The organism is Caloramator sp. Dgby_cultured_2, assembly GCF_028872215.1.
GTDB classification, from domain to species: Bacteria; Bacillota; Clostridia; order Clostridiales; family Caloramatoraceae; genus Caloramator; species Caloramator australicus.
Window position 1 is genome coordinate 1,679,333 of record NZ_CP118396.1, and the last position, 55,638, is coordinate 1,734,970.

General features: G+C 34.1%; 64 protein-coding genes, 13 tRNA genes and 16 pseudogenes (2 of these 93 only partly in view). 7 read left to right on the top strand and 86 right to left on the bottom strand.

Annotated elements, in window-relative coordinates:
• The 4 genes from glmS to PWK10_RS11645 form a co-directional block, all read right to left on the bottom strand.
• On the bottom strand, positions 1 to 278 hold the 5' portion of the coding sequence (gene glmS, locus PWK10_RS11630; protein WP_274766157.1) for a methylaspartate mutase subunit S. The gene continues 136 nt to the left of window position 1, outside the view; 278 of the gene's 414 nt are visible here — the first part of the coding sequence; its start codon is at positions 276 to 278; its stop codon lies off the left edge, out of view.
• Positions 271 to 1,218, bottom strand: coding sequence for a GntR family transcriptional regulator (locus tag PWK10_RS11635; protein ID WP_342455781.1), 948 nt, complete (start codon positions 1,216 to 1,218; stop codon positions 271 to 273). The genes glmS and PWK10_RS11635 overlap by 8 nt, the downstream gene beginning before the upstream one ends.
• A 217-nt stretch (positions 1,219 to 1,435) precedes the next feature.
• Entirely contained in the window at positions 1,436 to 2,074 is a 639-nt protein-coding gene (locus tag PWK10_RS11640; RefSeq protein WP_342455509.1) for a radical SAM protein, read from the bottom strand.
• On the bottom strand, positions 2,061 to 2,906 hold the full coding sequence (locus tag PWK10_RS11645; protein ID WP_274766160.1) for a sensor histidine kinase: 846 nt from the start codon (positions 2,904 to 2,906) through the stop codon (positions 2,061 to 2,063). The genes PWK10_RS11640 and PWK10_RS11645 overlap by 14 nt, the downstream gene beginning before the upstream one ends.
• Before the next feature lie 179 nt (positions 2,907 to 3,085).
• Between PWK10_RS11645 and PWK10_RS11650 the strand changes: the two genes are divergently transcribed.
• From PWK10_RS11650 to PWK10_RS11660, 3 genes are all read left to right on the top strand, one after another.
• Positions 3,086 to 3,376: a hypothetical protein gene (locus tag PWK10_RS11650; protein ID WP_274766161.1), complete on the top strand. Its 291-nt coding sequence runs from the start codon at positions 3,086 to 3,088 to the stop codon at positions 3,374 to 3,376.
• Positions 3,377 to 3,401: 25 nt separating this feature from the next.
• The gene (locus PWK10_RS11655) at positions 3,402 to 3,614 is read left to right on the top strand and encodes a hypothetical protein (protein WP_008909147.1); all 213 of its coding nucleotides are present in this window, start codon (positions 3,402 to 3,404) and stop codon (positions 3,612 to 3,614) included.
• 79 nt (positions 3,615 to 3,693) lie between these two features.
• Positions 3,694 to 3,960 (top strand): hypothetical protein, encoded by a 267-nt coding sequence (locus tag PWK10_RS11660; protein WP_274766162.1) that lies wholly within the window; start codon positions 3,694 to 3,696, stop codon positions 3,958 to 3,960.
• Positions 3,961 to 4,082: 122 nt separating this feature from the next.
• Here the strand turns inward: PWK10_RS11660 and PWK10_RS11665 are convergent, their stop codons facing one another.
• From PWK10_RS11665 to PWK10_RS11810, 31 genes and pseudogenes are all read right to left on the bottom strand, one after another.
• The gene (locus PWK10_RS11665; protein ID WP_274766163.1) at positions 4,083 to 4,484 is read right to left on the bottom strand and encodes a CPBP family intramembrane glutamic endopeptidase; all 402 of its coding nucleotides are present in this window, start codon (positions 4,482 to 4,484) and stop codon (positions 4,083 to 4,085) included.
• The gene (locus tag PWK10_RS11670) at positions 4,481 to 4,675 is read right to left on the bottom strand and encodes a hypothetical protein (protein WP_274766164.1); all 195 of its coding nucleotides are present in this window, start codon (positions 4,673 to 4,675) and stop codon (positions 4,481 to 4,483) included. The genes PWK10_RS11665 and PWK10_RS11670 overlap by 4 nt, the downstream gene beginning before the upstream one ends.
• A 39-nt stretch (positions 4,676 to 4,714) precedes the next feature.
• Positions 4,715 to 5,302 (bottom strand): annotated as a pseudogene (gene yihA / locus PWK10_RS11675) (ribosome biogenesis GTP-binding protein YihA/YsxC).
• Positions 5,289 to 7,617 (bottom strand): annotated as a pseudogene (gene lon / locus PWK10_RS11680) (endopeptidase La). The pseudogenes yihA and lon overlap by 14 nt, the downstream one beginning before the upstream one ends.
• Positions 7,618 to 7,719: 102 nt before the next feature.
• Positions 7,720 to 9,368: pseudogene (lonB, locus tag PWK10_RS11685) on the bottom strand (ATP-dependent protease LonB).
• A 91-nt stretch (positions 9,369 to 9,459) separates the two neighbouring features.
• Positions 9,460 to 10,754 (bottom strand): annotated as a pseudogene (clpX, locus tag PWK10_RS11690) (ATP-dependent Clp protease ATP-binding subunit ClpX).
• 15 nt (positions 10,755 to 10,769) lie between these two features.
• The gene (gene clpP, locus PWK10_RS11695) at positions 10,770 to 11,360 is read right to left on the bottom strand and encodes an ATP-dependent Clp endopeptidase proteolytic subunit ClpP (protein ID WP_008909140.1); all 591 of its coding nucleotides are present in this window, start codon (positions 11,358 to 11,360) and stop codon (positions 10,770 to 10,772) included.
• Between the two features lie 58 nt (positions 11,361 to 11,418).
• A complete protein-coding gene (tig, locus tag PWK10_RS11700) occupies positions 11,419 to 12,711 on the bottom strand; it encodes a trigger factor (RefSeq protein WP_274766165.1) in 1,293 nt (430 codons plus the stop codon).
• Between the two features lie 106 nt (positions 12,712 to 12,817).
• On the bottom strand, positions 12,818 to 13,489 hold the full coding sequence (locus PWK10_RS11705; protein WP_274766166.1) for a ComEC/Rec2 family competence protein: 672 nt from the start codon (positions 13,487 to 13,489) through the stop codon (positions 12,818 to 12,820).
• A gap of 243 nt (positions 13,490 to 13,732) precedes the next feature.
• Positions 13,733 to 14,326: a hypothetical protein gene (locus PWK10_RS11710; protein ID WP_274766167.1), complete on the bottom strand. Its 594-nt coding sequence runs from the start codon at positions 14,324 to 14,326 to the stop codon at positions 13,733 to 13,735.
• A gap of 8 nt (positions 14,327 to 14,334) precedes the next feature.
• The gene (locus PWK10_RS11715; protein WP_274766168.1) at positions 14,335 to 14,661 is read right to left on the bottom strand and encodes a hypothetical protein; all 327 of its coding nucleotides are present in this window, start codon (positions 14,659 to 14,661) and stop codon (positions 14,335 to 14,337) included.
• 72 nt (positions 14,662 to 14,733) lie between these two features.
• The gene (locus PWK10_RS11720; protein WP_274766169.1) at positions 14,734 to 14,940 is read right to left on the bottom strand and encodes a hypothetical protein; all 207 of its coding nucleotides are present in this window, start codon (positions 14,938 to 14,940) and stop codon (positions 14,734 to 14,736) included.
• A gap of 437 nt (positions 14,941 to 15,377) precedes the next feature.
• Positions 15,378 to 15,515 (bottom strand): hypothetical protein, encoded by a 138-nt coding sequence (locus tag PWK10_RS11725; RefSeq protein ID WP_274766170.1) that lies wholly within the window; start codon positions 15,513 to 15,515, stop codon positions 15,378 to 15,380.
• 89 nt (positions 15,516 to 15,604) lie between these two features.
• A tRNA-Lys gene (locus PWK10_RS11730) sits at positions 15,605 to 15,680 on the bottom strand.
• A gap of 10 nt (positions 15,681 to 15,690) precedes the next feature.
• Positions 15,691 to 15,767: transfer RNA gene (locus tag PWK10_RS11735), tRNA-Arg, on the bottom strand.
• Positions 15,768 to 15,797: 30 nt separating this feature from the next.
• Positions 15,798 to 15,873 (bottom strand) — tRNA-Lys (locus PWK10_RS11740).
• 6 nt (positions 15,874 to 15,879) lie between these two features.
• Positions 15,880 to 15,956: transfer RNA gene (locus PWK10_RS11745), tRNA-Arg, on the bottom strand.
• A 5-nt stretch (positions 15,957 to 15,961) separates the two neighbouring features.
• A tRNA-Gly gene (locus tag PWK10_RS11750) sits at positions 15,962 to 16,035 on the bottom strand.
• 5 nt (positions 16,036 to 16,040) lie between these two features.
• Positions 16,041 to 16,116 (bottom strand) — tRNA-Gly (locus PWK10_RS11755).
• A gap of 8 nt (positions 16,117 to 16,124) precedes the next feature.
• A tRNA-Leu gene (locus PWK10_RS11760) sits at positions 16,125 to 16,208 on the bottom strand.
• A 6-nt stretch (positions 16,209 to 16,214) separates the two neighbouring features.
• A tRNA-Lys gene (locus PWK10_RS11765) sits at positions 16,215 to 16,290 on the bottom strand.
• Positions 16,291 to 16,293: 3 nt separating this feature from the next.
• Positions 16,294 to 16,370 (bottom strand) — tRNA-Gln (locus PWK10_RS11770).
• A gap of 7 nt (positions 16,371 to 16,377) precedes the next feature.
• Positions 16,378 to 16,454: transfer RNA gene (locus tag PWK10_RS11775), tRNA-His, on the bottom strand.
• 5 nt (positions 16,455 to 16,459) lie between these two features.
• Positions 16,460 to 16,536 (bottom strand) — tRNA-Arg (locus PWK10_RS11780).
• 5 nt (positions 16,537 to 16,541) lie between these two features.
• Positions 16,542 to 16,615, bottom strand: a tRNA-Gly gene (locus PWK10_RS11785).
• Between the two features lie 58 nt (positions 16,616 to 16,673).
• Positions 16,674 to 16,749, bottom strand: a tRNA-Pro gene (locus PWK10_RS11790).
• Positions 16,750 to 16,841: 92 nt separating this feature from the next.
• Positions 16,842 to 17,321, bottom strand: a complete 480-nt coding sequence (locus PWK10_RS18775) for a metallophosphoesterase family protein (protein WP_342455510.1) — start codon at positions 17,319 to 17,321, stop codon at positions 16,842 to 16,844.
• 10 nt (positions 17,322 to 17,331) lie between these two features.
• Positions 17,332 to 17,936 (bottom strand): annotated as a pseudogene (locus PWK10_RS18780) (XTP/dITP diphosphatase).
• A 36-nt stretch (positions 17,937 to 17,972) separates the two neighbouring features.
• Positions 17,973 to 18,680: a ribonuclease PH gene (gene rph / locus PWK10_RS11800; RefSeq protein ID WP_274766172.1), complete on the bottom strand. Its 708-nt coding sequence runs from the start codon at positions 18,678 to 18,680 to the stop codon at positions 17,973 to 17,975.
• Between the two features lies 1 nt (position 18,681).
• Positions 18,682 to 19,029: an AIR synthase-related protein gene (locus PWK10_RS11805; RefSeq protein WP_008909132.1), complete on the bottom strand. Its 348-nt coding sequence runs from the start codon at positions 19,027 to 19,029 to the stop codon at positions 18,682 to 18,684.
• Positions 18,999 to 19,661, bottom strand: coding sequence for an AIR synthase related protein (locus PWK10_RS11810; RefSeq protein ID WP_274766173.1), 663 nt, complete (start codon positions 19,659 to 19,661; stop codon positions 18,999 to 19,001). Before PWK10_RS11810 ends, PWK10_RS11805 begins: the two co-directional genes overlap by 31 nt.
• Positions 19,662 to 19,766: 105 nt before the next feature.
• Between PWK10_RS11810 and PWK10_RS11815 the strand changes: the two genes are divergently transcribed.
• From PWK10_RS11815 to PWK10_RS11825, 3 genes are read left to right on the top strand one after another with little or no spacing between them, the layout of a single operon-like run.
• A complete protein-coding gene (locus tag PWK10_RS11815) occupies positions 19,767 to 20,129 on the top strand; it encodes a hypothetical protein (protein ID WP_274766174.1) in 363 nt (120 codons plus the stop codon).
• A complete protein-coding gene (locus PWK10_RS11820; protein ID WP_274766175.1) occupies positions 20,095 to 20,847 on the top strand; it encodes a hypothetical protein in 753 nt (250 codons plus the stop codon). Before PWK10_RS11815 ends, PWK10_RS11820 begins: the two co-directional genes overlap by 35 nt.
• Entirely contained in the window at positions 20,802 to 21,158 is a 357-nt protein-coding gene (locus PWK10_RS11825; protein WP_274766176.1) for a hypothetical protein, read from the top strand. The genes PWK10_RS11820 and PWK10_RS11825 overlap by 46 nt, the downstream gene beginning before the upstream one ends.
• A 149-nt stretch (positions 21,159 to 21,307) precedes the next feature.
• Here the strand turns inward: PWK10_RS11825 and PWK10_RS11830 are convergent, their stop codons facing one another.
• The 19 genes and pseudogenes from PWK10_RS11830 to PWK10_RS11945 all read right to left on the bottom strand — a co-directional run bounded on the left by PWK10_RS11830 (position 21,308) and on the right by PWK10_RS11945 (position 38,716).
• Positions 21,308 to 22,948, bottom strand: a complete 1,641-nt coding sequence (locus PWK10_RS11830; RefSeq protein ID WP_446715251.1) for a peptide ABC transporter substrate-binding protein — start codon at positions 22,946 to 22,948, stop codon at positions 21,308 to 21,310.
• A 51-nt stretch (positions 22,949 to 22,999) separates the two neighbouring features.
• Entirely contained in the window at positions 23,000 to 23,977 is a 978-nt protein-coding gene (locus tag PWK10_RS11835) for an ABC transporter ATP-binding protein (protein WP_040306437.1), read from the bottom strand.
• Positions 23,977 to 24,986, bottom strand: a pseudogene (locus PWK10_RS11840) (ABC transporter ATP-binding protein). The gene PWK10_RS11835 and the pseudogene PWK10_RS11840 overlap by 1 nt, the downstream one beginning before the upstream one ends.
• A gap of 10 nt (positions 24,987 to 24,996) precedes the next feature.
• Positions 24,997 to 25,925 (bottom strand): annotated as a pseudogene (locus PWK10_RS11845) (ABC transporter permease).
• 12 nt (positions 25,926 to 25,937) lie between these two features.
• On the bottom strand, positions 25,938 to 26,858 hold the full coding sequence (locus PWK10_RS11850) for an ABC transporter permease (protein ID WP_274766178.1): 921 nt from the start codon (positions 26,856 to 26,858) through the stop codon (positions 25,938 to 25,940).
• A gap of 465 nt (positions 26,859 to 27,323) precedes the next feature.
• Positions 27,324 to 28,759, bottom strand: a pseudogene (gatB, locus tag PWK10_RS11855) (Asp-tRNA(Asn)/Glu-tRNA(Gln) amidotransferase subunit GatB).
• Between the two features lie 11 nt (positions 28,760 to 28,770).
• Positions 28,771 to 30,219: pseudogene (gatA, locus tag PWK10_RS11860) on the bottom strand (Asp-tRNA(Asn)/Glu-tRNA(Gln) amidotransferase subunit GatA).
• Between the two features lie 5 nt (positions 30,220 to 30,224).
• Positions 30,225 to 30,512 carry an Asp-tRNA(Asn)/Glu-tRNA(Gln) amidotransferase subunit GatC gene (gene gatC / locus PWK10_RS11865; protein WP_008909121.1) on the bottom strand — a complete coding sequence of 96 codons (288 nt, stop codon included), beginning with the start codon at positions 30,510 to 30,512 and terminating at the stop codon, positions 30,225 to 30,227.
• Between the two features lie 60 nt (positions 30,513 to 30,572).
• Positions 30,573 to 32,542: pseudogene (gene ligA, locus PWK10_RS19935) on the bottom strand (NAD-dependent DNA ligase LigA).
• Positions 32,543 to 32,572: 30 nt separating this feature from the next.
• Positions 32,573 to 32,863, bottom strand: a complete 291-nt coding sequence (locus tag PWK10_RS11900; protein ID WP_274766180.1) for a hypothetical protein — start codon at positions 32,861 to 32,863, stop codon at positions 32,573 to 32,575.
• A complete protein-coding gene (locus PWK10_RS11905; protein WP_342455783.1) occupies positions 32,806 to 33,420 on the bottom strand; it encodes a 3'-5' exonuclease in 615 nt (204 codons plus the stop codon). Before PWK10_RS11905 ends, PWK10_RS11900 begins: the two co-directional genes overlap by 58 nt.
• Positions 33,327 to 34,352, bottom strand: coding sequence for a 3'-5' exonuclease (locus PWK10_RS11910; RefSeq protein WP_274766181.1), 1,026 nt, complete (start codon positions 34,350 to 34,352; stop codon positions 33,327 to 33,329). Before PWK10_RS11910 ends, PWK10_RS11905 begins: the two co-directional genes overlap by 94 nt.
• 113 nt (positions 34,353 to 34,465) lie before the next feature.
• Positions 34,466 to 34,834 carry a hypothetical protein gene (locus PWK10_RS11915; RefSeq protein ID WP_274766182.1) on the bottom strand — a complete coding sequence of 123 codons (369 nt, stop codon included), beginning with the start codon at positions 34,832 to 34,834 and terminating at the stop codon, positions 34,466 to 34,468.
• Positions 34,835 to 34,950: 116 nt separating this feature from the next.
• Positions 34,951 to 35,829: pseudogene (locus PWK10_RS11920) on the bottom strand (ATP-dependent helicase); the annotation flags it as partial.
• A gap of 74 nt (positions 35,830 to 35,903) precedes the next feature.
• Positions 35,904 to 36,637 (bottom strand): annotated as a pseudogene (locus tag PWK10_RS11925) (pseudouridine synthase).
• A gap of 76 nt (positions 36,638 to 36,713) precedes the next feature.
• Complete coding sequence (locus PWK10_RS11930; RefSeq protein ID WP_274766183.1) at positions 36,714 to 37,322, bottom strand: hypothetical protein; 609 nt, start codon at positions 37,320 to 37,322, stop codon at positions 36,714 to 36,716.
• A gap of 168 nt (positions 37,323 to 37,490) precedes the next feature.
• Positions 37,491 to 37,745 carry a patatin-like phospholipase family protein gene (locus PWK10_RS11935; RefSeq protein ID WP_274766184.1) on the bottom strand — a complete coding sequence of 85 codons (255 nt, stop codon included), beginning with the start codon at positions 37,743 to 37,745 and terminating at the stop codon, positions 37,491 to 37,493.
• Positions 37,739 to 38,068, bottom strand: coding sequence for a patatin-like phospholipase family protein (locus tag PWK10_RS11940; RefSeq protein WP_274766185.1), 330 nt, complete (start codon positions 38,066 to 38,068; stop codon positions 37,739 to 37,741). The genes PWK10_RS11935 and PWK10_RS11940 overlap by 7 nt, the downstream gene beginning before the upstream one ends.
• 126 nt (positions 38,069 to 38,194) lie before the next feature.
• Entirely contained in the window at positions 38,195 to 38,716 is a 522-nt protein-coding gene (locus tag PWK10_RS11945) for a lytic transglycosylase domain-containing protein (protein WP_274766186.1), read from the bottom strand.
• 145 nt (positions 38,717 to 38,861) lie between these two features.
• Here PWK10_RS11945 and PWK10_RS11950 point away from each other — a divergent pair, with 145 nt between their 5' ends.
• Entirely contained in the window at positions 38,862 to 39,089 is a 228-nt protein-coding gene (locus PWK10_RS11950) for a hypothetical protein (RefSeq protein ID WP_274766187.1), read from the top strand.
• 131 nt (positions 39,090 to 39,220) lie between these two features.
• On the opposite strand, the gene PWK10_RS11955 is transcribed toward PWK10_RS11950, so the two are convergent.
• The 32 genes and pseudogenes from PWK10_RS11955 to PWK10_RS12095 all read right to left on the bottom strand — a co-directional run.
• On the bottom strand, positions 39,221 to 39,574 hold the full coding sequence (locus PWK10_RS11955; protein WP_274766188.1) for a hypothetical protein: 354 nt from the start codon (positions 39,572 to 39,574) through the stop codon (positions 39,221 to 39,223).
• A 19-nt stretch (positions 39,575 to 39,593) separates the two neighbouring features.
• Entirely contained in the window at positions 39,594 to 40,253 is a 660-nt protein-coding gene (locus PWK10_RS11960) for a Gfo/Idh/MocA family protein (protein WP_274766189.1), read from the bottom strand.
• Between the two features lie 137 nt (positions 40,254 to 40,390).
• A complete protein-coding gene (locus PWK10_RS11965) occupies positions 40,391 to 40,828 on the bottom strand; it encodes a sugar phosphate isomerase/epimerase family protein (RefSeq protein WP_274766190.1) in 438 nt (145 codons plus the stop codon).
• A gap of 468 nt (positions 40,829 to 41,296) precedes the next feature.
• Complete coding sequence (locus PWK10_RS11975) at positions 41,297 to 42,136, bottom strand: ABC transporter permease (RefSeq protein ID WP_274766191.1); 840 nt, start codon at positions 42,134 to 42,136, stop codon at positions 41,297 to 41,299.
• Positions 42,137 to 42,371: 235 nt separating this feature from the next.
• A pseudogene (locus tag PWK10_RS19940) lies at positions 42,372 to 42,482 on the bottom strand (hypothetical protein); the annotation flags it as partial.
• A gap of 37 nt (positions 42,483 to 42,519) precedes the next feature.
• Positions 42,520 to 42,744: a hypothetical protein gene (locus tag PWK10_RS11980; protein ID WP_274766192.1), complete on the bottom strand. Its 225-nt coding sequence runs from the start codon at positions 42,742 to 42,744 to the stop codon at positions 42,520 to 42,522.
• A gap of 13 nt (positions 42,745 to 42,757) precedes the next feature.
• A complete protein-coding gene (locus PWK10_RS11985; RefSeq protein ID WP_342455784.1) occupies positions 42,758 to 43,420 on the bottom strand; it encodes an ATP-binding cassette domain-containing protein in 663 nt (220 codons plus the stop codon).
• Positions 43,384 to 43,530 (bottom strand): annotated as a pseudogene (locus PWK10_RS19945) (ATP-binding cassette domain-containing protein); the annotation flags it as partial. The pseudogene PWK10_RS19945 and the gene PWK10_RS11985, both read right to left, overlap by 37 nt.
• A gap of 136 nt (positions 43,531 to 43,666) precedes the next feature.
• Positions 43,667 to 44,422 carry a substrate-binding domain-containing protein gene (locus PWK10_RS11990; RefSeq protein ID WP_342455785.1) on the bottom strand — a complete coding sequence of 252 codons (756 nt, stop codon included), beginning with the start codon at positions 44,420 to 44,422 and terminating at the stop codon, positions 43,667 to 43,669.
• The gene (locus tag PWK10_RS11995; RefSeq protein ID WP_274766194.1) at positions 44,416 to 44,625 is read right to left on the bottom strand and encodes a hypothetical protein; all 210 of its coding nucleotides are present in this window, start codon (positions 44,623 to 44,625) and stop codon (positions 44,416 to 44,418) included. The genes PWK10_RS11990 and PWK10_RS11995 overlap by 7 nt, the downstream gene beginning before the upstream one ends.
• The gene (locus PWK10_RS12000; RefSeq protein ID WP_342455786.1) at positions 44,622 to 44,954 is read right to left on the bottom strand and encodes a substrate-binding domain-containing protein; all 333 of its coding nucleotides are present in this window, start codon (positions 44,952 to 44,954) and stop codon (positions 44,622 to 44,624) included. Before PWK10_RS12000 ends, PWK10_RS11995 begins: the two co-directional genes overlap by 4 nt.
• Positions 44,915 to 45,118 carry a hypothetical protein gene (locus PWK10_RS12005; protein ID WP_274766195.1) on the bottom strand — a complete coding sequence of 68 codons (204 nt, stop codon included), beginning with the start codon at positions 45,116 to 45,118 and terminating at the stop codon, positions 44,915 to 44,917. Before PWK10_RS12005 ends, PWK10_RS12000 begins: the two co-directional genes overlap by 40 nt.
• Positions 45,100 to 45,639 (bottom strand): LacI family DNA-binding transcriptional regulator, encoded by a 540-nt coding sequence (locus PWK10_RS12010; protein ID WP_274766196.1) that lies wholly within the window; start codon positions 45,637 to 45,639, stop codon positions 45,100 to 45,102. Before PWK10_RS12010 ends, PWK10_RS12005 begins: the two co-directional genes overlap by 19 nt.
• Before the next feature lie 500 nt (positions 45,640 to 46,139).
• A complete protein-coding gene (locus PWK10_RS12015) occupies positions 46,140 to 46,622 on the bottom strand; it encodes a class I SAM-dependent methyltransferase (RefSeq protein ID WP_274766197.1) in 483 nt (160 codons plus the stop codon).
• The gene (locus PWK10_RS12020; protein ID WP_274766198.1) at positions 46,615 to 46,779 is read right to left on the bottom strand and encodes a hypothetical protein; all 165 of its coding nucleotides are present in this window, start codon (positions 46,777 to 46,779) and stop codon (positions 46,615 to 46,617) included. Before PWK10_RS12020 ends, PWK10_RS12015 begins: the two co-directional genes overlap by 8 nt.
• Positions 46,772 to 47,134: a hypothetical protein gene (locus tag PWK10_RS12025; protein WP_274766199.1), complete on the bottom strand. Its 363-nt coding sequence runs from the start codon at positions 47,132 to 47,134 to the stop codon at positions 46,772 to 46,774. Before PWK10_RS12025 ends, PWK10_RS12020 begins: the two co-directional genes overlap by 8 nt.
• Positions 47,131 to 47,706 (bottom strand): helicase-related protein, encoded by a 576-nt coding sequence (locus PWK10_RS12030; protein ID WP_274766200.1) that lies wholly within the window; start codon positions 47,704 to 47,706, stop codon positions 47,131 to 47,133. The genes PWK10_RS12025 and PWK10_RS12030 overlap by 4 nt, the downstream gene beginning before the upstream one ends.
• A 32-nt stretch (positions 47,707 to 47,738) precedes the next feature.
• On the bottom strand, positions 47,739 to 48,575 hold the full coding sequence (locus tag PWK10_RS12035; protein WP_274766201.1) for a DEAD/DEAH box helicase family protein: 837 nt from the start codon (positions 48,573 to 48,575) through the stop codon (positions 47,739 to 47,741).
• A gap of 77 nt (positions 48,576 to 48,652) precedes the next feature.
• Positions 48,653 to 49,141 carry a phospholipase D-like domain-containing protein gene (locus PWK10_RS12040; RefSeq protein WP_274766202.1) on the bottom strand — a complete coding sequence of 163 codons (489 nt, stop codon included), beginning with the start codon at positions 49,139 to 49,141 and terminating at the stop codon, positions 48,653 to 48,655.
• A gap of 825 nt (positions 49,142 to 49,966) precedes the next feature.
• Positions 49,967 to 50,356, bottom strand: coding sequence for a hypothetical protein (locus PWK10_RS12045; protein WP_274766203.1), 390 nt, complete (start codon positions 50,354 to 50,356; stop codon positions 49,967 to 49,969).
• 59 nt (positions 50,357 to 50,415) lie between these two features.
• Positions 50,416 to 50,868: a DNA adenine methylase gene (locus tag PWK10_RS12050; protein WP_274766204.1), complete on the bottom strand. Its 453-nt coding sequence runs from the start codon at positions 50,866 to 50,868 to the stop codon at positions 50,416 to 50,418.
• 70 nt (positions 50,869 to 50,938) lie between these two features.
• Positions 50,939 to 51,412 (bottom strand): DNA adenine methylase, encoded by a 474-nt coding sequence (locus PWK10_RS12055; protein WP_274766205.1) that lies wholly within the window; start codon positions 51,410 to 51,412, stop codon positions 50,939 to 50,941.
• Between the two features lie 279 nt (positions 51,413 to 51,691).
• Positions 51,692 to 51,823 (bottom strand): annotated as a pseudogene (locus PWK10_RS19950) (hypothetical protein); the annotation flags it as partial.
• A 10-nt stretch (positions 51,824 to 51,833) separates the two neighbouring features.
• Entirely contained in the window at positions 51,834 to 52,205 is a 372-nt protein-coding gene (locus tag PWK10_RS12060) for an XdhC family protein (RefSeq protein ID WP_274766206.1), read from the bottom strand.
• An 82-nt stretch (positions 52,206 to 52,287) separates the two neighbouring features.
• The gene (locus PWK10_RS12065; protein ID WP_274766207.1) at positions 52,288 to 52,491 is read right to left on the bottom strand and encodes an XdhC family protein; all 204 of its coding nucleotides are present in this window, start codon (positions 52,489 to 52,491) and stop codon (positions 52,288 to 52,290) included.
• Positions 52,491 to 53,123 (bottom strand): selenium-dependent molybdenum cofactor biosynthesis protein YqeB, encoded by a 633-nt coding sequence (yqeB, locus tag PWK10_RS12070; RefSeq protein ID WP_342455787.1) that lies wholly within the window; start codon positions 53,121 to 53,123, stop codon positions 52,491 to 52,493. The genes PWK10_RS12065 and yqeB overlap by 1 nt, the downstream gene beginning before the upstream one ends.
• Positions 53,124 to 53,505: 382 nt before the next feature.
• Entirely contained in the window at positions 53,506 to 53,742 is a 237-nt protein-coding gene (locus tag PWK10_RS12075) for a nucleotidyltransferase family protein (protein ID WP_274766208.1), read from the bottom strand.
• Positions 53,700 to 53,834: an NTP transferase domain-containing protein gene (locus PWK10_RS19955; RefSeq protein WP_446715252.1), complete on the bottom strand. Its 135-nt coding sequence runs from the start codon at positions 53,832 to 53,834 to the stop codon at positions 53,700 to 53,702. Before PWK10_RS19955 ends, PWK10_RS12075 begins: the two co-directional genes overlap by 43 nt.
• Positions 53,835 to 53,897: 63 nt before the next feature.
• Positions 53,898 to 54,538 (bottom strand): annotated as a pseudogene (yqeC, locus tag PWK10_RS12080) (selenium cofactor biosynthesis protein YqeC).
• Position 54,539: 1 nt separating this feature from the next.
• On the bottom strand, positions 54,540 to 55,187 hold the full coding sequence (locus PWK10_RS12085) for a tetratricopeptide repeat protein (RefSeq protein ID WP_342455511.1): 648 nt from the start codon (positions 55,185 to 55,187) through the stop codon (positions 54,540 to 54,542).
• A 35-nt stretch (positions 55,188 to 55,222) separates the two neighbouring features.
• Positions 55,223 to 55,540, bottom strand: coding sequence for a hypothetical protein (locus PWK10_RS12090; RefSeq protein ID WP_274766209.1), 318 nt, complete (start codon positions 55,538 to 55,540; stop codon positions 55,223 to 55,225).
• On the bottom strand, positions 55,516 to 55,638 hold the 3' portion of the coding sequence (locus PWK10_RS12095) for a hypothetical protein (protein ID WP_274766210.1). The gene runs 48 nt beyond the window's last position; only the last 123 of its 171 coding nucleotides appear in the window; the start codon falls outside the window, past its right edge; it ends in the stop codon at positions 55,516 to 55,518. Before PWK10_RS12095 ends, PWK10_RS12090 begins: the two co-directional genes overlap by 25 nt.

Genomic DNA, 55,638 nt, shown 5'->3' on the forward strand with positions numbered 1-55,638 from the left:
AAGTTTCCACCTGCATATAATAAAATATTTTTTAGCCCTGCCTCATCGCATTTTTCCCTTAAACCTCTGCAGTCTATTTCCCCATGACCATAAAGGGATGATACTAATATAGCATCTGCATTTGTTTCAATTGCAGCGCTAATGAATTCTTCTTGAGAACACATAACGCCTATATTAACAACATTAAATCCAGCATCTGAAAATGCCCTTTCAAGAATTTTATTTCCTACAGCATGGCAGTCAGCGCCAATAACACCTAAAACAACAGTTTTACCCATATTTATCCTCCTTAAAGAATATTTTTGATTCTATTATCTTTGACATAATAGCCTTGACGGACCCTTGATCAAGGGAATAATCAAAGCTTATTATTTCTTTATTATGTGCAATTTTTGAAACATCCTCACGTCTTCCTGGGGAAACTATTATAACGTCCGATGTGTCGACGATTTCCTTAACTTCCTCTGCCTTTTTGCTTGTGGATGCACGAATGTCAACAGCATCAAGCCCTGCTGATGTCAAAGCAGTTTTAACCTTAAAGGCAAACTCATTGGAAAGACATAAAAGGGCATACTTTGTCCCCTTTGGATATCGTGCAATCCTTACAATGGCCTCAAGGCAGGGATTAATTGCAACTCCAAATACTTCCTTATTAAGATCCGATGTTAATGTCTTTACCTCGTTGACGTGATTAAAGGTTGCTATGATAAGATGTGCATCCTTAAGCAGTTTTTCTGTTCTTTCATCCCTTTCCTTAAGGTTTGCTATGGTAAGTGGATTTACGTTCATTTTAGTATAAAAGGATAATTCTTTTGCAAACTCCTTTGCCTGTTCTATATTGCACTCTACAAATACAGCGTTTATATTTTTTAATAGTTCTTCCTTTTCGTTTATTCTTTCCTGAACTAATGCCAAGAATTCCTTTGGATTAAGCCCAAGTTCCAAAGCCTCTTCAAGGCCTAAATCGATTATTCTAAATAGCTTTTCCTTAACATTTTGCTGCTTCCAGGTTGTCCCTTCTTCTGCAACAAAGGTTCCTTTTCCTTGATAGGAAACAAGAACTCCTTCGCTTTCAAGAAGGTTATAGGCAGCACTTATCGTATTTCTGCTGGTATTTAATATTTTTGCAAGCTCCCTTTCCGTTGGCATCTTGTCCCCTATTTTAAGATTCCCATTTTTAATTTCATTCATTATCTGATTTTTAACTTGTATATAAATAGGAACCGAACTTTTTTATCAATGGATATATTCATAATTCCACCCCATTGGTCCATTTAAAAATTGGCTTAATCCATTATTATTTTATCACAATATATATCAAATTGTTAATTTACTCTTTATCATATTTTCTGAAATTTTTGATTAAAAAACTTTATCGATTATTTTCTACATTATTTGCAACTTCTCTTGCAATTTCATAAAAAATAACGCCCCTTTAGGCGTTATTTTTAAAAAGTATCAATTTTTCATCCACAGTCCACCTTTTATATATTTCCGTTTTAAACTTTGTTTCTATGCTTTCAAATATTACTTTGTTAATTTTTTTATCCATCAACTTTTTTATTTCCTTTAATGTTTCAATATCTTCATAGGTAGATATATCATCTGTTAGCAAAATGCCTTTTAATATTAGTTCTAAATCGTTTTTTAAAACCTTATCTATAGCATCCTTTAATTTATCCTCATCTATAAAGGGTTTATGAAAATAATCGTATTCTAAAATAATACCCGAAAGTCCAAATCCCTTAAGGTCCTTTAATATCCTAAAATATATATCTAAATTACCCCAAGAACCATTTGTAATAACATATTTTTTTATATCTATGTCCTTTATTTTCTTTAAATACCTAAAAAGCATTGAAGGATTTAAAAATACTTCTCCACCTTCAATTATTATGTAATTATTGTATCCTTCATTTATAGCTTCTAAAACCTTATCTTCAAATTCATCCTGGTTCATAAATCCCCTTTTATAGGGTGCACACCTAAATCTGCAGTGGTGGCATAAGAAATTGCATTGGTAAGTTACTATTACCCTAACGCCCTTCATACAACCACCGTTAGAGTGTTTCATAAATATCCGAAAATTCAATGTTTATTTTTTCAACTAACGCATTTACATCGTTGCATCCTTCACAGGAATTCTCAACCAATCTTACAGGAATTTCAATAAAAAATTTTGTTCCTTTTCCCTTTTTGCTTTCTATCCAAATGCTACCGCTGTGCATCTCAACTAATCTTTTAACAAGGGAAAGTCCAAGGCCTGTTCCTTCGTTTTCTTTATAATTCTTTTTAAGCTGTTTAAACTTATTAAATGCCTCCTCAACTTCCTTCTTAGTCATTCCTACTCCATTATCCTGGACCATAATTTGGACTTTACTTCCTAAATCGTTAATCTTAATCCTTATCCTTCCTCCATAGGGAGTAAACTTTATGGAATTAGACAGCAAATTTAGCATAATCCTTTCCATCTTATCGGGATCAAAGGCAAGTAACCTTTCGGAAACGTTTGAACAAAAGTGAACTTCAATTCCCTTTGTAGATGCATAGTCCTTTACAGAACTTGTGATATTCTTAATAAGGCTTACTATGTCCAAGTTTACTAAATGAATATTAAAAAGATCCGCCTCGATTTTAGTAACATCAAGAACATTATTTACAAGCCTTATAAGCCTATAGCTGTTTTGCTTTAACACCTTAAAATATCTTTTTATTATCGTATTGTCTTGATATAGTTTACCGCTTGCTTCATAAAGTTCTAATATCTGAAGAGAACTTAAGATTATATTTAAGGGCGTTTTAAGATCATGAAAAATACTATTAAACGTATCTAAAAGCTCATAAGGACAATTTTCGCTTAAACAATCAACCCCCTGCTGCCTTCTGCATATGCATTTATCCCTCAACCCATCCATCACCATCACCCGTTTATTCAGTTTTATAATTATATTATTCTACAAAAACTTCAAATTTCCTTTTATTACTAATTAAAATATGAATTTTTTATTAAAAATTTATTTGTAACCATTTAATTTGATTTTGCATAGGCTATATTAGAAAACCTAATGAAAGCGAGGGTGGATAGATGGATTATGGTAGCTTACTTTCAACTTTAAACTTTGATGGTAAAAGCGATAACCTGTTAACAACTTTAATTATACTTGGGATAATATTCTTCTTTGGCAAGGATCAAGGTGGATTTGGATTTGGATGTGGATATGGACATGACGACTGCTGCTGCAAGCATAAGCATAAACATCACAAACATCGCTGCTGCCGCTGCTGCTATGGTAAAAATGATGACAGCTTCTTTATAATCCTTTTGATTGCTTTAGTTCTTCTTTTAAGCCAAAACTCAAAGGATGATAAATGCTAAAAATTAAATTTAAGGAGGGATATATATGTCAAAGAAATGTGGCTGCTACAAGGGATCAGACTTTTATAATTTACTTGCCCTGCTTTTAATAATCTTACAATTTGGTAAAAGACCAGACCACAGTGGAAGCCATCATGATGGAGGAGACCTTCTTGACAACAGCTTGTTATTCGTAATCTCACTCTTCTTAATTGTTTGCGGCTGCTGTGGCTTCAAGAGAGGATGCACTGCTGATTAACTAGGTATGGGCAGAGCAAAACTATCAAGTTCTTGATGGTTTTGCTCTGTCCATATAACTAATTTAAGGAGGGAACAAAATGTCTCACGAGAGAAAGGACAAAAAGGACATGTCAGATGAGTTTAAAAACATCCCGGATTTAGTGCCCGAAGACTTTAACTTAGAAAACTTTTTATCCCGTGTTGATCAAGAGAAGATATTTCAGCTAATTAATACCATCAGTCAAAATTTAAATAAAAGGGATAAAAGGATAGAAGTTTTATCCATGTTAAAGGAATTCCTACCAGAAGAAAGATGCAAAATAGTTGACATGTTTATTACAGCATTAGGTGGAAAGGTTAACTAGTCAAAGGAATATTATGATATTTCATGATTAAAAGTCCAACGACGGAAACCAAATTAAACAAAAATGATTGAAAACAGCCGCTTTATATCCAAACTTATCATACAGATAGCAATTAAAGACTCCTACCATAAAAAGGATACAGCCCCTGCAATATTATAGTGTAAAAGCATAAAAAGAAGGCTTGTAAATATAGCTGAAAATGTTTTATTAGTCTTTGCAAGATTTCTATAAAAAATATGCCTGAATATGAATTCTTCTAAAATTGGAGCTGCAATCACGGTCATTAAGGAAAGATAAATCACTGATGGCCAAGGTTTTTCTAAAAATAGCTTCATTACCTCCTGTGGCTGAGGTTTAATCCCAAATTTCATAAGCAAGGCAACATAAATCCCGTTAATTATTGTAACCACTATTCTAAAAACTATTGAAATGCCAATTAAATAAGAGATCTTTCCTCTAATTGGTCTAAAATAATAAAGTTCCCCCTCATCACCTTGATTTTTAATAAAATAAAGGGTTATCAAAACAGCAAAAAGGGGACAATGTTCTGGGTATAGGTTACTGCAACAATATAAGGAATAAATGCTAAAATCCAAATCATCCTTCTTGCCATTCTATTTCTAAATCTTTTTATCATTGAAAACCATGGCGGCAAACTCAAAAGCAATAAAATCGATAAGTATTGGATAATTTTTATTATTTTACCATCAAGCATATAATCTCTCCTTTTAAAATAGGCATGCATTGTGCATGCCTATAAATTTTCTTCAAATACCTTCCAAAGCTCCTCTTTTCCTATTTTTTTAATGATGAGAAAGGAATAAAATAATCTTGATCTGTTAACTGCAATTCTCTTTTTAACATATTTATATTCTTAATAAGCTCACTTCTTGACAATTTATCGATTTTAGTTGCAATGACTACAAGTTTTTGCCGCTATGTCTTATAAAATTTAGCATCAACTTATCGTCCTCAGTTGGTGCGTGCCTTGAATCCACCAAAAGTGCGATTAATTTTAACTCTTCTCTCCCGTTTAGATAATCCTCAATCATCTTTCCCCATTTTTTCTTTTCTTCCTTAGAAACCTTTGCATATCCATATCCTGGTAGATCAACAAGATAAAAGGAATCGTTTATATTAAAAAATTTATAGTCCTTGTTTTTCCTGGGGAACTACTTGTCCTTGCCAATGATTTTATATTCACCAGTGTATTGATTAATGATGACTTACCTACATTAGAACGGCCTGCAAGGGCAATTTCAGGCCGTCCAGTATTAGGATATTGATAAGGAAAGACTGCAACCTTTTCAAGTTCTGCCTTTTTATCTTCATTTTTCTTCACCCTTTACAAGAGCATTTTCTAAAACTTCTTCGATTCTTTCAACAAATATAAAGTTAATCTTTTTTCTTATATTTTCAGGAACCTTTTCAATATCCCTTTTGTTTTCTAAAGGCAGAATTATATTTCTTATTCCTGCCCTATAGGCTGCAAGGGATTTTTCCTTTACACCGCCTATTGCAAGAACTCTTCCCGTTAGAGTGATTTCTCCCGTCATTGCAATATCGCTTCTTACTGGCTTTTTAGAAAGGGCTGAAACCATGGCTGTAACCATAGTAATTCCTGCCGAAGGTCCATCCTTTGGAACTGCTCCCTCTGGAACATGAATATGAAGGTCTGTTGATTCATAAAACTTTGGATCAATTCCAAACTTTTCGGCATTTCCTCTAATAAAGCTAAATCCTGCCCTTGCAGATTCCTTCATAACATCTCCAAGTTGGCCGGTAAGCTCTAAACTTCCCTTCCCTGGCATCGGCATAACTTCAACAGGAAGGGTATCACCACCATAAGGTGTCCAGGCAAGCCCCATTGCAACTCCAATTTGCTCCTTCCTATCCCTTTCATCCTGTTTAAACTTTGGAATTCCAAGGTATTTTTCAAGGTTTTGTGAAGTTATCTTCACCTTTTTATCCGGCTTCTTAACAACCTCTATAGCAACCTTTCTACAGATTGATCCTATCTTTCTTTCAAGGTTTCTAACACCAGATTCCCTTGTATAAAGATTAATAATATCCTTTATAACGCCTTCGGATATTGATATATTTTCCTCTTTAAGGCCGTTTTCCTTTATCTGCCTTGGAAGAAGGTATCTGCTGCAAATCTTCACCTTTTCCTCATCCGTATATCCTGATATTTCAATTACTTCCATTCTGTCAAGAAGTGGTCTTGGAATAGTATCTATAGTATTTGCTGTTGTTATAAATAAAACCTTAGAAAGATCAAAGGAAAGCTCAATATAATGGTCTCTAAAACTGTGATTTTGCTCAGCATCTAAAACCTCCAAAAGGGCATCAGCAGGATCCCCTCTAAAATCTGAACTTAATTTATCTATTTCATCCAATAGGAACACAGGATTTTTAGAACCCGCCTGCTTCATTCCGTAAATTATTCTTCCTGGAATTGCCCTGATGTAAGTTCTTCTATGCCCTCTAATCTCTGCCTCATCCCTAACTCCGCCTAATGAGATCCTTACAAAATTTCTATTTAAAGCATTAGCAATTGACCTTGCAATAGAAGTTTTTCCAACTCCGGGTGGCCCAACAAGACAAAGGATTGGCCCCTTCATGCTCTTATTTAGTTTTCTTACTGCTAAAAATTCCAAAATCCTTTCCTTAACCTCTTCAAGGCCATAATGTTCCTTTTCTAAAACCTCTTTTACCTTTTCAAGATCCTGTGTATCCTTAGTTTCCTTCGCCCAAGGGAGCTCTACTATCCAATCAAGATAAGTCCTAATAACTCCGCTCTCAGGAGAATTAGGCCCTATTCTTTCTAATCTTTTTAATTCGTAGGCTGCCTTTTCCTTTGCTTCTTTTGGGAGCTTTGCCTTTTCAATCTTTTTCTTATATTCCTCTATCTCCTCCTGTATTCCATCCCTATCTCCAAGTTCCTCTTGAATTACCTTTAGCTGTTCCCTCAGATAGTATTCCTTTTGCATCTTGTCTATTTTTCTTTTTACCTTCATTCCTATCCTTTTTCTATCTTTAAAATGTCTATTTCCCTTGCAAGTATCTCAAGGAGCTTTCTTAGCCTTTCAACTGGATCAATTGCCTCTAAAAGTTCCTGCCTTTTATCCTGCTTTATTGCAAGATAAGAAGTTATTATATCGGCAAGTTTTCCAGGCTCATCAATATCCTCGGCGGTGCCTAATATCTCATCTGGAATAGTGTTATTCTGATTTACATACTCCTCAAAGGCCTTAATTGCCTGCCTCATTAAAGCTTCCACTTCTGCAGTTTTTTCAACAAATTCCTCTTTAAATATCTTTATTTTAGCAGCAAAAATGGTTCTTTTTGAGTTAATTCTTCTATTTCTGCCCTATGTAATCCTTCCACCAAAACCCTTATATTATCTCCAGGAAGTTTTAAGATCTGCTTTATTTTAGACACTGTTCCGATTTTATATATATCATCTATTTCAGGGTCTTCAACCTTAGGATCTCTTTGGGTGACTAAGAAAATAAGCTGTTCATTAACCATTGCCTCTTCAAGGGCTAAAATCGACTTTTGCCTTCCAACATCAAAGTGAAGAACCATATGGGGGAATATACTAACACCCCTTAAGGCAATAAGAGGCAGAAGGTTCTCCTTTAATTCCTCCATCTATATCAACTCCCTTCAATATGAGTATTTCCCATTTAGACTAATATATTATACCTTAATTATCCATATATTTTCAACACGGATATTATAACAATTGGCACCCTAAGGGTGCCAATTATGCTGTGCTCTTTTAAGAAGAGTCCTCTTATCTACAAGGGCCTCACACAAAACCTCCTCTATCCTCTCAACCGGAATAATCTCTATGTCCATTTCCTTAAAGTTCTCCTGATAATTTTCCTTTGGAATCAAAACCTTTTTGCACCGGCCTTTCTTGCAGCTTCAATTTTTGCAAGGATTCCTCCAACTGGTTTTACAAATCCCCTGATTGAAACCTCACCAGTCATCGCAACTTCATTATCAACCGGAATTTCAGTTATAGCACTATATATCGCAGTTGTTATTGTAACCCCTGCAGAGGGACCATCGATTGGCATTCCACCAGGGAAATTTACATGTATATCATAGTCCCTCGTATCTATATCTAAGTATTGCCTTAAAACCGTTAAAACGTTTTCAACGGATCCCTTTGATGTGCTTTTCCTTCTAAGTTTTCTTCCAAAGGTTCCGGTTTCCTCTTCATCTATAATACCTGTTATAGTTAATTTTCCACTTCCCTTTTCAACCTTAATAGCTGTAGCTTCAACTTCTAGTAAAACTCCAAGATTTGCACCAACCACCGCAAGGCCATTAACGCATCCTACCTGAGGTTCCTTTGTAATCTTCTTATCCGGTCTTGGGCTATAGTGTCCGCTTTCTATAACGTATTCAACATCATTTACCGTTATATTCCATCTTTTTCATTAATTGCAATTCCACCTGCAATCTGCACTATGTTAACGGCTTCCCTACCGTTTGTAGCATACTTTGCAACCGTCGATACAGCATCCTCATCTATTGTAAATCCGCCCTTCTTTGCCGCATTCCTTGCAATAATTTCGATCTCGTCTGGTGTTAGAGCCCTAAAAAATATTTCAACGCATCTTGATCTTATAGCGGGGGATTTCCTCTGGACTTCTTGTTGTTGCACCTACAAGTCTAAAATCTGCCGGAAGCCCATTTTCAAATATATCCTTAATGTGGGTTGGTATATTGGGATCCTCTGAAGAATAATAGACGCTATCCAAAAATACCTTTCTATCCTCTAAAACCTTCAAAAGCTTATTCATCTGAATTGGATGGAGCTCCCCGATTTCATCTAAAAATAGTATTCCTCCATGGGCCTTAGTGACAGCTCCGGGCTTTGGCTGAGGTATCCCTGCAACCCCTAAGGGCCCTGCCCCCTGATAGATAGGATCATGGACAGAACCTATTAAGGGATCCGCAATACCTCTATCATCAAATCTTACCGTTGCTGCATCAACTTCTATAAACTTTGCGTTGCTCTTAAAGGGTGAAATAGGATTTTTCTTGGCCTCCTCCAAAACAAGTCTTGCTGCAGCGGTCTTGCCTACACCAGGTGGCCCATAAATTATAACATGCTGAGGATTGGGTCCGCAAAGGGCTGCCTTGAGTGCTTTAATTCCCATCTCCTGACCTATGATTTCGTCAAAGGATGAAGGTCTTGTTTTTTCAGAAAGCGGCTCAGTAAGGCTTATAGATCTTAACTTGTTCAACTTTTCTAATTCCTTTTTACTTTCCTTTTCAATGTAAACCTTTGTGCTCTGCTGTCCCTTTAAAAGGTTATAAAAGTAAATGGCAATTATGGCTGTAAATATTAAATTTAAAATCACCAAAAACTGACTTGCAATCATAATTTCCCCTCCCTTTCTATTTCAAACTTATTATTTCCCTTTTAAAGCTCATTATTCAGGGAGGAGAAATAAAAAGAGGCTTAAAGAAGCCTCACGATACGCTCTGTGTCTTTAATTTAGCCCTTTTTGCGCTTTGAGAAGATTTTTTCTTTTTTAATGATTCGCCAATTATAAGCTTTGGAGGCTGTTTATTAACAACCGTATCCAAAGTGATTATACATTTTGCAACATCTTCCCTTGATGGAATTTCAAACATAACATCCATCATAAGCTCTTCCATTATCGCCCTTAAACCTCTTGCCCCTGTCTTTCTCTTTAGCGCTTCATCTGCGATAGCTTCAAGGGCTTCCCTTTCGAATTCTAATTCTACACCGTCCATTTCAAAGAGCTTAGCATATTGCTTTGTAAGGGCATTTTTAGGTTCAGTTAAAATGTTTATAAGAGCATCCTTATCAAGCTGATTTAAAGTAACTACAATAGGAACTCTTCCTACGAATTCCGGTATCATACCAAATTTTAAAAGATCTTCAGGAAGTATATGCTTTAGAATTTCTCCTACATTTCTTTCATTTTTGCTCTTTATTTCAGCACCAAAACCTATTGAATTTTTGTGAAGCCTCTTTTCTATAATTTTGTCAATTCCTTCGAAGGCTCCCCACATATAAACAGAATATTTGTAGTATCTATCTGTAAAAATTCCTGATGAGGATGTTTTCTGCCACCCTGAGGAGGAACATTAGCAACTGTTCCTTCTAATATTTTTAAAAGTGCCTGTTGAACACCTTCCCCTGAAACATCCCTTGTTATTGAAGGATTTTCAGATTTTCTTGCAATCTTATCGATCTCGTCTATATAAATAATTCCCTTTTCTGCCCTTTCAATATCATAATCAGCATTTTGAATAAGCCTTAATAGTATGTTTTCAACGTCTTCTCCAACATAACCTGCCTCAGTCAACGTTGTAGCATCAGCTATTGCAAAGGGAACATTAAGCATCTTTGCAAGTGTTTGGGCAAGCAAAGTCTTCCCTAAACCTGTAGGTCCTAAAAGAAGTATATTGCTTTTTTGAAGTTCAACATCATCTCTTCTGCTCTTTGGTGCATTTATTCTTTTATAGTGATTGTAAACCGCAACTGCAAGTGCCTTTTTAGCTTCATCCTGACCAACTACATATTGATCAAGATATTCCTTTATTTCCTTTGGTTTTGGAAGATCTCCTGTTTCATAATCCTGTTCGTATTCTAATTCTTCAGTTATAATTTCAGAACAAAGTTCAATGCACTCATCGCATATATATACACCAGGACCTGCGATAAGCCTTTTAACTTGGTCCTGAGGTTTTCCACAGAAGGAACATTTTAATTTCTTTTCATCTAGTTTTGACATTGTGACACCCCACAATTATTTAGTAATTTTCTTGGTAATAACATCGTCTATAAGACCATATTCCTTTGCTTCAAGTGCTGTCATAAAGTTGTCTCTGTCTGTATCCTTTTCAATTCTTTCTATTGGCTGACCTGTTCTTTCGCTTAAAATTTCATTTAACCTTTTCTTTAACTTTAATATATGCTCCGCATGAATTGCTATATCTGTTGCCTGACCCCTTGCCCCACCAAGTGGTTGATGTATCATTATTTCGCTGTTAGGTAGAGCAAATCTTTTTCCCTTAGCACCAGCAGCTAAAAGAACCGCCGCCATCGAAGCTGCCATACCAACGCATATAGTTGAAACATCCGGCTTTATATATTGCATAGTATCATAAATAGCAAGACCTGCTGATATAACTCCTCCAGGGCTGTTTATATAAAGATATATATCCTTATCTGGATCCTCCGATTCTAAGAATAAAAGCTGTGCAATAACAAGGTTTGCAGTTTGATCGTTTATTTCATCCCCAAGGAAAATAATTCTTTCCTTTAAAAGTCTTGAATAAATATCGTAGGATCTTTCACCCCTTGCGGTTTGTTCAACAACTATTGGAACCAAACTCATAACTATCCCTCCTTTAATTTAAGTTAAAGCAATTGCCAAAAGCAATTGCTTTAACAAATTAACCTATTATTTTGCTTTCACTAACAACAAAGTCTATAACTTTATTGTTCACAATTTCTTCAGCAATTAATGCTCTTTGTGAATCTAAAATAGCCTTCTTCATTCTTTCAATATCCTTAACTCCATAACGCTTTGCAAGTTCTTCTGCTCTACTTTCAATTTCCTCTTCAGTAGCTGTAATATTTTCTGCCTTTGCTATTGCTTCTAATACAAGGCTAGTTTTAACTCTGTTTGTTGCAACTTCCTTAAGATCGTTTCTTAAAGTTTCCATAGTGATTCCCATCATTTCGATGTATTGATCTATATTTAATCCTTGGTATCTTAATCTATAGTCCATATCCTTTACCATATAGTCGATTTCTTGATTTATCATGGCCTCTGGAATTTCAACCTCTGATGCACTAACAACTTTTCCGATAAGCTGATCCTCAAGTTCCATCTTTGCCCTTTTATCATTTTCTTCTTGAATTCTTTTTCTAATATCAGCCTTTAATTCCTCTAATGTTTCAAATTCTGAAACATCCTTTGCAAACTCATCATCAACTACAGGGTATTCCTTTACCTTTATATCCTTTATAGTAACCTTAAATAAAGCTGGCTTGCCCTTTAGATTTTCTGCATGATAATCTTCTGGGAATGTAACATTAACATCTACAGTTTCTCCAACCTTTGCACCTACTAATTGATCTTCAAATCCTGGAATGAATGTTCCTGAACCTATAACAAGCTCGTAATTTTCAGCCTTTCCACCTTCAAATGGTGTGTTGTCTATAAATCCTTCAAAATCTATAACAGCAATATCCCCTTTTTCTATTGTTCCATTTTCCTTGTTTATAATTCTGGCATTTTTTTCCTTTAACATGTTGATTTCAGCTTCAACGTCTTCATCCGTTACTAAGTAGCTTATTTTTGTAGCTTCAAGTCCTTTATATTGACCAAGCTTAACTTCTGGTTTTACTGTAACTCTTGCAGTATAGATAAAATCAACATCCTTACCAATTTGAACTATATCAAGTTCTGGGTAATCAACTGGATGAATATCGTTTTCTTCAACAGCCTTTGGATATGTTTCTTCTACTATGAAGTTAATAGCATCTTCATAGAAAACGCCTTCTCCATAGAATTTTTCAATAATAGCCATTGGAGCCTTTCCCTTTCTGAATCCAGGAACGCTAAATCTTGACACGTTCTTTTCATATGACTTTTTAAGAGCCTCTTTGAAATTTTCAACAGGAACAGTAACTTCAATTTTAACTACATTGTTTTCTATTCTTTCTACTTTTGTGTTCATTGAAAAATCCTCCATTCTATATTCAATTTTAATTTTTTACGCAGCTAAAAACCTTACAAATATGCATTATAATGATAACATACAATATTTTTACATTCAAGTGTAATTATCTATATAATTCTATCTTTTGCCCATCGAGCAAAAATATTATCGTCCCATCAAGATCCGTCCTTAAAATGTTTATATTGTTTTTCTTAAGAAGACTTAAAATTTCCCTATGGGGATGACCATAATCGTTATTTTTACCACAGGAGATAACTGCATAGGAAGGGTTAACTTTATTTAAAAATCTGCTTCCAGTTGAGGATGAACTTCCATGATGTCCAACCTTTAAAATGTCAGCCTTAACGTCAAATTTTTTAATAATCTCATCCTCAGAAGGTTTTTCTGCATCCCCCATGAGCAAAATCTTGTTTTGGTCATAGCTTATCATCAATACTGCACTATAATTATTTAAATCTTCATAATAATTTCTATTAGGGGCTAAAAATTTAAATTCAACTCCATCTAACTGAAAATTTACCCCTGCCTTTGCTGTATTTATTTTAAGACCTTTATCCTCAATAGCTTCCATTAGATTTTCAAAGGATTTAGTATTTGAAGTAACCTTAGGCATATAAACCTTTTTAACATCAAAATTTTTGATAATATAATCCATGTTGCCTATATGATCTTCATGGGGATGGGTTGCAACAACATAGTCTATCCTTCTTATATTATACTCATTTAAAAAGTATTTTAATTTATTTTCTTCATTTTGTGAACCGGAATCTATCATTACATAATTATCACCTGGTGTTTTAATAAGAAGACAGTCTCCCTGACCAACATCAACAGTAAAAAAACTAACTTTCCATTAAAGGTTGATATATCTGGACTTTGAATACTACAGGCATTAATAAGAAATAATGATAGTATCAAAAGAACAAACCAAATAAATTTTTTCATAGGATTCCTCCAAAATTTTTATCAGAATGTATAATAATTATAATTAAGGATAAAATATTAAATGGGTGCATAATTAAATATAATTAAAAAGGCAATCCCTTCTCCTGTTTTGTTCCTGTTCCTGTTTCAGTGCTGCCGCCTCATATTGTTTCCGTGGGGGTTGCCTTTTTATTTTGTCCCTCATACATGCTACATGCCTTAAATTTATCGGTTGTAGTTCCGTGTCTTTTGCAAAGCCCTTCACCGTCAAAAATCTACAGGAAGCACAGTATAAATATTTAATATTATCATAGGGCTTTTCTTGCAACCTATTGAAAAAATTCATAAGATTATCATAATATTTATATGGATTAGAACTAATATTTTTATTGTCATTATCTACTTTAATATTTCCTTTTATCAAAATTGCTTGTTTTAAAAAATTTATTGCATTTACAATATTTTTTCTTCTACTTTCCATAGCCATAATTTCATACGCATTATAGGTGCATCTATCAAAAATGATGATTTCTTCAGTTTCTTTTTCTGCCTCTTTAAACAATTTTAATCTACTATCCAAAATCATATCAGTAGTCCTTTGAAAATTATTATCATCCTTTAAAAGCATGTAAATATGGCTTTTAAGGAGCCAAATCTGCTCGATCCAGGAAACATGATAGACCCCCATCTCGTCTCCTAACAAAATATCTCTAGTCCAATTTTTTCTGCCCTTTCGATGAAGTTCATAGCCCTTTCAAAGGAGCATTCTTCTATAAACTCATGAGCTAAAACATATAGGTTCCAAACAAGTAGATTTCTTTCAATAAGATTAGAGGTATCATCTTTTATTGTATCTACAATTTCCAGTGCCATTATTATTCCTTCATGCCTCAATCCAAAGGTCCTATGAATTCCTGCCATAATCGACGACAATAAAAGATTTGTATAGTTTTTCTTATAATCCTCCAAAAGAGTGCTTGATACAAACTTTTCTATGTCGTCTATTCTGTGGAACTTGAGCATATAATCACCATAAAGATTGCTTAATATAATTATATGTTCGAAATGTTCAATTGATAATGTGTTATGACTTAACTAATTTATAATTATCTTTTTTAAAATATAATAATCATTCCCTACTTTTATTTTTACTCCGTTTTCATCATAACCTATAAACTCAACCAAATTAATATCCTTTATATTAAGATCTGTTATTCTTTTTATCTGCTTTGATTTTAAATCTATATACCAAAGATGAATACTACCGTCCTTTTTAAAATAAGGAAGCTCTGATAAAAACAAAATCCTCTCATCATAAGCGATATATGGCTTTGCCGCCCATATATAATCAGGGTTTGATGCTAATATATCCTTTCTATAAAAATTTTTATTTAGTTTTGATGATCTATAATAATCCCTTGTCAGCTCCTTAACATTACCCTGTGAATCTAAAAAAGAATTTTACCTGCCTTAATATCGTCAAAAACAGCAAACTTTTTATTTTGAGAAATATTATAATTCGTCTCTCCCTTTAAATCCTTGATCTCGACTATTTCACCTTTAACCGTATCTATGTAAAATTCAATTATAGCCCCATCGCTTTTTTATACTTTTCAACTTTTATATTTTTAACTTCCTTTTGAGACTCTTTTACGCTTTCCTTAGTCGTTGGTTCTTGTGTTTTTTTATCTCCAATCTTTTTTCTATCTTCAACTTTTCAAAAAGCAAGATTGAATTTTTTAAAAAGTCCAATTTAATAAATCTATCTCCAAAAAATAAACAACGCTTATTATAATTAAAATTATCAAAGTAATGTTTATTCTTCTTCTTCGCATCATCTTTTCATAATCCTTGCTGAATATGCTGGGCTTTCCCATCCCTTCACCTCCCTTGTTTCTCAATAAGGATTATACACTAATATGTAAAAAAATAAAGGATAAATAAAAAACCACCATTTTGGTGGTTTTGGTGGGCCATCGGGGACTCGAACCCAGGACACCCTGATTAAGAGTCAGGTGCTCTACCAACTGAGCTAATGGCCCGCATTCTAACTGGTGCGCCCAGTAGGACTCGAACCTACGACCTCCAGATTCGAAGTCTGTAACTCTATCCAGCTGAGCTATGGGCGCTCACATATTAACTTATGTAAGCAAAATTAATGGTGGGCCATCGGGGACTCGAACCCAGGACACCCTGATTAAGAGTCAGGTGCTCTACCAACTGAGCTAATGGCCCACATTATGGTGCGCCCTGAGAGATTCGAACTCCCGACACACGGCTTAGAAGGCCGTTGCTCTATCCAACTGAGCTAAGGGCGCTTATCTGGAGCGGGTGATGGGAATCGAACCCACGTAACCGGCTTGGAAGGCCGGTGCTCTACCATTGAGCTACACCCGCATGCCTGGAGCGGGAAACGGGACTCGAACCCGCGACTTTCACCTTGGCAAGGTGACGCTCTACCAACTGAGCTATTCCCGCATAACAAATGGTGCGGGCGGAGGGACTTGAACCCCCACGCACGAGGCGCTAGATCCTAAGTCTAGTGCGTCTGCCAATTCCGCCACGCCCGCATATTTTGGTGAGCCACCGGGGAATCGAACCCCGGACACCAAGATTAAAAGTCTTGTGCTCTGCCGACTGAGCTAGTGGCTCACATGGCTGGGCAGGTAGGACTCGAACCTACGAAATGCGGGAGTCAAAGTCCCGTGCCTTACCGACTTGGCTACTGCCCAACATTTATGGGGTGGATAGTGGGATTCGAACCCACGACCTCCAGAGCCACAATCTGGCGCTCTAACCAACTGAACTATATCCACCACAATGGTGCGCCTTGAGAGATTCGAACTCCCGACACACGGCTTAGAAGGCCGTTGCTCTATCCAACTGAGCTAAAGGCGCTTATCTGGAGCGGGTGATGGGAATCGAACCCACGTAACCGGCTTGGAAGGCCGGTGCTCTACCATTGAGCTACACCCGCGCAATCGACATGTTTAATTATATCATATTTAATCATTTTGTCAAGCACTTTTTAATCTTGGTCGGGGTGACAGGGATTGAACCTGCGACCTCATGGTCCCAAACCACGCGCGCTCCCATCTGCGCCACACCCCGACTTTTCGTCGTCGGCGTCGTCCGCCTGACGACATAATAGAGTATACAACAGAATGTGATATGTGTCAATACATTTTTTAAAATTTTTTTAGTTAATACTCAAATTTGTATGTAAAGGCTTCAAAATCGCCCTTTTCGTCGAATAGGAGTTTAATACACCCTGGACTTTTATCCCTTGGCAATGTTGTGCTTCCTGGATTTATAAAAAGTATATTATTTACCCATTCAATATTTTGAACATGGGTGTGACCATATAGGACTATATTGGCCTCTGCTTCTAATGCTCTAAAATAAAGTCTTTCAAGTCCAAAGTAAACGTTGTATCTATGGCCATGGGTTAACAATATTTTGTTGCCATTTATAGTGATTATCTTTTCCGTTTCCTTATATGACCAGTCATTGTTTCCAGCTACATATACGATTTCAATATTATTATATTTTTCGCTTATCTTTTTGACATCCTCTACACAGTCTCCAAGATGAATCAAAAGATCAATCTCACCCATATTTTTAATTGCCTTATCCAGCATAAAGAGATTTTTATGGGTATCGCTTACAATTCCAACCCTCACTTCCGCTCCCCTATAGCTTATACTTTTCTTCGAATAACTTAACAAAGTTATCAAGCGCCCTTCTTCTATGGCTAATTTTATTTTTTCTTCTGGACTTAGCTGTGCAAATGTCTTGTTAAGTTCCGGATAAATAAATAACGGGTCATATCCAAATCCATTTTCACCTTTCTCCTCAAAGGCTATTTTCCCAAATACTTCCCCTCTTGCTAAAATTTTATCACCATCATCTGTTACAAAGGCAATCACAGTAACAAATCTGGCATCCCTTTTATCGTAAGGAACATCCTTTAAAAGCTCTAATAGTTTTTGATTGTTCTTTTTGTAATTCCCATGTTCTCCGGCAAATCTTGCTGAATATACTCCAGGCGCTCCATTTAAAGCAAACACTTCAAGCCCTGAATCATCAGCGATACAAGGCAATTTTGTTAACTTACAAATTTCTGAAGCCTTTTTAAGGGCATTTTCCTCAAAGGTAGTCCCATCTTCCTCAACCTCTACCTCTATTCCTACCTCCTTTAATGATAAAACTTCTATTCCATATTTATTAAGAATGGTTTTTATCTCATCAACCTTGTGCTTGTTATTGCTGGCTAGTATTATCTTCTGAAACTTCAACACTAATCTCCTCCCCAATTCTATTTGCAGCACTGCCTAACTCTCTTTTTGAATTTCGATAAGTTTTTCTATTCCCATTCCTGCAGCTTCAAGCATCATATTAAGTTCTTTTCTATTAAAGGGTGACTCCTCTCCTGTTCCTTGAATCTCTACAAAATCTCCCTTGTCAGTCATAACAACATTCATATCAACCTTGGCCTTAGAATCCTCCTCATAGCAAAGATCAAGCAAGACTTCTCCGTCAAATATACCAACGCTTACAGCCGCCACATAATTTCTAATCGGATAGACAGCTAATTTTTCAACCTCATCAAGTTTATTAATGGCATCCACAAGGGCAATAAAGGCGCCTGTGATGGATGCTGTCCTAGTTCCACCATCTGCCTGAATAACATCGCAATCTATCCATATAGTTCTTTCTCCGATTTTTGTAAGATCAACCACTGATCTTAATGCCCTTCCTATTAGCCGTTGAATTTCTGCCGTTCTTCCATCTATCTTACCCTTTGCAGCCTCCCTTGGCTTTCTCTCCACAGCCGACCTTGGGAGCATCCCGTATTCACATGTAATCCATCCCTGTCCTGTTCCCTTTAAAAATTGTGGGACCTTATCATCGATGGATGCTGTGCAGATTACTTTAGTATCACCAAATTCAACTAAAACAGACCCTTCTGCGTGTTTTATGTAATTTCTTGTAACCTTAATTGGCCTTAGCTCTAAGTTATCTCGTCCGTCAACTCTCATTTTAATCCTCCTTAAACGCTTTATATATTTCATCAGACGATGGCTCTTTTATTTCTATTTCCTTACCACCATCGTTTAATATAATATCCTTTTCTGTAATTTTTCCAATAATAGATGCATGTATTCCTTTTTCTTTAAATATATTTAAAAGCTCCTCTCCTTTTGAAGTTGAAATTAGCATGGCGCCACTTGAGATTAGCCTATACGGATCTAAACCTAAAGCATTACATATTGATTTTGTTTCTTCAAGCATTGGAATTTTATCCTTATAAACATATACTCCTTTCCCGCTTGATGCTGCGACCTCCCAAATTGCTCCTAATATTCCCCCTTCAGTTGCATCGTGCATTGAATTAACCCCAAATTTGCCTGCAACAAGTCCAACCTCCAAAACGCTGATAGACGGCTGCATTTTTTTACTTTATCTAATATATGCTTATCAACTTTAAATATAAGTTTATCATAAAGCTCATTTGCCAAAATAAATGTTCCTTCAAGCCCTGCATAGCCTGTCATGATAAGATCATCTCCAACCTTTGCACCACCAGTTTTAACTATCTTTTTCCCTTTTCCTATAGCTGTTATGGATAAGATATATCTATTAACAGCGTCGGTTATTTCTGTATGACCACCTAATATATCTATATTTAAACCTTCACAGGTTTTTATTATATCATCCATTATATTTTCAATTTCTTCTATTTTAGCATTGGGCGGTGCTAAAAGCGTTACGGTTATGCCTATTGGCCTTACCCCTGAAGATGCGATGTCGTTGCTGTTTATTATAACGCCAATTTTACCAATATCCTTAGTTGCAGCCGTAATAGGATCCGTCGTCACCACACAGACTTCATCGTCAAATTTAATGGCAGCACAATCCTCACCAATGGATGGCGTTACTATAACATCTTCATTTATTTTTCTTATTTTTCTCAAAATTTTTTCTCTTAAAATTTCGTTTGGTAGCTTTCCTATATCCATAGCCTAACCTCCATTCCAAATATATTATATTATTTTGTAAGAAAAAATTAAATGCCTTTGTAACATAACTTGTCCAATCATCATATTATAATAATAGAACTTTATTTGTCGGTGATTGAGGTGGATAAATTATTAGCCTTTGCTAAGCTGAAATATTATGCTCTAAATAATATTTTATGGACATTATTTTACTCAGGATGTGGAATCCCGTATTTTTTCAGTGAAAAGGAAAGGGAACATATCAACAAAATTTCCAGCGATAAGGACAAGGAACTTTTAGAAAATCTAATGCCTTTGCATTGTATTTATAAGGAAGCAAAGGCAAGCTTTTCAGAGGCGCCTTCTTCAATTGTAAACCCAGGGAAATATATTTGGGATTTTAATTCCTTTAAAAAGAAATTACGTAAGTTCACAAGTTTTTGCAATTACTTCAATGATAAGCCTTTTAAATCAACAACCTACAACTGAAGCAAAGGATTTTATAATAAGACGACAGATTAAAAACTTTATAGACTTTCTTACGGGTTATCTTAGAAACAAAGATGGTCTTTTTGTGGATGCAGAGGATAAAACAAAGTTTATCGGAGACAATTTAAAACTAAAACAAAACTCAAAGGAATTTGACTTTTTAGATCAAGTGTTAGTTTTTGAAGCCTTTATGGCTTACAAAGAAACACTAAAGGAAAACTCAGAAAAGGTGAAGATGTATAAACTAGATGGGGAGAAAATATTTAAGTTCCTCTATGAAAACTTCAATCTTGCCCTAGAGTTAACAACAAGAAATCTTTCCTTAATAATATCATCGCTATATAGAGCTTCAAAATATATAAAAGATGAAGAAGTATTAACATCAATTTGCGAGCTTATTGCCTTAGGTTGTGCAGAAATAGAATCAAGAATAAAAATAACTGGTGAAATTGAAAAATCACCAAATAATTTCCTTCCTGCTTCATTAATTACCCATTTTAGAGCAGCCTCGGCTCTTTTAGAAGGATATTTAATAACAAAAATTGAAAAGTTTAAAATCTCCGCCGAAAGAATATTGAATATGCTGCTTGAAACCTTTAACGAAACTTTGGGTATATTTGCCATTGAAGATGAAGTAAAATACTCCATAAGGGATGCTGCAGAAGTTATAAAATGTCTTTATACCTATTTCTTAATAAAAAGGACGATAAATTATTAGATATAATCGACCTATTTATCAGCAATACTATCGATAAACTCGTTCAGTCAACAGTTGAAAGAAAAGTAAACATCGATGGATTGGATATAGAAATAAACGAAAACATTCCTATATTCAGCGAAGTGAATTTAGCTCCAGTATTTCTAAAGTCAATTAAAATAAGCAACAATTTAATTCCTCTATCTGAAGTATCTAAAAAGGTAGACAATCAATTTTCAATCTATGCAAGCTCAATATTCATTAATTTGCACTATTTGGGAGATACTAATAATGGGAGGGAAGAGGATGACCAACATCAACTGCTCGGCTAATTGCATTTATGAAATGGATGGCAAATGCAGCCTTGATCACATCAGCATAACACAAAACGTTTTAAATCAAGAAACCCAGTGTGCATATTACACGCCTAGAAAAACCCCTCCTGAAAAAATAAACCCGCAAAATAGCGGGTTTATTTTTGTTATTTCTTTTCAATATATCCGTAATCGAAGTAAACGAATCCAAGAGCTGACTTATGAACATCCTTTACATAGTCCTTTATACATACAACATTTGTATAGTAGTAAAGTGGGATAAGTGGCATATCTTCCATAAGGATGTCTTCAGCTTCATGCATAAGTTGCATTCTCTTTGCTTGATCAAATTCCTTCTTTGCAGCTTCGATTCTCTTATCATATTCTGGATTGCTATATCCTATGTTGTTTTGTCCTCCATTTGTTACCCACATGTCAAGGAATGTCATTGGGTCAACATAGTCAGCAAGCCAACCGTGTCTTGCAAAGATATAGTTCTTATCGTTTCTTGTCTTTTGGAATACCTTCCATTCTTGGTTAGCAAGTTCTATATTTATTCCAAGGTTCTTCTTTAGCATATCTTGTATTGCCATTGCAATAGCCTGATGGCCTTGGCTTGTGTTGTAAATTAACGTAAGTTTTGGGAATCCCTTTCCATCTGGATATCCAGCTTCTGCAAGAAGTCTCTTTGCTTCTTCTACATTACCCTCTGCTGGGAAGTAGTCCTTCTTCTTAAAGTCTGTTCCATCAGCATCTGGAATACCATTTGGAACGAAGGATGTTGCTGGTAATTGTCCACCCTTAGTTACATTTTCAACTAATGCCTTTCTATCAATTGCAAGAGCAATTGCCTTTCTTACTCTAACATCCTTTATAGCCTTTGCAGCAGCTGGGTCTATCTTTTCTGCATTTGGTGAAAGGTTAAAGATGTAGAAATAAGTTCCAAGGTTTGATAAAATTTGAGCTTCTCCTGTCTTTACCATGTTTGGAATTTCAGCCTGTGGTGGTGATTCAATGAAATCAAGCTGTCCAGTTCTAAACGCAGCAAGGGCACTTGTTGCTTCTTCAAGCATCTTCATTTCGATTCTTGAGAATTTTACCTTATCTGCATTATACCAGTTTGGATTCTTTTCAAGAACGATAGCATCCTTTTGTCTCCATTCTACAAGCTTGAATGGTCCGTTTGAAATATAAGTTTCTGGTCTTGTTGCCCAACCTTGAGGATCCTTTTCAACTACATCCTTTCTTACAGGCATATATGTTGGGAATGCAGTTAAGGATAAGAAGTATGGTGTTGGTGCTTCAAGTGTAACTTCAAGAGTATAGTCATCAAGCGCCTTAACTCCTAATTGGTCAACAGGCATCTTTCCTTCGTTGATTGCCTGACCGTTCTTTATATAGTATAACTGATAAGCATATTCTGATGCAGTAGCTGGGTCAAGAGCCCTTTGCCATGCATAAATGAAATCTTGGGCCTTAACGGGCTGACCGTCAGTCCATTTTGCATCTTTTCTTAAGTAGAACTTATAAGTTAATCCATCTGCTGATACATCCCATTTTTCAGCAATAGCTGCAACTGGTTTGTCGTTTGCATCAAGTCTTGTTAAACCATCAAAGCAGTTAACAATAACTGTAGCACCGTCAACGGCACTATTTAATTGTGGGTCGATTGTTGCTGGTTCTGCACCTAAGTTATATCTAATTGTTTGACCAGCTCCGCCTCCCCTAGCACAGCCTGAGAATAATGATACTCCTAAGGCTAATACTAAGGCGAGGACGATAAATAATTTTGATTTTTTCATCTTCATTCCTCCCCTTTTTTATGTATATTTATCCGGCACTAAGGCCGGATATTGACATTAATATAAGTGACAAGCAACCATATGTCCTCCACCAACATCCTTAAAAACTGGGTCCTGCTCTGAGCAAATAGGTTTTGCGTATTTACATCTTCCTTTGAATCTGCATCCAGGAGGTGGATCGATTGGTGATGGTATTTCTCCTTCTAGAACTATTCTCTTTTTTGACATAGCCTCATCTGGGTCTGGTATTGGTATTGCAGAAAGTAGTGCCTGTGTATATGGATGAAGCGGTTTTGTATAAAGCTCATTGCTCTCTGCAAGCTCAACCATCTTACCAAGATACATAACCCCAACTCTATTGGAAATATGCTTAACCATTGAAAGGTCGTGGGCTATAAATAGGTAAGTTAATCCAAAATCTCTTTGTAGGTCCTCAAGCATATTTACAACCTGAGCTTGAATTGAAACGTCAAGGGCTGATATAGGCTCGTCACATATTATAAACTCAGGTTGAACTGCAAGGGCTCTTGCAATACCAATTCTCTGTCTTTGACCACCTGAGAACTCATGTGGGTATCTGTTTGCATGTTCGCTGTTTAATCCAACGACGTTTAAAAGATAATGAATTCTTTCCATTCTTTCTTTACCAGTCATGAGCTTATGGATGTCTATTGCTTCGCCTATTATGTCAGCAACCGTCATTCTTGGGTTTAATGATGCATATGGGTCTTGGAATATCATCTGCATCTTCTTTCTATAAGGAAGCATTTGATTTGGAGTAAACTTTGCAATATCTACCCCATCATATATTATTTCACCGGAAGTTGGTTCGTATAATTTTATTATTGTTCTTCCTGTTGTTGTTTTCCCGCATCCAGACTCTCCAACAAGACCTAATGTTTCTCCCTTCATGATTTCGAAGGAAACATCATCCACTGCCTTAACATAGCTTACTTGTCTTCCAAAGAGTCCCTTCTTTATAGGGAAATACATTTTAAGATTTTTTATGCTAATAAGTGCCTTTTTATTTTCCATCATTCATGCCTCCTTCCAACTGGTGCTTCAACTTTTGGCGCATCAGGATGGTTTAGCCAGCATGCTGCCTTGTGATTTTCTCCAACTTCAAAGAGTGGAGGCATATGAGTCATACATACCCTCATGGCATACTCACATCTTGGAGCAAATGGACATCCTGCTGGTGGTTTTAAAAGGTCTGGTGGCTGTCCATCGATTGGCTTTAGCCTTTCCTTTACAAGGGTCTTTGGATTTGGAACGCTCCTTAAAAGTCCCCAAGTATATGGATGCTTTGGATTATAGAATATATCTGAAGTTTTTCCTGTTTCCACTATAAGGCCACCATACATAACATTTATTCTATTACATACGTCAGCAACAACTCCAAGGTCGTGGGTTATTAGAATTATTGAAGTATTGATCTTTGGCTTTAAATCCTTCATAAGCTCTAAAATCTGAGCTTGGATAGTAACGTCAAGGGCTGTTGTTGGCTCGTCGGCAATTAGAAGCTTTGGCTCATTTATAAGGGCCATTGCTATCATAACTCTTTGTCTCATACCGCCTGAAAATTCATGAGGATACTGCTTAATTCTCTTTTCTGGGCTAGGAATTCCTACTAGCCTTAACATCTCAACTGCCCTTTTGTATGCCTCTTCCTTAGGCATCTTCTTATGCTTTAAAAGAGGCTCTGTTAGCTGATCGCCAACTGTTAATACTGGGTTTAAAGAAGTCATAGGATCTTGGAAAATCATTCCTATTTCATTACCTCTAATTTTTGCATTTCGTTTTCTGAAAGGCTAGCAAGGTCTCTACCATCAAACCAGATTTCTCCATCAACTATTTTCCCATTGTCAGCTAAAAGTCTCATAACTGACATCATCGTTATGCTTTTACCACTACCTGACTCTCCAACTATACCAAGGGCTTCTCCTTTATCGAGGTGAAAGGATACGCCTCTTACTGCCTTTACTTCTCCAACATGTGTAAAGAATGATGTTTTTAAGTTCTTTATATCTAATAATCTTTCCATAGTGTCCCTCCTACTTACGCATCTTTGGATCTAGCGCATCTCTTAATCCATCTCCAAGGAAGTTAAATGCAAGTATCGTCAATGATATTGCAAGGGCTGGGAATAACATCTGATATGGATATATATACAATGTTTCCATTGCTTCAGATGCTAAAACTCCCCAAGAAGCCATCGGAGCTGAAACTCCAAGTCCTATAAAGCTCAAGAATGCTTCTGTAAATATCGCTGATGGAACCGATAATGTAAGTGTTACTATAATTGGTCCCATACTGTTTGGAATAAGGTGTCTTAATATAATCCTCATGTGTGGTGCACCTAAAGTCTTTGCAGCAAGAACAAATTCCTGTTGCTTTAATGAAAGAACCTGAGCTCTAACTATTCTTGCCATTGATAGCCAATATGCAATCGCTAAGGCGAAAATTATACTCTTTAATCCTGCACCTATAACAACCATTATAAGAATTACGTAAAGAAGCATTGGTATCGCATAAAGTGTGTCAACAATTCTCATCATTATATTGTCAACTCTACCGCCAAAGTAGCCCGAAATACCACCGTATAAAATACCAATTGTAAGGTTTAATATACTTGCAGCGTAACCAACTACAAGTGAAATTCTGGCACGTATAAAATTCTTGTGAATATATCTCTTCCAAATGGGTCAGTTCCAAACCAGTGGGCTGAACTTGGGCCTTGGTTTGCAATTGAAAAGTCCTGTGAATAATAGTTATATGGTGATAAATATGGTCCTACTATTGCAACCAAAGTTATAAATATTACGAAGAAAAGTCCCCCCATAGCAAGCTTATTCTTCTTTAATCTTCTCCAAACGTCCTGCCAATAGGTTTCGCTTGGCCTTACAATTTCATTGATATTTCTTTCTTCCTTTGGAACCTTTTCAAACATATCCTTTGTTAACTGAAGGTTTGTATATTCCATATCGTCTCCTCCTTACGCTTCTAGCTTAATTCTTGGGTCTATTACTGCATATAATAAGTCAACTATAAAGTTAAATGCTATAAGCAAGAAGCTGTCGAATACTGTAAGACCCATTATCATAGAATAATCTCTGTTGTATATTCCTGTAACGAACTCTCTACCAAGACCTGGTATACCAAATACCTTTTCTATAACGAAACTTCCTGTTAAAATACCTGCCATTAAAGGTCCTAAATAAGTAACTATTGGAATAAGTGCGTTTCTTAATGCATGCTTGTAAATAACGACATTTCTTGATAATCCCTTTGCCTTTGCTGTTCTTATATAGTCCTGTCTTATAACATCAAGAAGGCTTGACCTAGTTAATCTCGCTATAAATGATAATGAGTATCCGCCAAGAGCTAAAACTGGCATTACATAGTTTGCTGGTCCTTCAAAGCCTACAGCTGGAAGAATTTGAAGCTTAACAGCAAAAACTAAAATTAAAAATGTTGCCATAACAAAGCTTGGAACAGTAACTCCTAATGTTGCAATAACCATAACAAGCTGATCCTGCCATTTTCCTTGATTTAGAGCTGCTGTAACTCCAAGATAAGTTCCAAATATGAGTGAAACAATAACAGTTACAAGTCCAAGTTTAGCTGATGTTGGGAAGGAATAAGCAATAATATCATTTACTGTTCTTCCTTCATACTTTAATGATGGTCCAAGATCTCCCTTTAAAAGATTTTTCATATACATCATATATTGCTCAGAAATAGGCTTGTTTAGCCCAAACTTTTCCTCAAGATTTGCCTTAATCTGAGGTGGAAGCGGCTTTTCGCTATCAAATGGACCTCCAGGGATAGCATGCATTAAGAAAAATGTTGCTGTTGCTATTACCCAAAGAGTTACAATACTGGCCACGAGTCTTTTGATGATGTAATTTAGCATACGATCTCTCCCCTCTTTTTTGCGTTTGTTAACTTTATTTTAATTTGTTTTAAATTTTTTAACAAATTGAAAAAATTTAATTTTCGTTAAATTTTTAATATATTTCTCTCGATTTTTCGTTATTTATTGGATTTTCGAATACATTCTGATATTGCCTTCAGTTTTTTAAAAAATTTAAAAATAATTTAAACTACGAAATAAATTATAATTCAAATAAAATTTTAATTCAAGATAAAATTTTTGAATTAAAATATGTGTTATTGTTTCATGAAAAGAATTTTTATGCAAGTATCTACTAATAAACTAATGTTTTTATTTATATTTATAAATTGTTATTTATAAAACAAATTTAAAATTCTTTTTCATAATATTTTTTATATTGAATAATATTTTTTATTAATTTTAATAATTTTTTGAATAGTTTTTATTTTGAAGGTATTTATCCAAAAATAAAACGCATGCTAGTTAGCATGCGTTATCTTTTAAAAGCTCTTCTTCTACTAATTTATTAACCATCTGAGGATTTGCCTTACCTTTTGAGGCCTTCATAACTTGACCTACTATAAATCCAACCGCCTTTGTCTTTCCGTTTTTAAAATCTGTCACAGATTGTGGATTTTCGTCGAGAACTTTATTAACTATTTCCCTTATTGCAGCTTCATCTGTAATTTGAACAAGTCCTTTTTCTTCGACAATTTTTTCAGGATCCTTTCCTGTTTCAAACATATCTACAAATACCTTTTTGCAATTGTATTTGATATTGTTCCCTTTTCAACTAGGGAAATCAATTTTACAAGGTCCTTTGCAGTAAATTTTACATCCCTAATTTCCATTTCCCTGTCGTTAAGTATTCTTAAAACTTCACCCATAATCCAGTTGCTTATTGTCTTTGGATTTCCTCCGATATTTACAGCTTCTTCAAAGAAGGCTGCAAGTTCCTTTGAAGTTGTAATTATATTTGCATCATATTCTGGAAGGCCAAATTCTTCGATATATCTTCTTTTCTTTTCATCTGGAAGCTCTGGCATAGTTCTTTTAATATCTTCAATCCATTCATCATCAAGCTTTAAATAAACCATATCAGGTTCAGGGAAATATCTATAATCATGAGCCTCTTCTTTGCTTCTCATAACTATAGTCTGACCCTTTGCCTCATCCCATCTTCTAGTTTCCTGAACTATTCTTTCTCCCTTTTTAATTGCATTTATCTGTCTTTCAATTTCATACTCAAGGGCCTTTTCAAGGGCTTTAAAGGAGTTCATGTTCTTTATCTCTGTTTTTACTCCAAACTCGGTTGAACCCTTTGGCCTTACTGAGACGTTGGCATCACACCTTAATGAACCTTCCTGCATCTTGCAGTCGGAAACTTCTGTGTATAAAAGGATTGATCTTAACTTTTCAAAGAACATCCTTGCCTCTTTTGGACTTCTCATATCCGGCTTTGTAACTATCTCAATTAATGGCACACCGGATCTATTAAAATCTATAAGTGAATTTTCCCCCTCATGAAGGGCCTTTCCTGCGTCCTCTTCAATATGTATTCTTTGAATTCCAATCCTTTTTACTCCTTCATCGGTTTCAATTTCAATATATCCTTCACTGCAGAGGGGAGTTTCATGCTGAGTAATCTGATAATTCTTTGGTGCATCCGGATAAAAATAGTTTTTTCTTGCCATATATGTATCCTTATTTATTTTACAGTTTAATGCAAGACCTGCCTTTATAGCAAAGTCTACAACTGATTTATTTAAAACCGGTAATGCTCCAGGAAGTCCAAGGCAAACAGGACAGCAATGGGTATTTGCCTCTCCACCGAATTCAGTAGTGCAGGAGCAGAATATCTTTGATTTTGTTGAAAGCTCTGCATGTATCTCAAGACCGATAACTGCTTCAAAATCCATATTAGCACCTCCTATAGATTAGGCCTTAAGTTAAGGGATAGAGCCTTTTCAATTCCATGAGCAAGGCTTATAATCTCCCCTTCTTTAAAGTAATTTCCTATAATCTGAAGCCCTACAGGTAAGTTGTCTGATAAACCTGCCGGGATGGACACTGCAGGAAGTCCTGCAATATTAACAGGAACTGTGCAGATATCTGATAAATACATCTTTAGTGGATCATCAGCCTTTTCTCCAAATTTGAAGGCAACCGATGGTGATGTTGGAGATATTATTAAATTAACATCCTCAAAGGCCTTCTTAAATTCATTGATTATTAAAGTTTTAACCTTTAGAGCTTTTTGTAATATGCATCATAATATCCGGATGATAGTGCATAGGTTCCTAGCATAATTCTTCTTTTAACTTCGCTTCCAAAGCCTTGGCTTCTTGATTTAACATAAAGGTCAACGACATCCTCAAAGTCCTTTGCCCTAACTCCATATCTTATGCCGTCAAATCTTGCAAGATTTGAACTAGCCTCTGAACTTGAAAGAATATAGTAAACCGCAAGGGCATATTGGGACATTGGAAGATTTATTTCCTTTATTTCAGCACCTAAATCCTTTAAAAGGGCAATGGCCTTTTCTATTTCCTTTTAACTCCATCATCTATGCCTTCTCCAAAGTATTCCTTTGGAAGACCAACCTTAACTCCCTTAAGGGATTTATTCAAATATGTAGTAAAATCCTCTACCTTAACATCTGCTGAGGTTGAATCCCTGTTATCCTTTCCACATATTGCATTTAAGACTAAAGCAGCATCCTCCACATCCCTTGTAAAGGTCCTATCTGATCTAGGGATGATGCAAAGGCAACAAGTCCATATCTTGAAACCCTTCCGTAGGTAGGCTTAAATCCAACAACACCACAAAGTGACGCCGGCTGCCTTATTGAACCTCCTGTATCAGAACCTAAAGTATAATATGCCTCGCCTGCTGCAACTGCTGCTGCAGAACCACCTGAGGATCCCCCTGGCACCCTTTCTAAATCGTATGGATTTCTTGTCTTTTTAAAGGCAGAATTTTCTGTTGATGAGCCCATTGCAAACTCATCCATATTAAGTCTTCCAACGATTACTGCCCCATTATCCTTTAGCCTTTCTACAACAGTTGCATCGTATGGTGAGACGAAGTTTTCCAGTATCTTTGATGCACAGGTTGTTTTTCTGCCCTTCATGCAGATGTTATCCTTAATAGCCATTGGAATTCCTGCAAGGTCCTTTACATCTTCCCCTTGTGCTATTTTTTTATCAATTTCCTTTGCGGCCTCTATTGCATCTTCAAAAACTTCTAAGTATGCGTTAACCTTATTATCAACCTCATTTATTCTTTCTAATGTTTTTCTTGTAACCTCTTCTGCTGTAACTTCCCTTTTTCTTAAAAGATCCCTAACCTCATGTGCTGACAAGTAATGCATCCTTATCCCTCCTAATCAACAACTTTAGGAACCCTAAAGTATCCATTTTCTTTATCTGGAGCATTTAAAAGAACCTCATCAAGGCTCAAGGATGGCTTAACCTCGTCCTCCCTTAAGGCGTTAAACATAGGATATGATGATATGCTTATTTCAACGTTTTCTGTATCAATTTCATTAAGCTTTTCAACAAACTGCAAAATCTTATTAAAATCCCCTACGAACTTTTCCTTTTCCTCTTCGCTAAACTCAAGCCTTGCAAGTTTAGCAACATAGTCAACTTGACTTTTATCTACTGCCATAATAACCTTCCTTTCCCTTTAAGTTTATCTTTATTCATTATAGCAGAATATAGAATTTTTCTAAATATTTTCAGCCTCCTTTATCATTTCTAAAAATTCTGCCTCGTTTACAATCTTTATATTAAGTTCCTGTGCCTTTTTAAGTTTGCTTCCAGGGCTTTCACCAACTAAAACAAAGCTTGTTTTTTAGAAACGCTTCCCGAAACCTTTCCACCTAACCTTTCAATTAATGATTCTACTTCATCCCTTGTAAATTTTTCTAAAGTTCCAGTAACAACTATCGTTTTGCCTTCAAATATTTGAGGTGCTGCAGAACCTTCTTTTAGTGTAGCCATATTTACTCCTGCAAGTTTGAATTTTTCAATAAGCTCAAGGTTATGCTCCTCCTTGAAAAATTCAAAAATGCTTCTTGCAATTTTTTCTCCTATTTCTTCAACCTGCATTAAATCCTCAATGCCCGCCTTTATTATATTATCAAGGGTTTTAAAATGCTTTGTTAAATTTTTAGCAGATTTTAAACCTACATATCTTATTCCAAGTCCAAATAGGAATCTTTCTAAATCATTTTCTTTGCTTTTTGAATGGCTTGAATTAGCTTTGCAGCAGACTTTTTCCCAAACCTTGGAAGATTTACAAGGTCCTCCTCCTTTAAAAAGTAAAGGTCAGCAGCATCCTTAATAAGGTTATTATCTAAAAGTAGATTTACAACCTGTGGACCTAATCCTTCTATATTCATGGCATCCCTTGACGCAAAGTGAACTATGCTTCTTTTTATCTGGGCAGGGCAGGACATATTGGTGCATCTTAAAACTGCCTCTCCTTCCTCCCTTACAGCCAAACCGCCGCATACAGGGCAATTCTTTGGCATTTCAAAGGCAACTTCGCTTCCATCCCTTTCTTCAAAAACAACCTCGACAACTTCAGGGATTATTTCCCCTGCCTTTTGGATAATTACTGTATCTCCGATTTTTATATCCTTTTCCCTAATATAGTCTTCGTTATGTAAAGTTGCCCTTGAAACCGTCGTCCCTGCAATTCTAACCGGCTCTAAAATTGCAGTTGGAGTTATAGCCCCGGTCCTTCCAACCTGAAGGATAATATCCTTTAACTTTGTTTTTTCTTTTCCGCTGGATATTTATAGGCAACTGCCCATCTCGGGGTTTTTGCCGTTTGGCCTAATATGTCCCTTTTATCAAGCTCATTAACCTTTACTACAACCCCATCTATATCGTAGGGCAGATCTCCCCTTGTCTCTCCTAATTGTTGAATTTTTTCTATAACTTCATCTATATCTTTGCACACATATCTTACTGGGCTTACCTTAAACCCAAGCTCCTTTAGATATTCAAGTCCGTCCTTGTGCTTTTCAATTTTAGGTCCTGAATATCTTTGGATGTTGAATATAAATATGTCAAGTTTTCTCTCTGCTGTAATTTTGGGATCAAGCTGCCTTATGGAGCCTGCTGCTGCATTTCTCGGATTTGCAAATAGGGGCAGCTCTAATATTTCACGCTCTTCATTTAGCCTTTCAAATTCTTTTTAGGCATATAAACTTCACCACGAACCTCTAAAAGGTTCTTATCCTTGATCCTTAGAGGGAGAGATTTTATGGTTTTTACGTTTTGAGTAACATCCTCTCCTATATTTCCATCTCCCCTTGTTGCTGCCCTTACAAGCTCTCCATTTTCATAAAGAATTGAAACGGAAAGTCCATCTATCTTTAATTCCACCACATATTCAACCTCACCAACTGTCGATACTACCCTATTGTGCCAATCCTTTAACTCTTCAAAGGAAAAACATCCTGCAAAGAGAGCATTGGGACAGCATGCTGAACCTGTTGGAATTCTTTAAGGGGTTTTCCCCAACCCTTTCGGTGGGGAGTTTGGTGATTTAAACTCAGGGTATTCCTCCTCAAGCTTTTTAAGTTCCCTCATCAGCATATCGTATTCATAGTCGCTTATTTCAGGATTATCCTCAACATAGTATTTATGGTTGTGATATTCTATAATCTCCCTAAGCTCTTCTATCCTCTTTTTATATCCTCCATCCTATCCCTCCTAAACAACCTCAAGGGGTGCTGTTGATAAAAGTAAAGTTTTAACTCCTGCCTTTTCAAAGCTAACTGTAACCTGAAGATCTCCTTTAGAATCCTTTATGGCAATCACGATTCCAATTCCAAATATCTTATGCTTTACCCTATCGCCAAGCTTAACTTGAATATTATTTTTCTTTTTAGGCTCCTCAATTTTTACTTTGCTATCAACAGTATAGGCAAGCTGAGTCTTAGGCTTTAGGTCTTCATAGATAAACCTTGATGGCTTTGATGTCTTTCTCGATAAATCCTCCAAAGGTCCTCTGGAATTTCATCTATAAAGGAGGATACCGGATTAAAGGATGTCCTTCCAAAAATTAACCTCTGTTTTGCACATGTAAGATACAATATTTCCTTTGCCCTTGTAATTCCAACATAGCAAAGTCTTCTTTCTTCCTCCATTTCATCATCGTCCTCAAGGGCTGAAAAATGAGGGAATATTCCATCCTCCATGCCGGCTATAAATACAACTGGAAACTCAAGCCCCTTTGCTGCATGCAGTGTCATCAATGTCACTGATGTTTTTCCTTCTATTGTATCTTGGTCTGATACAAGGGATATCCTTTCAAGATAAGCCTCAAGGGTTTTTTCCTCCGAAGTTTGTTCAAATTCAACTGCAGATGAATAAAGTTCCTTTAGGTTTTCAATTCTTGCATCCGCCTCAGGGGAGCCCTCCCTTTGAAGCTCATCTAGATATCCTGTTTTTTCAAGGATTTCGTTTATAAGTTCTGAAACCTTAATTTGATTTTTATGCTTATAAAGTAATTCATCAGGGACGTAAACTTTCTTATTGCCGACTCTGCCCTTCCTGATATTCCAACTAAAGCTAAATTATTAAGGGCATCAAAGAAGGATATGGACATCCTTTCTGCTGCCTGCCTTATTTTATCTAAAGTAGCATCCCCAATGCCCCTTTTGGGTGTATTTATAATCCTTTCAAGGCTCAGGGTATCCTGTGGATTGTTTATAAATTTTAAATAGGAAATGATATCCTTAATTTCCTTTCTGTCGTAGAACTTAAAGGCACCAACAACCCTATAGGGGATTCCCTGCCTTACAAAGGCCTCTTCTAAAATACGTGACATAGCGTTGGTTCTATAAAGAACAGCAAAATCCCTATGGGAATAACCGTCCCTCAAGAGCTTTTCAACCTCATAGGCTATAAACTTTGCCTCTTCTTGATCTGTTTCCGCCCTGAAAAACTTTATATTATCCCCAAGTTTATTCTGCGTCCATAGCCTTTTCGCCTTTCTGTTTTCATTGTTTGCAATGACATAGTTTGCTGCTTCAAGTATCCTCTTGGTGCATCTATAGTTTTGCTCTAATTTAACAACTTTAGCCTCAGGAAAGTCCTTTTCAAAATCTAAGATGTTTCTAATATCAGCCCCACGCCATCCATAAATTGAGTTATGAACGACTACATCGCTACATACATACTGTCTTAAATGCTCCACCGATAAATCAAAAACAAAGCCTTTATATTCTTCAAATTCTACTTCCTCTATTATGTCCTCTACAATTTTGTTCCCTTCCCTTACTGCAATTGACATTGTAGGCCTTAAGTGGGCAAATGGCATAAACCTAAAGGCTTCGTTCTCTGTAAGCCTTGCTCTTCTTAGGACCTCAAAGTAGCTATCCTCCTTTTGAATACTCTTAACATAATCCTCCGCTTCATCGTATTCCTTTCGTGCTGTTTCTATTCTCCATGTTTCTCTTTTGCCATTCCTTACCGGGAATCCCTTCACCTTAAATTTTTCTCTTAAATCATCTCCTGTTGTGTTAAGTGATATCCTGTGTCCATGATAACCTTCTTTATAGAACCTATACTCAGAGAAGAAGGTCAGGTTTATAATCCTCCTTACAGAGTTTCCCTAATAACAGCATTAGGAATATGATGAGGATATTCTTCAAATATAAAATTTTCCTCCATAAGCTTTGCTGCTCTTTCGTGTGTATCTATTTTTTCATAAAGCTCATCGACTTGTTCTTGAGTCATAGCTATTTTTCTTCCAATAGTATTGAATACTGTTGTTGGGATTCCATATTTTATTGAAAAGTATTGCTCAAAGAAGGAAGCCTCCGTTTTATCCTTACAAATCCTAAGTATCCAAACCTTATCGGCATGTTCCTGATTAATCCTTACCATAAGTCCATTTACTATTTCTCCATCCCTTGAGCGAACCCCTTGGGTTTGACCTATTCTATAGCCCTTTCCTTTTTTATACATTAAATATACATAGTAAATTCCCTGACTTGGGTTTATCTTTGCAAAGGTAATGTGGTTAGGAGTTGCTTTAATTGTTTTTCCGCCCTTTGTTTTAACCTTTACAACTACTCCTTCATATTCCTTTTAATAATCTTATTTACAATACCAAAGGTAGTCTTCCCAAAACCTGCAGCAGAAAGAACCCTATCCCCTTCCTTTATATTTTCAATTTCTACAAATCCATTTTCCGTTGAAACCCTTTGACCTTCTATGAGGCACTGATCATCATCTCCTACAACACAAAGGTTTCTGTGCTCCTTTGCAAGAAGATTTACAAGCTCATACTGAGCCCTGTTGGTATCCTGATACTCGTCAACAAGAATATATTTAAACTTCTTTTGATAATGTTTTAAAACATCTTCGTGATTTTTAAAAAGCTCAATTGTCTTAAAAATAATATCATCAAAATCAAGGGCATTATTTATTTTAAGTTTCCTTTGATATAAGGAATATATTTCAGCTATTTTTTGCTTCTAAAGTCATTACTCATCCTCAAATATTCTTTTGGATCAATTAACTGATCCTTTAAGCTTCCTATTTTGCCTAGCATCTCCTTTGGAGGATATACCTTTTCGCTAAGATTAAGCTCCTTTAAAACCTGTTTTATTATCTTTTCCTGGTCAGATGTATCGTATATTACAAAATTTTTGCCATAACCTAATCTTTCTATATCGTTTCTAAGTATCCTTACACAGGCTGAATGGAAGGTGCTAATCCACATGTGCTGGGCCTTATCCCCAACAAGGGACATTACCCTTTCCTTCATCTCATCTGCAGCCTTATTTGTAAATGTTATGGCAAGTATTGAATAAGGGCTAACTCCCTTTCTATTAAATATGCTATCCTATAGGTTAAAACCCTTGTTTTACCAGAACCTGCCCCTGCCAAAATCAAAAGGGGCCTTCTGTTGTAGTTACCGCCTCATATTGTTCCTTATTTAACTTGCTAAGATCCAGCATCTTTTCCACCTCTAAAACAAAATTCCTTAATATTATATCATTCCCCATAAATCATTGACAACAAAGTAGAGCTACTCCTTGGACCTCACAGCCTCCCTTAAGAGCTCAACTTCCTCATCCGTCAGCTCCCTATACTCGCCTAATTCTAAATCTTCATCAAGCTTTAATGGGCCAAATTCTATTCTTTTTAAATATATAACTTTTTTACCAACCGCCTCAAACATCCTTTTTACCTGATGATACTTTCCTTCATATATAACAAGCTCAATTTCAGAAACTTCGCCTGAAACTAAAATTTCAAGATCTGAAGGCAAAGTCCTATAACCATCGTCAAGGACTACCCCTTTTTAAACTTTTTAACATCATCTTCAGTTACCCTTCCTAAAACCTTTGCGTAGTATTTCTTTGGAACGTGTCTTTTGGGGGATAAAAGAAAATGATTAAGTTCACCGTCGTTGGTTAAAATCAAGAGCCCCTCAGTATCCTTATCAAGCCTTCCAACTGGTGATGGGGAAAACACCTTGTATTCATCGTCTATAAGATCAAGGACGGTTTTTTCAACATCATCGTATGTAGCCGTAATTACCCCTTTAGGCTTATTGAGCATAAGATATATAAATTCTCTGTAAAATACTTTTTCACCATCAACTAAAATTTCATCCTTTTGAGGGTCCACATGGATGGAGCTATCCTTTACTAATTTTCCATTCACTTCAACAAGTCCATCCTTTACCATCATCTTAACTTCTTTTCTTGTTCCATATCCTAAATTTGAAAGTATCTTATCAAGCCTTTCTCTTTTCATGCTATCTCCTCCACCATTTTCATTAATATGATTTTAACCTCAAAAAGAAAAAGGCAATTCCAAAGGAACTGCCAAACTAATCCACCGCCTTTTCCCTTCGAACATTCTCCCTCTCAAGCAATAGGGCAATTAGCATATTTGATATTGCAATCTTTGGAAAGGCCATAGCAATGAATCTTCTCATCCTTTTTACCTTTTCATCCTTTTCTTCTATATTAGCATCATAGGATATTAAATATTTTTTATCAAAGGCATTTTTCAAAAGCTCCTTGTCAAATTCAAGTTGAGTCCTTGCAAGTAAAAGCCTATTTATCCATGGCATATTTTCTTTATAGTTTTCGCTTTCTATAATTTTATTATATTCTTCTAATATTCTCTCGGATAGTTCCTTTAGGGTATAAACCCTTTTTCTTTCTATTCCAAGCTGCTCTGCTGCTATTTCAAGCATCGCAGGAAAAACTCCCTCTAAAGAAAGTTTTCCATTTGAATACTGCTGAATAGTCCTTATAATCTTATCCAAAATAATTTTATTTGCTGCACTTTTTCTAACACCTATATCAAGGCCTAAAAAGGCATACATCCTTTTTAGATAATTTATGTCAAGGCTTTTTATAAATTCCTTTCCCTCTTCAAAGTCCTTGTTTGGAATAAAGTAGTATTTGTGTCCTTTTAATTTTCCAAACACCCTTAAAGTATCAAGATAACCCAGTTCAATATTTTCCTTTGACCTTTCTCCATCGAATTCTAATGTCCCCCAAGATCCTCAGAGTTCTTTATCTCGATTATATTAATTCCCTTTTATTTACCCTTTTGACAAATCCAACTCCTGAAATATCAACAGTTATTATGTTTTTTATATCCTTTTTAACATTAAGCTCAAAGGAATATTATCATAAATTCCACCATCTATAAACTTTTTATTGTCTATCTCGTGGGGTTTAAAGGCTGGAAAACAAGCACTTGCAAGAAGATAATCAACAAGCTTTCCCTCAGGAATTTCATCCTTAAAAACCTCAACGGGTTTAAAATCCGTAAGGGAGAAGGTAACTATTCCAAGGTCTATTGGGGATTTTCTTATCTTTTCCTCATCTATTACTTTATTTAGCATCTCCTTAAGGGGGAAACATCAAGTCCTCCGTTGGTTATTAAATTTTTTATGGTATTTATAATAGGTATAGTCTTTCTACTGCCTTCCCCAGCTACCACAATTTCCTTTTCAACATTTATTACATTTTCTATGCTTATCGTAGTCCAAAGTTCATAAGCAACATCAAAATCTCCTTGAACTATTATGGCACCATTTAGAGCACCAACAGAAGTCCCTGTGACAGCCTTTATAGGGACATCAAGTTCCCTAAGGGCCTTCCAAACACCTATTTCATATGCCCCTTTGGCCCCTCCACCTCCAAGGACCAGACCAAAACCATCCATATTCCATCCCCCTCTTTAAGGCTTAAACCCTTTCTTCAATAGATTTATATTTCTCGTAATATTTCATAACCTTCTTAACATAATTTACAGCCTCATCAGGCATTTTATTTATCTCTTCTACTGTATCTACGCCTCTTTTTGCATCCTTCCAATTCCACCGTTATATGCAGCAAGGGCAAGATATTTATTGCCGTTAAATCTATTTATAAGCCCCTTTAGATATTTAACTCCGCCTTCAATATTCTCAACAGGATCAAAGGGATTAACCCCAAGGGATTCCGCCGTCTTAGGCATTAGCTGCATAAGGCCTATTGCACCTGCCCTTGATATGGCATTTGGATTAAAACCTGACTCCTGCTTAATAACTGCCTTAATGAGGGCCTCCTCAACCCCAAATTTTCTCGAGGCCTCTTTAATGGCCGCTTCAATCGAGATCCCCTTTTGTAAACCTTCTATTTCTCCTTCAAAATCTTCATTTGATGTATTTTTATTCATATCTTCATTTGTTTTTACGCCCTCTTGATTTAAACTTGACTTTAAAATATTCTCTAAAACTGTTTGAAAGAGCATTTGCCCTTCAATGCTAGTCGACGCTGTCCCTTGCATAATATAAAGCTGTAAAAGTTTTGCAACATCATCTACTCTCACGGCTACCACCTCGACTTTATTATAGCACATTGTTTTTGTTTTTTTACTTATTTTTTCTGTATTTTTTCCCAAAAATCACACAAAATAATATAAAAATTTTTATATTTTTACATTATTTTATTCCAAAATCAAAAAGGGTGATAAAATGACCTGCCCAAGGAAAAAGGATGTAGATCTTCAAAACATCGACGATAAAGAGCTTGATATTTACACTCCCGACGGACTTGATTATCCAATAATAGAAAAAACAAACAATGCCCTTTTATGGCCCGACTCACCTAAAAGCGGCATAGACATCGAAGACTTTTTAGATGAAACAAACGTCCCCGAACACCCAAACAAGCCCCTAAAAGACATGGATATACCATTTTAATATTAATGCCAATATCCAAACCGGATATTGGCAAATAATTATATTTCCAAATATTTTGTTTCATTTAATTTATATAATACTTAGGTTACTTAAACTAAAAAAATGTTTCCTTATCCTGAAAATTTTATATTTCAAACAATTTTAATTTTATTGCCTGTCCTAGCAGATTCCATGGCTTTTATAATTACTTTTAATGCAGCTACACCATCATATACTGTTGCAAATGGCTTGCTTCCTTTTATTATACAATTTACAAATTCATCTATAACTCCACTTTTTGTTTGATTTTCATTTGTCTGAATTGAGTCTAATCGATAATAAACTTTTTCTTTGCCTTTATCAATAATTATTGGAAATTCTGGATTATCATATATTTTTAAAATACCTTTTTGGCAATATAAAATAGTATTATTGTCTTCATCTCCATAATATGTCCAACTAAAAGTTCCAGTTCCTAAGACTCCTTTTTTGTCTTCAGAAGACATATAAAATTATCACATACCTCTATCGGATTGTTAAATTCATCTTTTTGTCCAAAACAGCCTCAAATGCAAAAACTTCATCAAATTCATCATCAAGAATGTATCTTAAAAGATCAATTTTATGAATACCTAAATCAGCTGCAACTCCAAGAACGGACCTATTCTTTTTGAAAAACCATGTAGAATTGCCTTTAGTTGCACTCCAATATTCAGGTCCTTTATGACCAAAGGTAGTGGAAAATGTTAATACCTTCCCTAATTCACCTGTTTTCAATATTTCCTTAGCCTTTTTATGTGCATCTGCAAGTCTTTGATTATAATCTACCATAAAAATTTTATTAGATTTCTCAACGGCATTTAAAATTTTTTCCGCATCCTCCAATGTTGTGGCTATTGGTTTTTCACATAAAACATGTTTACCATGATTTAAAGCTTCAGTTGAAACCAGAACATGAGTTTCATTTGAAGTGCAATCACTAATTGCATTAATGGTTTCATCCTTCATTATTTCTTCTAAATTTAAATATACTTTACCCCCAAACTTTTTGGCAAGCTTTTCTGCCCTTTCATAATGTTTATCGTAAAATCCTGCAATTACTACATTAGGATTTTCATAGTATTCGGGTGCATGTCTAAATTCGGCAATTGATCCACAGCCTATTATAGCAACCTTTATTGACATATTAATCACCCCATTAATTTTGATAAAAATTCGTATCCTAAAATTAAACCTTGCTTTATTTTATCTAGACTTCCTTCATACTCTGGGTCTTCATGTTCAATACTGATAGCTCCTTTGTATCCTATTTTTTAATTATTTCAAAAATGCGTGCCAATCAATTTCGCCTTTACCTGGCATCTTATATGTGAATAAGCCTGTATCCCATTCATTTTTTTATTGATTTGTTTACCATAGATTCCATAATATTTTTCAATGCCTTCTCTATTTACAATTACATCCTTGGCATGAATATGAAATATTTTGTCTTTATATTTTTCTAATGCATACAAATAATTTATATTTAACCATAATAGATGTGATGGGTCAAAATTCAGACCAAGTTCAGGAAAAATTTCAAACATTTTATCCCAAAGCTCCGGTGAGTAAGAAATAGTTCCTGCAAATCCATCTTTATTCCAACCAGGCATTGGGCAATTCTCTATCATAATCTTTACATTTTTATAACTTGCATATTTTAATATCTCAGAAAAAACCCTTTCAAATTCTTTAAAATTTTCTTCGATTGTAATATTCATACTTCTACCTGTAAATGTTCCAACAAGCTCAACACCAAGAAGATTTGCTGCATCAATTACCTTTTAAGATGATTTATATAATTATTTCGAATAGTTAAATCTTCATGAAGATTATTATCATAATATGCAAGGGATGAGATTGTCATATTATTTTCGGCTAAAACTTCCTGTAATCTTTTTGCTTTTTCCTCATTAAAATTTTCAACATCGATGTCAGTTCCAGAATAATCTCTTGTATTATTATATGGCCAACACGATACTTCTATGGTATCAAACCCTATTTTACTTGCCCACTTTATCTTTTCTTCTAGTGGGATGCTTCCTAGGCAGCCACTTAAAAACCTAACTTCATACTACCCCTCCTATTCTTTTTCTGAATTAGAACCGCAACAATAATAATTACACCCTTAACAAGTCCTTGAAGATATGGTGAAATATTCATTAGATTCAATGTGTTGTTTAAAATACCTAAAATAAGAACTCCAAAAAAGTTCCTAATATTTTGCCTTTACCGCCAGACATTCTTGTCCCACCAATAATTACAGCTGCTATAGCGTCAAGTTCATATGAAACACCAGAACTTGCTGATGAGATTGAATTTAACCTTGAAGATTCAATAATTGATGAAATTGAAACCAATGTTGAACATAATGCATAAATAATAATTTTGACCTTGTCTACATTAATGGCTGAAAGTAGAGCTGCTTTTTCATTACTACCTATAGATATCGTATATCTTCCAAATGCAGTATCTTGTAGTAGTAAATTTATTATAATTGTTAAAGCAATAAATATTATTATTGGATAAGCTATTCCAAATATTTCACCATTTGATAATTTAGTAAAAGAGTATATATTTCCAGATATACTTCCACCTTTATTTATGTAAAGTGACAGTGAGCGTAAAGCTGCCATCATACCTAGAGTTGAAATAAATGGTGCAATTTTACCCTTTGTAATTAAAAAACCATTAATTAATCCTATAAGTGCACCTAATAAAAGAGCAACTAATATCGATAATAAAATACTATTTGTCTTATTTAAAGTTAATATACATAAAGTTCCTATAAATGCAAGAGCAGAACCTACAGATAAATCAATTCCGCCTGATATAATAACTAAAGTCATCCCCAAAGAAATTATACCTATTATTGAAACTTGTCTTAATATATTTATTAAATTTCTCATACTCATAAAACTATTATTTGCTAATGATGCAAATAGAAAAATAATTATAAAAGCAAAAATAATACTATATTCGCTTAAGATATACTCGAACTTTTTTCTTATAAAATTATTTATCACCATCATCACCTCTTATTACCCCTGTTGCATATTTCATTATTATTTCTTCATTTGCCTGATTTCTATTAAGGATTCCCACTATTTCTCCATGATACATTACAAAAATTCTATCACAAATTTTTAGCACTTCTTGGGGTTCAGGGGTAGAAATTATTATTCCCTTTCCATTCCTAGCTAAATTGGCAATTATTTCATATATTTCTGCCTTTGCGCCTACATCTATTCCTTGAGTTGGATTATCAAAAATTATTATTTCTGCATTTGCTTCAAGCCATCTTGCTATAATAACTTTTTGTTGATTACCACCGCTTAAATTTATTATTTTACTGTTTATATCATCAACTTTAATGTTAAATTTTTTATGTTATTAACACTTATTTGTTTTTCTAACTTTTTATTAATAAATAATCCTTTTTTATATTTTTTAACGAACTTATAGTTATGTTCTGAATAACCGACATATCTTTAATAATAGCATTTTCTTTTCTATTTTTGGGAATATAGGCTATATTTTCAGAAAAAGCTTTTTGTGGACATGTAATTTCTACAAGTTTACCTTTAACAAATATTTCACCATTGTATCTTTTGATACCAAATATGCTTTCAAACAATTCACTTCTACCATCACCTAAAAGCCCAGTAAATCCTAATATTTCCCCTCAGTAGTTTAAAATTTATGTTTTTATAAAATTTTTTACAAGATAGATTTTTACCTCTAAAACTATTTCCATGGATTGCCCCTGGATAAAAAATTTTTTCTGATATTTCTTTACCTACCATAAGTTTTGTTATCAAATTCTCGTCTATGCACTTAATATCGCCAAAACCGGTAACCAATCCATCCTTTAACACAGTATAACTATCACAAATTTCAAATACTTCCTTTAACTTATGGGATATAAAAATGATTGATACACCTTTATTTTTTAAGGCTATCATTATTTTAAAAAGATTTTTTATTTCTATATCAGTTAAAGAAGTAGTGGGTTCGTCCATTATTATTAATTTTGCCTCATATAATATTGCTTTAGCTATTTCAACAATTTGCTTTGATGATATATCAAGATCTCTTACATAATATTCTGCATCGATATCAACATTTAGTAAATTTAGGACATCTTTAGTTTTTTTAATCATTTCATTTACCTTAAGAAAGCCAAACTTATTTTTAATTTCCTTTCCTAAAAACAGATTTTCATATACCTTTAAATCATTAATCAAATTTAGCTCTTGATGAATAAAGCTAATGCCTAAATGACTTGCAAGTTTCGGAGTAATAAATTGAATTTTTTCCCTTCAAAATAAATTTCACCATCATCCTGAGATAATACACCACCTAAAATGTTCATTAGAGTTGATTTTCCCGCACCATTTTCTCCTACTAAAGCGTGAATTTCTCCTTTTTTACATAAAGATCTACGCCTTTTAAAGCCTTTGTATTATTAAAAGATTTCTTTATTCCCTTCATTTGGAGTATATAATCCTGCATATATTCACCTCTTTTTAAAATACTTCGGGCAAAGGCCCGAAGTATTAATAATTAGCGTTAGGATCATAATATTGATCAACATTTTCTTTAGTTACCTGGGTAGCTTCCAATACCTTTATTTTATCAGTAGGCTTGTTTCCTTTCACTATATCAATTGCCCATCTAACACCATCTTTTACCATTAAAGGTGAATATATAAATGTCGCTTGCATTAATGGATCGCCATCCTTAATCAATTTATATACATCTTTATGACCACCTGCACCTGTTACAACCTTTATATCATTTCTTTTTGCTTCCTTTATTGCTTGTAAAACTCCAAGAGCCATTTCATCATCATGGGTATATACTGCATCTATATGTGGGTTTGCTTGAAGTATATTTTGCATTACATATAATGATTTTTCCTTTTGAAAATCCCCAGATTGACTTGCTATAATTTCAATATCAGGATAATCCTTTAATGCTTCTCTAAATCCTTCACTTCTTAGTGTTGTTACTGAGCATGGAACACCAGTTATTTCCACAACTTTTCCTTTACCATTAAGAACTTTAGCGATATACTTACCTGCATTGATTCCTATTCCTTTATTGTCGCCTTTAACTAATGCTGTAAAATTGTCGCTTAATATTTCTCTGTCAACTACAACTAAAGGTATATTAGCCTTAATTATCTTTTCTGCAACAGGTGTTAATGCTGCTGATTCGATAGGTAGCATTACAATAGCATCCACCTTTTTAGTTATTAAATCTTCAATGTCACTAGTTTGTTTATTAGGATTATCTGCTGTAGTTATAATGTATTCGACCCCTGGGCCTTTGCTTCGTCTTCAGCATTTTTTATTATTGCACCAAGCCATCCATGATCTGCTGCTGGGAATGACATACCTAGAACTATTTTTTTAGTAGAAACATCCGTCGTAGTTTTTTTATTACATCCTATAAATAAAGAAAAAATTAAAGTTAAAACGATTAGCCAGGAAATCCAACTAAATTTTTTCATAAAACCCCCACCTTTATAATATTTTTATATTTTTTAGTAGACTCCCTTATAACTAACTGATGTTTTAATAAAATATTTTCCGGAATAAAATTTGGATCTTTAATTCTTTTGATGATCAATTTTGCTGCTTGTTGACCAAGTTCATACATTGGTTGTGCTATAGTTGTTAATGTTGGAGTAACCATAGTCGAAATTTCTATATCGTCAAAGCCTATAATGGAAATATCACTTGGTATACTGTATCCCAATTCTTTAACTCCCTTTATAGCACCAAGGGCTAATATATCTGCTACAGCAAAAATTCCGTCGACTTTTTCTTTAGATAAAATTCTTTTACTGCATCATATCCATTTTGAAATCCTATTCCTGCACAAATTATTAGATCATCTTTAATAGTTATGTTGTTATCCCTTAATGCTTGTAAATATCCCTCCTTTCTAAGGCGAGCATATAGATATTTTTCGTTAGAATTTATTAATGCAATTTTTTGCATCCCAAACTTATTAAATAATGCGTAGCATCATAAGCTGCCCTAAAATTATCTATGGAAACATAAGGAATCTTGATGTTGCTGTTATACTCGCTACATTGAATTATAGGATAATTCTTACTAAGTTCTAAAAAGAAATCCTTATCCTGAATCGGATTCATAGATATAATGCCATCTGCTAATTTTTGATTTATTAGGTTTAAATATATACGTTCCCTTTCCCTATCAGAATCAGTGCTACAAAGAAGGATATTATATTCATTCTTTATAGCAACATCTTCAATTCCTTTTAATATCTTTGAGTAAAAAGGGTTTGAAATACTCGGCAACAAAGCTAAAATAATTCTACTTTCTGATTTTCTTAAATTTCTTCCCAATAGGTTGGGTCTATAATTTAACTTTTCTATAGCCATCTTTACAGACATTCTTTTCTCTTCTGAAACATATCCATTATTATTTAAAACTCTAGAAACAGTTGCAACCGAAACTTTTGCTTCTTTTGCAACATCATAAATTGTGGTCATAATCTTCCCTCTTTCTGTAATCGATTTCATACATGTTATAAAAATAAATCTAAAATATACATCTTAATTAAATAATAAACTTAATTAAAAATATGTAATCGATTTCATATTTATTAAAATAAAAATTTTTATATGTAATTTAATCTAGAATATTAACAATTTTTATTTTGTATATATTAACGTTTATTACCAATTTTTATAATTATTATAGAATATTTTTTTCTAATTTCAATAGTATTTTTCAGAAAATTTTGTAAAATATATAACAATAAAAAACGATTCTAATTTTCACATATAAGATTGAATCAGATGGTTTTAAATATCAGCAGCATAATTTGTTACTTTTAAATATCTATATTAAATTGTTTTATAATTTATAAATCATTCTAATTGAATTTATTTTTTCCTAACTAATACATTCAGCCACTTTTCATCCTGTCTTCCTTCCCTAACATCGGTTGTTATAAACATCTCAAGTAGCTCAAAATATCCATTTCTTTTTAAAAGCTCATTAAAGGACTTCTCATCATAAAAATTAAAAAACCTTCCATTTCTAAACTCTTCTTTATCACCATATTTAAATGAGGAGTAAAAATTCCATCTTTTCTTAAGGCTTTGTATATTCTTTTAAATATATCATCCATTTCACTTCTTCTTGCATGTAAAAGGGATGCACAGGCCCAAACTCCATCAAACTCTTCATCAAAGTCGATCTCATCGAACCTTAAATGCAAAGTCTTCTTCCCTGTAAGCTCACTTGACAGTTTTACCATTTCAATTGATGCATCAGCTGCAACGCATTCATAGCCATTTTCAAGAAAAAACTTTGTATCCCTTCCTGATCCGCATCCCAAATCAAGTATCTTTGCCCCCTTAGGAAGAAACGTTAAAAATTTTTCATAAAGCTCTGCCATATTTGCATCCTTTGTGTTGTTGTAAAAATCTATAGCATTTTCGTTGTAGTAGTTAATTGTATCATTCATCCTTTATTCTCTCCTTGTAATATTGTTTTATCCTAAAGTCTACGGCATCTTTAAAATGCTTAATAAAATATTTGTTATTTATAAATGCTTCTAATTCTTCATTCAGACAAAAATATTCTCCTTCTCTATAAAAGAAGTCGCCATGGGTTTTAATCAAAAATTTTCAGGGTTTCTTCTTGATAAATCAATATATTCTTTTTACCCCATGTTAAATAATTCTCTGTGCTTTTATGCCTTTTTAAATCCACCCCATTAGAAGGATGGGAATAAAACTCTTTAAAGCTTAGATATATATCGTCTGAGCTCAATTTTAATTTTACATCTCCATTATTATAAAATGCAAGAAGTAGTGGCATTTTATAGCTTTTAGACATATTTGTAGTTTCAATTAGTTTTATAAACTCATGGGCTATGGTGTTATAAATTAATAATTCCTCATCAAACAATTCATTATATTTCTGTAAAAACGAAATATAATCCCTAAGAATATTTATCTTTGAATTTTTCTTCATATTTTTATATATAGCTTCATCAACATACTTAAAAATTCAAGCCTTAATGGTCTATATCCTAAGTATTGCTTAATCCTTTGATATTCTTGATAAATAATTTCTTCAATGTTCATAAGTTGCTCTGCTTGTTTTTTAAAAATATCGATTAACCTAAAATCAAAATCCACTATGCAATCATCAGGATAAATTTCTTCACCATAGGTATATTTGCTTTCCTTTATTACATCAACATCATATTCCTCTCCACTAAGCCAAAAAGGTATTAAATTTGCCCTCTTGTAATTACCAATAAAGTCTAGAACAGTAAGATAAGACTTGTTTTCGTATTTTCTTAAACCTCTACCAAGCTGCTGCAAAAACACAGTTGGCGATTCAGTTGGCCTTAAAAACATTACCATATCAACCTCTGGTATATCAACACCTTCATTAAACATATCGACAGCAAAAATTACACTAATATCACCTTTTTTTAACTTTTCTATTGCTTCACTTCTATCCAACCAATTATTGCCCCTATCGCCACTATATACAGCACAGCATTTAACACCGTTTTTATTAAAGTAATCCGCCATAAATTCTGCATGATTTTTAGAGCTACAAAATCCTATTGTTCTTTTTTATTAAACTTTAAATAATTTCTTAATATCAAATCTGCTCTTTTATTTATCATTAAAACTTTTTCAAGTTCTTCTTCTTTATATTTTCCATTTATAATTGGAAGGTTTGAATAGTCAACTTCATCGTATATACCATAATAATGGAAAGGGACTAAATATCCTCTATTTATTGCATCCTTTAATCTTAATTCATAAACCACATTATAATCACAAAGTTCAAATACATCTTTATTGTCTAATCTTTCTGGTGTTGCTGTAAGTCCAAGTAAAAATTTAGGTTTAAAATAATTTATTATATTCATATACCTTTCCGTTACAGCATGATGAAACTCGTCAATAACTATATAGTCAAAATAATCCTTTGAGAAACAATCTTCATTTAGATATTCTTCTTTTCCTAGTGTTTGAACTGAGGCAAAAATAATATCTTTATCTGTATCTTTAATATCAGCATTGAAAAACCCCATCGAATCATAAGGTCTTACATTTTTAAAAGTTTCTTCTGCTTGTTTTAAAATTTCTTCCCTATGGGCAACAAATAAAACTTTTTCAAATTCCTTTGAATCAAAGGCAGCAAGATAAGTTTTTCCAATTCCTGTTGCCGCTACGACAAGTCCTCTATCATATCCTTCCATTCTACATTTTTTAAGCTCATAAAGAGCTTCTATCTGTGCTCCTTTAGGTCTATAAAAGTCAATTACATTATTTTCTTTCTTCGAAGTTTCAACTTCGTCGGTCATCACCTTGGGCTTTTTCCACCTTTTGCTGTATTCCTTTAAAACTTCATCATCTACCTTTATAGTATTGTTATAGTAGATATTCATAAATTCTTGTTTAAACTGCTCATAATCCTCTTTGTTAGTGGATTTTTCTAATCTATAATTCCATTCTATGCCATAGGTTAATGCTGCTTCTGAAATATTAGATGATCCAATAAATATATCTCCCCATCTTCATATTCAAAAATATATGCTTTAGGGTGGAAGGATTGATTATCATATTTATAAAATCTCAAATCCACATAATCTCCTAATCTATCCTTTATTAAATATAACGCTGAAGGCTGCGTAATATTAAGATATCTTCCAGTAATTATCCTTATAACTACCCCTCTATTTTTAGCATCCTCTAAAGCATCCAACAAAAGCCTTACACCAGATTCCATTAAAAAAGATACAATTATATTTATCTCCCTAGCCCTTTTGATAGATTTTAAAAGCTCATTTAAAAAATCATCGCTATATCCGGTAAAGCATTTGGGATGGTGTGGTTGATTTTGTATTGGTAAAGTATCATATAATCTTTGTAAAATTGTATAGGTTTCTTCTTCAATATTGTTAGATGGTAATAATTTGCTGTTTTCTATGTCAATAATAGATTTTCTTTTCATATATCTCATTCCTAAAAACTTTATTTTATAAAAATAATTCTATAATACTATTAATTCATAACTAGTCTCAGATGAAATATAAGAATTAATAATTTAACAAAAATACTTTTATTATTACTTATAAAAACTTATTATTATCATTTTTTAATGTTCATTTATTTGTCTTTTCATTTCTTAATTAACCTTAAAATCTCACATAATTCACAAGTGTTGTCGTTTAATAATTTTCGTATTCTAATTACTTTTTTCAAACAATTAATATTATTAATAAAAAGAGAATCTCTTTTAATTGATTCTCATAGAATTTAATTAAAAATATGTTATAACATACTAATAACATACGTCACTTTTTAATAAATAAAGATACGTTTTAAATTATATAATATTTTTATAAAAACTATCGTCATATATTAATGCCTAAAATTTAAAGGCTTAGATAACTTTTTAATAGCAGAGCCATACAATATAAGTTTTTCTTTGGCTTGTTTTTTTCCATAATTTTAGATGTCAACAATTCAAATGTAATTCTTTTGTTTAACCAAAATTTTACTTCTCTGTAATGAATTGCACTATCATTTCTCATTTCAATTTCACCGCATGTTTTTAATTGACAAATTTCTTTTGCTCGATCTACGGTTTGGACTTTAAAAACAACCTTTTGATCATCCATTTGAGTTTTATTTTTGCTTTAGAATTTTTAACAATAAAATTATCTTTTAGAATATTTACAACATCTTCATGCCAAAACACGTGAAATATACCTTCATGTTTAATTACCAAAAAATGGACTTCACCACTATTGAAAATACTTTTTTAAGAAAAAGCTTAACAGCTTCTCTTTGATAATTCTTCACATAATCTTCTCATTGGCTTTTTAAGATTTTCTTTACATTTCAATTTATTCTTTTTATATTCATCATAAGATTCAGGAAAACAATTGATACATTCTAAAAATAAATCCCCTAATGGACTAGCGTTAAAATCGTAATCACTTTCAAATCTACTCTTACCATATAAGAATATTTGCCACTTTTTTTCTCCGCTTTTCACTGAATAAGCATATCCTTCTGTATCTACAACATCTCTTTTAGCTTGTGGTTCATATATAAATTCTTGTGCTATCCCTAAAACCCCAGCAAATTCTCTAGCATCTTCATGCCCTTGTCTTTTTACTTTACTAGCTTTTTCAGACGTCATTGCTTTTTTCTTATACATAAAAATTTTCCCCTTAAAAAATGTAAAACAAATTAACATCATAATAGTATCAAACTTAATTACCTTTTTATTATCAACAATTCATTTGTCTTTTTAATATGGTTTCTATTCTCTTTTTGTCTATTTAATCCAATCCTAGTTTCACCCTGTCCCATCGTATAGTGTATAGGTAATTCAATTATTTCAAAATCCTTATACCATTCTCTAATGGTAGGTGAATCATTATATGATAATATAAACCCTCCTTTATGATTCATTAGTAAGTCTCTTAACAATTCATGTTTAAAATTATTATGATGTATCGGAAAATTTCTTTGTGGATAAAGCCCTTTAAAAAGAGTATTATCTTCACCTAAATAATATGGTGGATCACAATATAAAAAATCTTTCGAATACTGAGTTATTACATTTTCAAATGACATACAGCCTATGCTTATATTTTTTACATCAAATTCTTTTACTCGTTTTAATAAGCGCGAATAAGTATCTTTATCTGCATATACTTTTGACATCCATCCCAAAAACCTGGTCCATAAGAAAGATTATGATTAAAATAATAATACGCTGCAAGTTTTAATGGTTCTAAAACTTTTTACCAACCCAATGCTCCTTTAATTCCTTTTTTACTTTTTCATACGTTTCTTTGTTTGGTTCCAATTTCGTTAATTCTAAATACAAATCATATGGCCTATCAATTTGATTTTTCCAATAGTTAACCAATATATCAAATATATCAAAGCCAATAACTTCAATTCCCAACTCTTTTGCAATAGCTATTTCTATTGAACCACCACCAAAAAATGGTGATATTAATCTATTTATATTATTCGGTAAATGTTCAATTACATAACCAACAGCCCAACTCTTTCCACCAGCATATCTCAATGGAGATCCTAAATATCTTTTATATTTTCTCGTTTTCCCAGCTAAACTTTTTAAAAATTTATATTTCTTTAATTCTACTATATTATCTTCGCCATTAGAATAATTAGACGATTCTTTTTCTATAATGTTATTCTTAATTTCGATATTATTGAAAATTGGAAGCATAAACATTGTTATGTGTTCATACGTTTCTTGATTTTCTGTATTAACTAATTTTTTGTCCCTTGCATCTTATCCACTTGTCTCATCCTCCAAAAATTTAATAATGAAACTATATCTTAAATTTTATATGTTGTCTTTTTATAAATAAAGATTAACAATAAAATCTAAAAATTTCAATAGTAATTTATAGCATGATTTTATACAGGAATAATTGAATTAAAATAATTTATTGATAATACAATAAATTACTTCCCCAAATAAAGAAATTAAACATTTAATCAAAATATTTTATTTAATATTATAATATCCCATACTCCAATGCTCCAATTTTCCCTCATTTTTAATCAGCATTATCTCGCTTATTATGGATAGGGCGATTTCGGGTGGGGTATTGCCGCCAAGCTTTAGGCCTATGGGGGCGTAGACCCTTTTAGGGCTTCTTCGTAGCCTTCTTTTTTAGGTTACTAAAGATGTAGTTTACTTTGTTTTTGCTGCCAATCATGCCTATGTATTTTGCATCCCTTGTTATTACTTCCCTTAAGGCAGCTTCGTCATATTCATGTCCCCTTGTTACTATTACAATAAAGCATCTATCGTCAATTGGATAATTTTTAAGATTAGTAACTATGTCTCCAAGGACAATTTCGTCAGCTTCAGGAAATCTTTCTCTGTTTCCGAATTCTTCTCTGTCTTCAAAGATTACAACATAAAGGTTTAAGAGCTTTGCAAATTTATAAAGTTCAAGGGCAACGTGACCGCCACCGACTATGAGCAATTTTTCTCTGCTTCCAATAACTTTCATAAAAACATCAACCTTGCCACCGCATTTTGATTTTAAATCGGTATCGTTAAGGGTATAGGTAAAGGTCTTTGATGTGCCTTTTTTATCCTTTCAAGGGCATCCTCTGTAATCTTTGCCTCAAGAATTCCTCCCCAACCGTTCCAAAGGATGTGCCATCTTCAAAAACAAGCATCATAAAGCCCTCTTTCCCTGGTGAAGAGCCATAGGTGTTTGTTATGGTGCAAATGGCCATCCTTTTATTTTCCTTTAAGCCTTCTAAAACCTTTTCAAAAATCAAATTTTCCATCAAAATCCCCCCAACATAAAAATAGCTTCTAAAACGCCTCCTGCAACAGCAAGGGCTTTATCTGAAACGGTATAACAGTGATCTTTATTTCCCCTTGGGTCTATATCTCCAATTTTCATATTCTCATAAACTTCATATCCGTCCATGATAAGTCCACGGATAACGCCATCTATAGAAGCTGTAACTAATGCATCGTCAACACAAAGAATTTCATCACCCTTTTTTACATAATCGCCTATATCCTTAATTAGCTTAACTTTTCCTCCTTTAGGTGATCTTATAACCCTCTCTTCCCGATATCCTAAAACATCCCCTGGAATCCCTGTATTCTCTTCTGCCCTTCCCTTAAGATAAACTCTTCCAAGATAATGACCTCTGTTTGTTTCAACCACAGCCTTAACATCAACTCCAGCCTCAAAACCTGGGCCAAGTCCTATTGTTATTGGTGCCATGTCTATTTTTGTCCCTAAATTTTTCTTTGCAAGAACTGCATCTACTAAAACGTCTACATTAAGATAATTTAATACGCTTAAATTTTCGTCTATTAAAACAGGAATCTTATCCTCCCTCCACGCCCTTTCTATATCAGTTAACTTTTCTACTAAAATTCCCTCTGTGTCCTCAACCTTTATGCTTTTTCATAAACGCAGGAGGCAAAGGCAACCCTTCTTCTTATAACCGAAGGCCTTTCAATTTCCGTCATAATTATTTTAAACCCGCATCTTTTTAGCCTTAGAGCAACCCCTGATGCTATATCCCCTGCACCTTTAATTAAAACTATCCTTTTATCTAAATCTTTAAGGTCTTTTTCTACGTCAACATCTTGAAATATTTTTACGTCTTTAAAATGGACCTCTTTAATTTCATGAGAAAAATCCTTTAAAAATGTTTTTCCACCTCTATCGCCTTGAAGGGCAAAAATTTTTCCGAAAATCTAAAGGGGAAAATTATGGGCGATCTGGACTCAAAAGGCAGGTTGGAATAATAATCTTTTTTCCCTTTCATATTCATCTATTAATCTATCGATATCCTCCCCTTTAAAAGGGGCATATCACCAGGTAAAAACATTACTCCATCCTTTACTTCAATTTCCCTTAATCCAAGCTTTATTCCTTCGCTCTGTCCAAGGTGGGCATTAGGGTTAAATATGCATTTTGCTTTGTATTTTCTTGCAATTTCCTTTACCCTTTCATCCCTATATACTACTATTATTTCCCCGCCTTTGATTCTGCTGCGTTTTTTATGGTCCATTCAATTAAGGGAAGGTCTTTATATTTTAAAAGGAGCTTGTCCTTATTCATCCTCCTTGAAAATCCCGACGCAAGAATTACAATAGAAACCATAAAATCATCTCCATTTTTCAAATATGCCAAACTTTACTGATGAAATTGCAAATTCATATTGGACTAAATCAAATATTTTTTGGCTAAGGCCTTCTTTTCCTCATCATCCACTTTGTTTATGACAACAATTTTCCTGCTGTCATCTGGGGCACCCTTAAAAAGGCCCTCCTTTGAGATAATGAGTTTTGCTATTTTGTATTCATCCAGAAGGTCTCCAATCTTTGATCCTGTAATGGTGCAAAACCTTTCTAGCCTGAATATGTTTTGTTGGTTTATTGTTTTATAAAGGGAATCTATTCCTATAACTCCTATTACAATGCTTGAAGAGGAAGGAATTACAGGCTCGTGCTTTTCTGGTGCCTTTATTGGAAGTCCCCTTGAACCGTCCCCTTCTATAAGGACAATGTCAAAATATTCCCTTATGGTCTTTATTTTTTCCTCCTCAAGGCCTATAATTTTGTTTTCGTCATTTATTCCGTTTCCCATTACAGTTATCCCCTTCATCTTTTTAAAGGGAAATTCTACATAATTATAATAGTAATCGTATTGAGCATTTAAAGGGTAATATATTTTTGTAGTCGTAGTAACTAAAACTTTTTTAGCCTTAGCTCTTTTGCAATATTAAACATTAGACTTGTTTTTCCGCCAGCTCCAACTAGGGTTACAACGTCATCTTTTATTCTAAGTTTTTTAGCTATATCCATGCTAATCCCTACTTTTTAAAAAGGTTTTTAGAATATCAACTTGGTAGTTTTCCCTAACCTTTTCTAAAAGTCTAATCCCCTCTTTGCAGTAAAATTCTAAATCCTCCTTAAGGTAATCCTCAAATTCACTTCTAACTCTTTCGTTATACTCCATATTATTTTTAATCTCTGCCTTTATTCTTAGAAGGATTCCATTTTCATAGGGGCTTTTCAGCTTTTGAACAAAGGTATCAGCCCTTTTAAGGTGTTCCATAGCACTTTGGTATTTCCCCTGCTTAATCAACGTTAAAGATAAATATCCTTCAGCAACTGACCTTAACCAATATGCGTCAATTTTCTCGTATATTTCAACAGCCCTTGTTAAATAGTCCTTTGCCTTTAGGTAATCTCCCATCTCATAGGAAGCATGCCCTGCGTTTGTTAAGAATACCGTAAGGGCTGTTCGTATTTGTGACCTTAAACACATCTCTATAGCCTGGTTGTAGTAGATTAATGCTCCTTTAAAATCCACATTTAACCTTTTTATATTTCCCAGGTAATTTAAGGCTGCAGCTATGTTTAAAACTTGGCTGCCATCATTATTAAGCCCTTCTAATATCATGAGGGAGTGTTTAAGGGAATCCTCTGCCCTTTCAAATTTTTCATGCATTATATAGTTTAATCCCTTGAGTCTTAAAAGAACTGCTATTTCTTTTTGTTTTTGTGCTTAGTTGCAATTTTAAAGGATTCATCTATATATTCTCCCATCCCCTCAACATCGTGAACCTGTATTGCATAGTTTATCATCTGCCTTAAGGATTTTAAGAGCATTTCATCATCTTTAAGATGTCTTGATATTTCTATTGCCCTTTGAATAAAACTTGTCCCCTTTGTATATTCTCCTTCCCAAATGAAATATCTTCCCTTTAGGTAACAGAATAGCAGCAAAATCCTTGGATATTCCTCATCAGAGGATTTTATTTTCTCAAGGTCCTCCTCTATCTCATCAAGCTTTTTAAACATCGTTTTTGGCTTTCTTTATCAAAGGACTTTATATCGCTGCCCTCTGGAAAAAGTTCATTTGTGTAGTTTAAATATTCGCATAAGTTTTTGAGCTTATA

Coding starts and splice junctions, on each gene's coding strand:
- PWK10_RS11915 (WP_274766182.1), bottom strand. CDS start 34,834: ATGTATAAAAAAGGAAAGGGCTATAGAATAGGTCAAACCCAAGGGGTT.
- clpP (WP_008909140.1), bottom strand. CDS start 11,360: ATGAGTTTGGTTCCAATAGTTGTTGAACAAACCGCAAGGGGTGAAAGA.
- PWK10_RS11830 (WP_446715251.1), bottom strand. CDS start 22,948: ATGAAGATGAAAAAATCAAAATTATTTATCGTCCTCGCCTTAGTATTA.
- PWK10_RS12050 (WP_274766204.1), bottom strand. CDS start 50,868: ATGTCAAAAGTATATGCAGATAAAGATACTTATTCGCGCTTATTAAAA.
- PWK10_RS11805 (WP_008909132.1), bottom strand. CDS start 19,029: ATGCACGATGCAACTGAAGGGGGAATATTAGGAGCAATTTGGGAGGTC.
- PWK10_RS12035 (WP_274766201.1), bottom strand. CDS start 48,575: ATGAATATCTACTATAACAATACTATAAAGGTAGATGATGAAGTTTTA.
- PWK10_RS11660 (WP_274766162.1), top strand. CDS start 3,694: ATGTCTCACGAGAGAAAGGACAAAAAGGACATGTCAGATGAGTTTAAA.
- PWK10_RS11955 (WP_274766188.1), bottom strand. CDS start 39,574: ATGTCTTCTGAAGACAAAAAAGGAGTCTTAGGAACTGGAACTTTTAGT.
- PWK10_RS11725 (WP_274766170.1), bottom strand. CDS start 15,515: ATGGGAAAGCCCAGCATATTCAGCAAGGATTATGAAAAGATGATGCGA.
- PWK10_RS12055 (WP_274766205.1), bottom strand. CDS start 51,412: ATGTTTATGCTTCCAATTTTCAATAATATCGAAATTAAGAATAACATT.
- PWK10_RS11710 (WP_274766167.1), bottom strand. CDS start 14,326: ATGGGGGTCTATCATGTTTCCTGGATCGAGCAGATTTGGCTCCTTAAA.
- PWK10_RS11820 (WP_274766175.1), top strand. CDS start 20,095: ATGATAAGCCTTTTAAATCAACAACCTACAACTGAAGCAAAGGATTTT.
- gatC (WP_008909121.1), bottom strand. CDS start 30,512: ATGGCAGTAGATAAAAGTCAAGTTGACTATGTTGCTAAACTTGCAAGG.
- PWK10_RS12065 (WP_274766207.1), bottom strand. CDS start 52,491: ATGGAAAATTTGATTTTTGAAAAGGTTTTAGAAGGCTTAAAGGAAAAT.
- PWK10_RS11810 (WP_274766173.1), bottom strand. CDS start 19,661: ATGGATATAGGAAAGCTACCAAACGAAATTTTAAGAGAAAAAATTTTG.
- PWK10_RS12030 (WP_274766200.1), bottom strand. CDS start 47,706: ATGGCGGATTACTTTAATAAAAACGGTGTTAAATGCTGTGCTGTATAT.
- PWK10_RS12025 (WP_274766199.1), bottom strand. CDS start 47,134: ATGAAGAAAAATTCAAAGATAAATATTCTTAGGGATTATATTTCGTTT.
- rph (WP_274766172.1), bottom strand. CDS start 18,680: ATGAGAGTTGACGGACGAGATAACTTAGAGCTAAGGCCAATTAAGGTT.
- tig (WP_274766165.1), bottom strand. CDS start 12,711: ATGAACACAAAAGTAGAAAGAATAGAAAACAATGTAGTTAAAATTGAA.
- PWK10_RS11965 (WP_274766190.1), bottom strand. CDS start 40,828: ATGAATATTACAATCGAAGAAAATTTTAAAGAATTTGAAAGGGTTTTT.
- PWK10_RS12010 (WP_274766196.1), bottom strand. CDS start 45,639: ATGACCACAATTTATGATGTTGCAAAAGAAGCAAAAGTTTCGGTTGCA.
- PWK10_RS11650 (WP_274766161.1), top strand. CDS start 3,086: ATGGATTATGGTAGCTTACTTTCAACTTTAAACTTTGATGGTAAAAGC.
- PWK10_RS11715 (WP_274766168.1), bottom strand. CDS start 14,661: ATGCTCAAGTTCCACAGAATAGACGACATAGAAAAGTTTGTATCAAGC.
- PWK10_RS11670 (WP_274766164.1), bottom strand. CDS start 4,675: ATGCTTGATGGTAAAATAATAAAAATTATCCAATACTTATCGATTTTA.
- PWK10_RS11950 (WP_274766187.1), top strand. CDS start 38,862: ATGACCTGCCCAAGGAAAAAGGATGTAGATCTTCAAAACATCGACGAT.
- PWK10_RS11995 (WP_274766194.1), bottom strand. CDS start 44,625: ATGAAAAAATTTAGTTGGATTTCCTGGCTAATCGTTTTAACTTTAATT.
- PWK10_RS11935 (WP_274766184.1), bottom strand. CDS start 37,745: ATGCTAAATAAAGTAATAGATGAGGAAAAGATAAGAAAATCCCCAATA.
- PWK10_RS11940 (WP_274766185.1), bottom strand. CDS start 38,068: ATGGATGGTTTTGGTCTGGTCCTTGGAGGTGGAGGGGCCAAAGGGGCA.
- PWK10_RS11960 (WP_274766189.1), bottom strand. CDS start 40,253: ATGTCAATAAAGGTTGCTATAATAGGCTGTGGATCAATTGCCGAATTT.
- PWK10_RS11705 (WP_274766166.1), bottom strand. CDS start 13,489: ATGATAGATTCCGGTTCACAAAATGAAGAAAATAAATTAAAATACTTT.
- PWK10_RS12060 (WP_274766206.1), bottom strand. CDS start 52,205: ATGAAAGTTATTGGAAGCAGAGAAAAATTGCTCATAGTCGGTGGCGGT.
- PWK10_RS12075 (WP_274766208.1), bottom strand. CDS start 53,742: ATGGACCATAAAAAACGCAGCAGAATCAAAGGCGGGGAAATAATAGTA.
- PWK10_RS11835 (WP_040306437.1), bottom strand. CDS start 23,977: ATGGAAAATAAAAAGGCACTTATTAGCATAAAAAATCTTAAAATGTAT.
- PWK10_RS11655 (WP_008909147.1), top strand. CDS start 3,402: ATGTCAAAGAAATGTGGCTGCTACAAGGGATCAGACTTTTATAATTTA.
- PWK10_RS11825 (WP_274766176.1), top strand. CDS start 20,802: ATGTCTTTATACCTATTTCTTAATAAAAAGGACGATAAATTATTAGAT.
- PWK10_RS19955 (WP_446715252.1), bottom strand. CDS start 53,834: ATGGTTTCTATTGTAATTCTTGCGTCGGGATTTTCAAGGAGGATGAAT.
- PWK10_RS12005 (WP_274766195.1), bottom strand. CDS start 45,118: ATGCAAAAAATTGCATTAATAAATTCTAACGAAAAATATCTATATGCT.
- PWK10_RS11850 (WP_274766178.1), bottom strand. CDS start 26,858: ATGCTAAATTACATCATCAAAAGACTCGTGGCCAGTATTGTAACTCTT.
- PWK10_RS11640 (WP_342455509.1), bottom strand. CDS start 2,074: ATGAAACACTCTAACGGTGGTTGTATGAAGGGCGTTAGGGTAATAGTA.
- PWK10_RS12040 (WP_274766202.1), bottom strand. CDS start 49,141: ATGAAAAGAAAATCTATTATTGACATAGAAAACAGCAAATTATTACCA.
- PWK10_RS11975 (WP_274766191.1), bottom strand. CDS start 42,136: ATGGTGATAAATAATTTTATAAGAAAAAAGTTCGAGTATATCTTAAGC.
- PWK10_RS12045 (WP_274766203.1), bottom strand. CDS start 50,356: ATGTATAAGAAAAAAGCAATGACGTCTGAAAAAGCTAGTAAAGTAAAA.
- PWK10_RS12090 (WP_274766209.1), bottom strand. CDS start 55,540: ATGTTTAAAAAGCTTGATGAGATAGAGGAGGACCTTGAGAAAATAAAA.
- PWK10_RS12015 (WP_274766197.1), bottom strand. CDS start 46,622: ATGAATGATACAATTAACTACTACAACGAAAATGCTATAGATTTTTAC.
- PWK10_RS12085 (WP_342455511.1), bottom strand. CDS start 55,187: ATGCATGAAAAATTTGAAAGGGCAGAGGATTCCCTTAAACACTCCCTC.